Annotated in this window: 55 protein-coding genes, 1 tRNA gene and 1 riboswitch (1 of these 57 running past the window's edge); of the genes, 13 read left to right on the forward strand and 43 right to left on the reverse strand. The window is 50.5% G+C overall.

Going from position 1 to position 57,671, the window contains the following annotated elements; genetic code table 11:
- Positions 1-234 precede the first annotated feature (234 nt).
- From FD28_RS09030 to FD28_RS09080, 11 genes are all read right to left on the reverse strand, one after another.
- Positions 235-846 carry a sugar O-acetyltransferase gene (locus FD28_RS09030; protein ID WP_057734718.1) on the reverse strand — a complete coding sequence of 204 codons (612 nt, stop codon included), beginning with the start codon at positions 844-846 and terminating at the stop codon, positions 235-237.
- A gap of 96 nt (positions 847-942) precedes the next feature.
- Positions 943-1,941, reverse strand: coding sequence for a GW dipeptide domain-containing protein (locus FD28_RS09035; RefSeq protein WP_057734719.1), 999 nt, complete (start codon positions 1,939-1,941; stop codon positions 943-945).
- Positions 1,942-2,027: 86 nt separating this feature from the next.
- Positions 2,028-3,446, reverse strand: a complete 1,419-nt coding sequence (locus FD28_RS09040) for a C69 family dipeptidase (protein WP_057734720.1) — start codon at positions 3,444-3,446, stop codon at positions 2,028-2,030.
- Positions 3,447-3,814: 368 nt separating this feature from the next.
- Positions 3,815-6,565: an HAD-IC family P-type ATPase gene (locus FD28_RS09045; protein ID WP_057734721.1), complete on the reverse strand. Its 2,751-nt coding sequence runs from the start codon at positions 6,563-6,565 to the stop codon at positions 3,815-3,817.
- A gap of 432 nt (positions 6,566-6,997) precedes the next feature.
- Entirely contained in the window at positions 6,998-8,557 is a 1,560-nt protein-coding gene (locus FD28_RS09050; protein WP_057734722.1) for a bifunctional metallophosphatase/5'-nucleotidase, read from the reverse strand.
- The gene (gene phnE, locus FD28_RS09055) at positions 8,558-9,370 is read right to left on the reverse strand and encodes a phosphonate ABC transporter, permease protein PhnE (protein ID WP_057734723.1); all 813 of its coding nucleotides are present in this window, start codon (positions 9,368-9,370) and stop codon (positions 8,558-8,560) included.
- 1 nt (position 9,371) lies between these two features.
- Entirely contained in the window at positions 9,372-10,163 is a 792-nt protein-coding gene (gene phnE / locus FD28_RS09060) for a phosphonate ABC transporter, permease protein PhnE (RefSeq protein WP_057734724.1), read from the reverse strand.
- A 12-nt stretch (positions 10,164-10,175) separates the two neighbouring features.
- Complete coding sequence (phnC, locus tag FD28_RS09065) at positions 10,176-10,928, reverse strand: phosphonate ABC transporter ATP-binding protein (RefSeq protein ID WP_057734725.1); 753 nt, start codon at positions 10,926-10,928, stop codon at positions 10,176-10,178.
- An 88-nt stretch (positions 10,929-11,016) separates the two neighbouring features.
- The gene (locus FD28_RS09070) at positions 11,017-11,964 is read right to left on the reverse strand and encodes a phosphate/phosphite/phosphonate ABC transporter substrate-binding protein (protein WP_057734726.1); all 948 of its coding nucleotides are present in this window, start codon (positions 11,962-11,964) and stop codon (positions 11,017-11,019) included.
- A 338-nt stretch (positions 11,965-12,302) separates the two neighbouring features.
- Positions 12,303-13,151, reverse strand: coding sequence for an aldo/keto reductase (locus FD28_RS09075; RefSeq protein ID WP_057734727.1), 849 nt, complete (start codon positions 13,149-13,151; stop codon positions 12,303-12,305).
- Positions 13,152-13,655: 504 nt separating this feature from the next.
- Positions 13,656-14,102: a MarR family winged helix-turn-helix transcriptional regulator gene (locus tag FD28_RS09080; RefSeq protein WP_057734728.1), complete on the reverse strand. Its 447-nt coding sequence runs from the start codon at positions 14,100-14,102 to the stop codon at positions 13,656-13,658.
- Between the two features lie 79 nt (positions 14,103-14,181).
- On the opposite strand from FD28_RS09080, the gene FD28_RS09085 reads away from it, so the two are divergent.
- A complete protein-coding gene (locus FD28_RS09085) occupies positions 14,182-14,736 on the forward strand; it encodes an NADPH-dependent FMN reductase (RefSeq protein ID WP_057734729.1) in 555 nt (184 codons plus the stop codon).
- 23 nt (positions 14,737-14,759) lie between these two features.
- On the opposite strand, the gene FD28_RS09090 is transcribed toward FD28_RS09085, so the two are convergent.
- A complete protein-coding gene (locus FD28_RS09090) occupies positions 14,760-15,773 on the reverse strand; it encodes an NAD-dependent epimerase/dehydratase family protein (RefSeq protein ID WP_057734730.1) in 1,014 nt (337 codons plus the stop codon).
- A 102-nt stretch (positions 15,774-15,875) separates the two neighbouring features.
- On the opposite strand from FD28_RS09090, the gene FD28_RS09095 reads away from it, so the two are divergent.
- A complete protein-coding gene (locus FD28_RS09095; protein WP_057734731.1) occupies positions 15,876-16,316 on the forward strand; it encodes a MerR family transcriptional regulator in 441 nt (146 codons plus the stop codon).
- 45 nt (positions 16,317-16,361) lie between these two features.
- Here the strand turns inward: FD28_RS09095 and FD28_RS09100 are convergent, their stop codons facing one another.
- From FD28_RS09100 to FD28_RS09120, 5 genes are all read right to left on the reverse strand, one after another.
- Positions 16,362-17,048: a glycerophosphodiester phosphodiesterase gene (locus FD28_RS09100; RefSeq protein WP_057734732.1), complete on the reverse strand. Its 687-nt coding sequence runs from the start codon at positions 17,046-17,048 to the stop codon at positions 16,362-16,364.
- A gap of 199 nt (positions 17,049-17,247) precedes the next feature.
- The gene (locus FD28_RS09105) at positions 17,248-18,372 is read right to left on the reverse strand and encodes a vitamin B12 independent methionine synthase (protein WP_057734733.1); all 1,125 of its coding nucleotides are present in this window, start codon (positions 18,370-18,372) and stop codon (positions 17,248-17,250) included.
- A 425-nt stretch (positions 18,373-18,797) separates the two neighbouring features.
- Complete coding sequence (locus FD28_RS09110; RefSeq protein WP_057734734.1) at positions 18,798-20,318, reverse strand: ABC transporter permease/substrate-binding protein; 1,521 nt, start codon at positions 20,316-20,318, stop codon at positions 18,798-18,800.
- A 1-nt stretch (position 20,319) separates the two neighbouring features.
- Entirely contained in the window at positions 20,320-21,252 is a 933-nt protein-coding gene (locus FD28_RS09115; RefSeq protein WP_057734735.1) for an ABC transporter ATP-binding protein, read from the reverse strand.
- 52 nt (positions 21,253-21,304) lie between these two features.
- On the reverse strand, positions 21,305-21,520 hold the full coding sequence (locus FD28_RS09120; protein ID WP_057734736.1) for a hypothetical protein: 216 nt from the start codon (positions 21,518-21,520) through the stop codon (positions 21,305-21,307).
- Positions 21,521-21,864: 344 nt separating this feature from the next.
- Here FD28_RS09120 and FD28_RS09125 point away from each other — a divergent pair, with 344 nt between their 5' ends.
- Together FD28_RS09125 and FD28_RS09130 are read left to right on the forward strand one after the other, a co-directional pair.
- On the forward strand, positions 21,865-22,284 hold the full coding sequence (locus FD28_RS09125) for an Lrp/AsnC family transcriptional regulator (protein WP_057734737.1): 420 nt from the start codon (positions 21,865-21,867) through the stop codon (positions 22,282-22,284).
- Between the two features lie 357 nt (positions 22,285-22,641).
- The gene (locus tag FD28_RS09130) at positions 22,642-23,877 is read left to right on the forward strand and encodes an ArgE/DapE family deacylase (protein ID WP_057734738.1); all 1,236 of its coding nucleotides are present in this window, start codon (positions 22,642-22,644) and stop codon (positions 23,875-23,877) included.
- A gap of 463 nt (positions 23,878-24,340) precedes the next feature.
- Here FD28_RS09130 and FD28_RS09135 read toward each other — a convergent pair whose 3' ends face one another.
- The 8 genes from FD28_RS09135 to fabV form a co-directional block, all read right to left on the reverse strand.
- Entirely contained in the window at positions 24,341-26,479 is a 2,139-nt protein-coding gene (locus FD28_RS09135; RefSeq protein ID WP_057734739.1) for a WxL domain-containing protein, read from the reverse strand.
- Between the two features lie 13 nt (positions 26,480-26,492).
- Positions 26,493-27,530 (reverse strand): WxLIP family cell surface protein, encoded by a 1,038-nt coding sequence (locus FD28_RS09140; RefSeq protein WP_162255552.1) that lies wholly within the window; start codon positions 27,528-27,530, stop codon positions 26,493-26,495.
- Between the two features lie 59 nt (positions 27,531-27,589).
- Positions 27,590-28,234, reverse strand: a complete 645-nt coding sequence (locus tag FD28_RS09145) for a WxL domain-containing protein (RefSeq protein ID WP_057734741.1) — start codon at positions 28,232-28,234, stop codon at positions 27,590-27,592.
- 250 nt (positions 28,235-28,484) lie between these two features.
- Complete coding sequence (locus FD28_RS09150) at positions 28,485-29,147, reverse strand: hypothetical protein (protein ID WP_057734742.1); 663 nt, start codon at positions 29,145-29,147, stop codon at positions 28,485-28,487.
- 217 nt (positions 29,148-29,364) lie between these two features.
- On the reverse strand, positions 29,365-30,735 hold the full coding sequence (locus FD28_RS09155) for an amino acid permease (protein WP_057734743.1): 1,371 nt from the start codon (positions 30,733-30,735) through the stop codon (positions 29,365-29,367).
- Positions 30,736-31,192: 457 nt separating this feature from the next.
- Positions 31,193-31,711 (reverse strand): GNAT family N-acetyltransferase, encoded by a 519-nt coding sequence (locus FD28_RS09160; protein ID WP_057734744.1) that lies wholly within the window; start codon positions 31,709-31,711, stop codon positions 31,193-31,195.
- A gap of 28 nt (positions 31,712-31,739) precedes the next feature.
- Positions 31,740-32,186 (reverse strand): flavodoxin domain-containing protein, encoded by a 447-nt coding sequence (locus tag FD28_RS09165; RefSeq protein ID WP_235806881.1) that lies wholly within the window; start codon positions 32,184-32,186, stop codon positions 31,740-31,742.
- 316 nt (positions 32,187-32,502) lie between these two features.
- On the reverse strand, positions 32,503-33,693 hold the full coding sequence (fabV, locus tag FD28_RS09170) for an enoyl-[acyl-carrier-protein] reductase FabV (RefSeq protein WP_057734745.1): 1,191 nt from the start codon (positions 33,691-33,693) through the stop codon (positions 32,503-32,505).
- A 195-nt stretch (positions 33,694-33,888) separates the two neighbouring features.
- On the opposite strand from fabV, the gene FD28_RS09175 reads away from it, so the two are divergent.
- Together FD28_RS09175 and FD28_RS09180 are read left to right on the forward strand one after the other, a co-directional pair.
- Positions 33,889-34,161, forward strand: a complete 273-nt coding sequence (locus tag FD28_RS09175) for a hypothetical protein (RefSeq protein WP_057734746.1) — start codon at positions 33,889-33,891, stop codon at positions 34,159-34,161.
- Between the two features lie 233 nt (positions 34,162-34,394).
- Positions 34,395-34,673 (forward strand): hypothetical protein, encoded by a 279-nt coding sequence (locus tag FD28_RS09180; RefSeq protein WP_057734747.1) that lies wholly within the window; start codon positions 34,395-34,397, stop codon positions 34,671-34,673.
- A 184-nt stretch (positions 34,674-34,857) separates the two neighbouring features.
- On the opposite strand, the gene FD28_RS09185 is transcribed toward FD28_RS09180, so the two are convergent.
- From FD28_RS09185 to FD28_RS09200, 4 genes are all read right to left on the reverse strand, one after another.
- Complete coding sequence (locus FD28_RS09185) at positions 34,858-35,856, reverse strand: tRNA dihydrouridine synthase (protein ID WP_057734748.1); 999 nt, start codon at positions 35,854-35,856, stop codon at positions 34,858-34,860.
- A 125-nt stretch (positions 35,857-35,981) separates the two neighbouring features.
- Positions 35,982-36,950 (reverse strand): DUF4097 family beta strand repeat-containing protein, encoded by a 969-nt coding sequence (locus FD28_RS09190; RefSeq protein ID WP_057734749.1) that lies wholly within the window; start codon positions 36,948-36,950, stop codon positions 35,982-35,984.
- The gene (locus FD28_RS09195) at positions 36,947-37,585 is read right to left on the reverse strand and encodes a DUF1700 domain-containing protein (protein ID WP_057734750.1); all 639 of its coding nucleotides are present in this window, start codon (positions 37,583-37,585) and stop codon (positions 36,947-36,949) included. The genes FD28_RS09190 and FD28_RS09195 overlap by 4 nt, the downstream gene beginning before the upstream one ends.
- Complete coding sequence (locus tag FD28_RS09200; RefSeq protein WP_057734751.1) at positions 37,578-37,895, reverse strand: PadR family transcriptional regulator; 318 nt, start codon at positions 37,893-37,895, stop codon at positions 37,578-37,580. Before FD28_RS09200 ends, FD28_RS09195 begins: the two co-directional genes overlap by 8 nt.
- 260 nt (positions 37,896-38,155) lie before the next feature.
- Between FD28_RS09200 and FD28_RS09205 the strand changes: the two genes are divergently transcribed.
- From FD28_RS09205 to FD28_RS09215, 3 genes are all read left to right on the forward strand, one after another.
- Positions 38,156-38,713, forward strand: coding sequence for a cysteine hydrolase family protein (locus FD28_RS09205; protein WP_057734752.1), 558 nt, complete (start codon positions 38,156-38,158; stop codon positions 38,711-38,713).
- A 198-nt stretch (positions 38,714-38,911) separates the two neighbouring features.
- A complete protein-coding gene (locus FD28_RS09210; protein WP_057734753.1) occupies positions 38,912-39,418 on the forward strand; it encodes a helix-turn-helix domain-containing protein in 507 nt (168 codons plus the stop codon).
- A 369-nt stretch (positions 39,419-39,787) separates the two neighbouring features.
- Positions 39,788-40,723, forward strand: coding sequence for a C39 family peptidase (locus tag FD28_RS09215; protein ID WP_057734754.1), 936 nt, complete (start codon positions 39,788-39,790; stop codon positions 40,721-40,723).
- Positions 40,724-40,928: 205 nt separating this feature from the next.
- Here FD28_RS09215 and FD28_RS09220 read toward each other — a convergent pair whose 3' ends face one another.
- On the reverse strand, positions 40,929-41,660 hold the full coding sequence (locus FD28_RS09220) for a MerR family transcriptional regulator (protein ID WP_057734755.1): 732 nt from the start codon (positions 41,658-41,660) through the stop codon (positions 40,929-40,931).
- Between the two features lie 412 nt (positions 41,661-42,072).
- Here FD28_RS09220 and FD28_RS09225 point away from each other — a divergent pair, with 412 nt between their 5' ends.
- Positions 42,073-43,773, forward strand: coding sequence for an aryl-sulfate sulfotransferase (locus tag FD28_RS09225; protein ID WP_157059876.1), 1,701 nt, complete (start codon positions 42,073-42,075; stop codon positions 43,771-43,773).
- Between the two features lie 98 nt (positions 43,774-43,871).
- Here FD28_RS09225 and rihA read toward each other — a convergent pair whose 3' ends face one another.
- Together rihA and FD28_RS09235 are read right to left on the reverse strand one after the other, a co-directional pair.
- Positions 43,872-44,804, reverse strand: coding sequence for a pyrimidine-specific ribonucleoside hydrolase RihA (gene rihA, locus FD28_RS09230; RefSeq protein ID WP_057734756.1), 933 nt, complete (start codon positions 44,802-44,804; stop codon positions 43,872-43,874).
- Between the two features lie 126 nt (positions 44,805-44,930).
- Positions 44,931-45,002, reverse strand: a tRNA-Gln gene (locus FD28_RS09235).
- 247 nt (positions 45,003-45,249) lie between these two features.
- Here FD28_RS09235 and FD28_RS09240 point away from each other — a divergent pair.
- On the forward strand, positions 45,250-46,245 hold the full coding sequence (locus FD28_RS09240; protein ID WP_057734757.1) for a LacI family DNA-binding transcriptional regulator: 996 nt from the start codon (positions 45,250-45,252) through the stop codon (positions 46,243-46,245).
- A 136-nt stretch (positions 46,246-46,381) separates the two neighbouring features.
- On the opposite strand, the gene FD28_RS09245 is transcribed toward FD28_RS09240, so the two are convergent.
- The 8 genes from FD28_RS09245 to scrK (FD28_RS09280) form a co-directional block, all read right to left on the reverse strand.
- Positions 46,382-46,774, reverse strand: a complete 393-nt coding sequence (locus FD28_RS09245; protein WP_057734758.1) for a VOC family protein — start codon at positions 46,772-46,774, stop codon at positions 46,382-46,384.
- Positions 46,775-46,809: 35 nt separating this feature from the next.
- On the reverse strand, positions 46,810-47,580 hold the full coding sequence (locus FD28_RS09250) for a DUF6198 family protein (RefSeq protein WP_057734759.1): 771 nt from the start codon (positions 47,578-47,580) through the stop codon (positions 46,810-46,812).
- A 15-nt stretch (positions 47,581-47,595) separates the two neighbouring features.
- Complete coding sequence (locus tag FD28_RS09255; protein WP_057734760.1) at positions 47,596-48,600, reverse strand: zinc-dependent alcohol dehydrogenase family protein; 1,005 nt, start codon at positions 48,598-48,600, stop codon at positions 47,596-47,598.
- 18 nt (positions 48,601-48,618) lie between these two features.
- On the reverse strand, positions 48,619-49,494 hold the full coding sequence (gene scrK, locus FD28_RS09260) for a fructokinase ScrK (protein WP_057734761.1): 876 nt from the start codon (positions 49,492-49,494) through the stop codon (positions 48,619-48,621).
- Between the two features lie 379 nt (positions 49,495-49,873).
- A complete protein-coding gene (locus FD28_RS09265) occupies positions 49,874-50,266 on the reverse strand; it encodes a VOC family protein (RefSeq protein ID WP_057734762.1) in 393 nt (130 codons plus the stop codon).
- 31 nt (positions 50,267-50,297) lie between these two features.
- Positions 50,298-51,026 carry a DUF6198 family protein gene (locus FD28_RS09270; RefSeq protein WP_057734763.1) on the reverse strand — a complete coding sequence of 243 codons (729 nt, stop codon included), beginning with the start codon at positions 51,024-51,026 and terminating at the stop codon, positions 50,298-50,300.
- Between the two features lie 60 nt (positions 51,027-51,086).
- Positions 51,087-52,088, reverse strand: a complete 1,002-nt coding sequence (locus FD28_RS09275) for a zinc-dependent alcohol dehydrogenase family protein (RefSeq protein WP_057734764.1) — start codon at positions 52,086-52,088, stop codon at positions 51,087-51,089.
- 18 nt (positions 52,089-52,106) lie between these two features.
- Positions 52,107-52,982, reverse strand: coding sequence for a fructokinase ScrK (gene scrK / locus FD28_RS09280; protein WP_057734765.1), 876 nt, complete (start codon positions 52,980-52,982; stop codon positions 52,107-52,109).
- A 325-nt stretch (positions 52,983-53,307) separates the two neighbouring features.
- A riboswitch (guanidine-I (ykkC/yxkD leader) is annotated at positions 53,308-53,405 on the forward strand.
- Between the two features lie 58 nt (positions 53,406-53,463).
- Between scrK (FD28_RS09280) and FD28_RS09285 the strand changes: the two genes are divergently transcribed.
- The gene (locus tag FD28_RS09285) at positions 53,464-53,790 is read left to right on the forward strand and encodes a DMT family transporter (RefSeq protein WP_057734766.1); all 327 of its coding nucleotides are present in this window, start codon (positions 53,464-53,466) and stop codon (positions 53,788-53,790) included.
- A gap of 1 nt (position 53,791) precedes the next feature.
- On the forward strand, positions 53,792-54,106 hold the full coding sequence (locus FD28_RS09290; protein WP_057734767.1) for a DMT family transporter: 315 nt from the start codon (positions 53,792-53,794) through the stop codon (positions 54,104-54,106).
- Here the strand turns inward: FD28_RS09290 and FD28_RS09295 are convergent.
- The 3 genes from FD28_RS09295 to FD28_RS09305 form a co-directional block, all read right to left on the reverse strand.
- Positions 54,071-54,589, reverse strand: a complete 519-nt coding sequence (locus FD28_RS09295; protein WP_057734768.1) for a GNAT family N-acetyltransferase — start codon at positions 54,587-54,589, stop codon at positions 54,071-54,073. The two genes, FD28_RS09290 and FD28_RS09295, sit on opposite strands and share 36 nt — an antisense overlap.
- Before the next feature lie 191 nt (positions 54,590-54,780).
- Positions 54,781-56,985 carry a glycoside hydrolase family 65 protein gene (locus FD28_RS09300; RefSeq protein WP_057734769.1) on the reverse strand — a complete coding sequence of 735 codons (2,205 nt, stop codon included), beginning with the start codon at positions 56,983-56,985 and terminating at the stop codon, positions 54,781-54,783.
- A gap of 27 nt (positions 56,986-57,012) precedes the next feature.
- Positions 57,013-57,671 carry the 3' portion of an alpha/beta hydrolase fold domain-containing protein gene (locus tag FD28_RS09305; protein WP_057734770.1) on the reverse strand. Its footprint extends 394 nt past the window's final position, so only the last 659 of its 1,053 coding nucleotides appear in the window; its start codon lies beyond the right edge, outside the window; it ends in the stop codon at positions 57,013-57,015.

The following is a 57,671-nucleotide window of genomic DNA, read 5'->3' on the forward strand; positions in this document are numbered from 1 at the left end:
TGACGGTCTTTGTCAGGCTTCAAACCGAGCCGGAGGACCGCTTCTCAGGCCGCAGGCGGTCCCCACAGCAGCCGGAATCTCTGGCAGCCATAGGTGGCTGACTTCCGCCTCATTTAATACACCCATACTATCTTAGCGAACCTTGATTAAATAGAGTTCACCTGCAGTACCATGATTAAAGCGTGATTCCCAACCATCAATTGGTTGGAAACCACGCCTTTTATTTGGACTAAATTAACGTAACATCTGTGCGATATCGCTGTTGCCCGTCTTCTCGGGCCCATCAAGCGGTAAGCCCTTGATGATTCTGGCGGGAACGCCGCCGACCATGACGTTGTCGGGCACATCCTTAGTCACTATGGCGCCGGCCGCAACCACGACATTATTGCCGATGGTGACTCCCGGCATAATCGCAACCTTGCCACCGATCCAGACATCGTGCCCGATGGTGACGGGCTGTGCTTGCGCCATGTAATCGCGCCGCTCAGCCGCCTGCAGGGGATGATTGACCGTATAAATATCGACATTGGGGCCGATCATCACGTGAGCGCCAATATTTACCGGCGCGATATCTAAGATGGTGAGATTGTAATTGCTCAGGAAGTCTTCACCCACATGAATATTCCGCCCATTATCGCAATTGAACGTTGCTTGAACGGAGACCCGTTCACCATGGCTGCCCAAGATTTCCTTGATCTTCGCCGTTTGAGCGGCGGGATCGGTCGCTGGAATCTGATTAAATTCCTGACAAAGCTGGGCCGCACGCGCCTTACGCGCAGCAACTTCCTTGTCAAGAAAGTGATAGGGCTCGCCAGCATCTAGTTTTTCTATTTCTGATTTTGCCATCAGCTTTCACCTCTCCCTTAGCTTACCACTTCGCGTCGACTCTAAGTCAAAAGGGTCAGCCGGAATACTCCGACTGACCCTTTATTTTGATCATGATTACGCAATCCAACCCGAGTGAATTGGAATGTCAATTTTACCTTCAGGCGAAATGGTCCCTTGGTAAGTCGCCCCGTGAATGTCAAACGTTGCCACCAGCTTGAACTTCAGCGTCTTAACTGGCGTTATCGCCTTACTAGACAGGACTTTACCAGTCGCACTCCGCGTGGTTTGATGGACTGCTTGACCATTTTGGTAGTCGTAGATCAGCGTCTGCGCGTTTTGCTTCAACATGACGACCCGTTGAATCTGCCCGTTACTAGTCGCAATCCCAATCTTGATGTGTGCACCGGAGTCCAGCGTGGCCACCGTCTTAGTGGCCGTTAAACCCCCGCGAGTCAGTTCACGTTTCACTAAGTTCGGGTAAGTGCCCTTAACGACAGCACTCGTCGGCAACCAACCAATCGCTTTACCCTTGGCCGTTTCGAAGTACAGATAATGCTTCTTGGTCTTGGTCGTTAGCGACTGGATCGCATACAGTGTCTGGTAACCATAGCTCGTCCCATAATGAATAGCCGCCGTGGTGCCCAGTGTTTTAGCCGGCATATTCCAAAAATCACGGGTCGTGGTTGGCCGCCAGTAAGCTGTCTTCTTCACTGACTTGAGCTGACTAATCTGCTGGTGAAATTTCAGCTTGCTGAGGGCCACGTAGCCACCAGCCAAACTCTTGGGCTTAGCCGTGGGTCCACTGTCCACCGTCCCATGTTGCAATGGCGAAGCTGTGACCTCGCTGAGCCGCACGTACCGCTTACCGCCAACCTTAACGACTTTATCGACGGTCCACTGTTTGGTCTTACTGTGCACGGTCCCCAAAACCTTGCTGTGTGCGTAAGCCGCGCGGGGGTAACTGTAGACCTTCGTGCCCTTAGCTTTGAACGTAAAAATCCGTTGTTGCGGGTATGCCGGCAACGTTACCCGTTTGGCGGCATGGGCCGTGGTGGCACCACCCCATAAAACCAACCCCAGGCTTCCGGCTAAAGCGAACTTTATCCATTTCATGAGTTGTCCTCCTAGTCTGTCCTCAACCTACTCTTCAATAATTAAGTATTCCTATATTTAAGGTCCACAACTGAACCCGAATTAAACTACAGATTTTGCCCCTTTTCCCAAGCCGTCTTGGACAGAAGCAACCCCTGCTTGACCAAGTCATTAAACAGCGCATGCGTCCGTTTGGAAACTTCCCCGGCAGTTTCGGCGTTGCTCTTCGTCAAGAAGTCCGTGGCGTCACCCTTAATAGCGGCATCCGTCGCGGCAACTCGAGCGCGACCATAGGATTGGCAGCCCTCACGAAAGGCATTGACGCTTTCGACAAATTCGTGGAAATGGGGTTCAATCAGGACGGATAAGGTCTTGTTTAACCAGTAAACATTGTCTACGGAAACCTCAGTCGTCGTGTTCTTGTAATCTACCGGTGTGTCCTTGATGTTGGTAAAGAATGGCACGTACGGTGCGTAAGCGAAGAAGCCCAGCGCAATCCACTGAATGGCGGCGTGATCGGCATCGACATCATTTCTGATCTGCAGAATGGACGAACACTGGTTACGGTCCATGGCAATCGGCCGGTACTTCTTCTGATCATCGGATGAGCCAGAAGCAAACGTCCCAAATGGATCGTAAGGCGTGCCATTATAGTGAGAAGACAAGAAGAACTCAACGTCTTCAATGGCAATCTTCTTGCTAGGCTGCCGCGTAAATGGCATGTCTTGGTCGGTCGGTTGTTGATCAGTAATTTCCGGATTAAACAACTTTTGCCCGTACCAGGTCCGTGGCGTGTTGTAGTACGCATCGTCTTCCCCATGCGTCCCAAAGATCTCACGGAAGTTAAAGGTCCCGGGCATTGGGTTCAAGTGATACTTGGCGACAAAATCAACCAAGTCCGTGGCAACCAAGAAGTTCGCGTCATCGTGCAAATCAATCTCTTGCATCAACGTCTGGTTGGGTGCAATCGCGTAGCTGTCTTCTGGTAAACGCATGGCTGCCCAGTGGTGACCACCGGCCGTTTCCAAATACCAGATTTCATTCTTATCGTTAAAGGCGATACTGTTACTCTCGCCCGTCCCGTACTTCTCAAGTAAGGCACCCAAACGTTGGGCCCCTTCCTTGGCAGACTTAACGTAAGGTAGAACCAGGGTAATCATGGCTTCTTCATTGATCCCATCATTTACCAGGGGATCGTAGCCCAAGACGCGGGCGTTCGTTGCCGTGGTTTCGGTGGCGCTCATTCCCACGTTAAATTCATTGATACCAGCTTCTTCGTATTGCCCATCACTCTGATCGGCTTGCGGAGTGCCCGTGTAGCGGTAAGCGTGGTCGGGTAGTGGCACGTTAACGCCAGTGACGATCGACGTAAACGTTGCCTGCTTTTGATCCGTGGCGGGATGCACCACGAACTTAATGGGGTTAATGGGCCCATACCCATCCTCGTTACGCGCAACAATCGTGGAGCCGTCCATACTGGCAGCTTTACCCACTAAAATCTCGGTACAATCGGAACTTTTCTTCACAGTGTTCCGCCTCCTTTGCTTACCAGTATAGAATTATCAGGTGCTAAGGGCTAGGTCTTTCCCCAAATTTCCCAAAATATCTGCGACCGATAGCCTACAGTGACGACCCGCGGTCCATCGACTCATGGGTGACACCGCCAACGGTCAAGCTTGCTACTAGTTTACGAGCCGTTTGTAAAAATAGCCACCAAAGCGACTTGCAAATTGGCAAGAACTACCTACGCGGGCAGGGATCACAGTCGATTTGAATGCACCTGTAGGGATGACAAAAAGGCCTGGCATAAACCGCCAGGCCTTCAAATCAAGTAACCAAATCCAGCAAATGAAGCACTGGTTTAGCTGTTTTGTTAAGACAAATTCCACGATGATTAGAAATTACGCTGTTCACGCACCACGGTTTGGTGATCGATGCGGTGGCGAATGGCCTTGGCAATTTCGGTCACGACCAGGACGACGACCCCGGCCAAGATCGGAATCCACCAACCATAGTAGAAGTTAACCGACGTGGTGTGGAAGACACTCTGCATCGCGGGCCAGTAAATAATCCCGGCTTGAAGCACCAACAGAATCGCCACAATCACGAAGCTCATCTTGTTTCTAAAGAAGTATTTCGAGAGAACCGGATGGTCGTTCTGCAAATTAAAGAGGTAGAAGACCTTCCCGAAGATAATCACGTTCAACGTCATGGTACTGCCAATCACAGCATTGAGGCCTTGATTGGTGAGCAAGTCGTAAGCGAACATCCCCAGTCCAGAAATTAGCAGTGAGACGTAAGTCACCTCGAAGACGTCCAGCTTGGAGAGAATTCCCCGTGTAACGTCTCGTGGTCCCCGTTTCATAATGCCGCTTTCCGCCGGTTCAAAGATGAAGGCGAACTGAATAGTCAGTGCCGAAACCATGTTGATCCACAACAATTGCGTGGGGAACAAAGGTAATGGCTGATCCATCAAGATACTGAGGACCACGATCAGGCCTTCCGCAAAACTCGTGGGCAGCAGGAACCGAATCGTCTTCCGAATGTTATCGAAGACGTGTCGACCTTCCCGCACGGCCCGCAGAATTGACGTAAAGTCATCATCGGCCAATACCATATCGGCGGAGTCCTTGGCGACGTCGGTTCCCCGAATCCCCATGGCCACCCCAATATCGGCCTGCTTCAGGGCGGGCGCATCGTTGACCCCATCACCCGTCATGGACACCACGTGGCCCCGTTGTTGCTGAGCCTTCACGATCCGTAACTTATCGGCAGGCGTCGTCCGCGCAAACACCGTGTATTGGTCAATCTTGGCGGCCAACTCAGCATCACTCAGCTCGGCCAATTCTGGACCGGTAATGGCCCGTGCCTTTTCGGATAAGTTTAATTGTTGCGCGATGGCGGCCGCCGTTTCGGGGTCGTCACCAGTGATCATCTTGACTTTGATTCCGGCATACCGCAACTGCTTCACGGCGTCAGCAACCCCGGGACGCGGTGGATCAATGATCCCGGCCATTCCGGCTAAATGAAAGTTCTGCCCGACAACGACGTCAGCCACGTCCGTCACATCCGCAGCAACTGGTTGATAACCCAAGGCCACCACCCGTTTCCCTTGCTGGGTTAACTGAGATAACCGACTTTGCCAGGCTGCCTGATCAACGGGCTGGCCCTGTTTAGCCATCATCTGCATTAACGTCTGTGGCGCACCCTTGACCAACAAGACCCGTTGGCCAGCGTGGTCAACCAAACGCGCAGAATACCGAATGGCCGAGTCGAACGGTAAGGAGTCAATCTCTTGGGGCGCGGGGTCTTGACCAACCAACTTATGGTACAACGCCGTCAGTGCGCCATCGGTCGGTTCACCCGTCAAGACCCATTGACCGTCTTCCTCATGGAATTCGGCATCGGAGGTCTGACCGGCAATCTGGACCAGCCACTCAAGGTCGCTGTCTTGCTGCCATGGTACCGTTTGGCCCTCATCATTTTCAATCTGACCGGTGGCGTCATACCCGATCCCGGAAACGGTATAGGTATCAGCGGCCGTCAACACGTCCGTCACGGTCATTTCGTTCTTAGTCAACGTTCCCGTCTTGTCGGTGTTCACGATATCGACGGCACCTAACGTTTCCACGGCAGGTAGCGTTTTGACAATCACATTTTGCTTGGTCATGGCTTGTGTCCCCATGGCCAGAACCACCGAGGTACTAGCGGGTAGCCCTTCAGGCATGGACCCCACGACCATCGTGATGACGGCGATCAGTAAGGCTGGCAAACTGTAAACGTGCGTGATCATCCCGAGAATAAACAGCAACGCTGCCACCACCAGAATCGCAATCGACAGGCCTAAGCCCAGACTATTCAAGTTCTTCATCAGGGGCGTCCGTTGTTGCTTCACTTCAGCCACGTTCTGTTGAATGTGCCCGATTTCCGTGTGTGTCCCGGTTAACGTCACAATTCCGCGACCAGAACCGTTGGTTACCGCCGTTGACGCAAACGCCTGGTTGGCGCGCTCAGCTAACGGTAAGTTGTCCGCCATCAAGGGATCTTCACCCTTTAAGACGGAGTCCGTTTCACCGGTTAAGGCCGATTCTTGAATCTTTAAGTTATCCGCGTCAATCAATCGGAGGTCGGCTGGTACGGTATCGCCGGCTTCCAGTTGCACGATGTCCCCGGTAACCAGTTCACGAGCGGGCAGCGTTACTTTCTGTCCGTCACGAATGACCACGGCTTCATTGACGAGGAGCGCTTTGATTCGGTCCAAGGCGTTATCCGCGGATTTTTCCTGAAAGTAACCGATAAAAGCGTTCGCGATGATCACTAACCCGATAACAATTGAATCGGAGTAATGGTGCATAAAGAACGTGAGCAAGGCGGCGCCCGCCAGGATATAGATGATACTGTTGTTAAACTGCTTCAAGAAGCGTAGCAAGTTCGATTGCTTCTTCGCAGTCAGTTCATTGGGACCGTTCGTCCGCAGGCGTTGTTGCGCCTCACCGGTACTCAGTCCTTCATCTTTATCCGTGGCGTAATCTACAAGTAAGGACTCAGTCGTTTGCTGCCATATGGGTGGCTGCTGGCTGGGTCCGGGGTCTGTATTCTCTGCTACTTCAGTTGGTGTTACAGTTGCTTCTGGGTCTTGTGCCATATATTTAGGTTCATCCTTTCTGGAAATGAAAAATTTTAACGGTCAGGGATCGGCAATGCAATATTCCGGTCGTGCAAGGCGTCCACCTCCAAATCTAAATTTTTGATGAGTTAATTTTACCAAGCTTTCATGAAAATTGCATCTTTTTCAAGTGTTTGCAATGCAAATTTAATATATAGGATGGTATTTTTGGGGTCATAATCACTCGAGCTGTTAGCTATTAGCCGATTCCCATCGCGGGAGCCGTCGATTGGCGACCATCACCTGCTTGCAATCCTAGGATTATATCATGAAAGTTCTCGCTAACCGCCGACAAAGCTTGTGTGCCATTGCACGGACTTCATCGACATGGCCCACTTAAACAAAAAAAACTGGTGAAAATCTTCCAATTAGGAAGGTTCTCACCAGTTTTCGAACGCACGTGACGCCGTGCTAAGAAATCACCTTAAAGTTTGTCTGTTCCTGTCCCATCACCACATCATGGTCGTCAAGATAGTTCATGATGAGTTCTGGCAAATCCGTACTGACTTCGCGAATAATCTTCCGCGCATTAAACATGGGATAATCACCCCCACCATTGCCGCGATACTGATTCATGGCAACGGTCAACGTCTGACTTGGTTGAACCGGGCTACCATGATAGTTCAGCTGAACCACCCGCTGGCCGACTGGCCGCCGTAGATCAAACGTATAGGTTAGGCCACTGTAAATGTCGTAATTGTAGAGCTGAACTTTGGGGGTGGTAAACGCGTCGTTAACGGTCACAGTACCATCTGCCGCGAGATCAAAGAAACTGGCGCATCGCTCCAATGCCAACCGAATATTTTGACCTGACAACTCCTCCACGACCAAAGTATTCGGGTAGCTGTAGCTATTCAGAAGCTCACGAATCGTGGGTTGGTGACTCAATCCACGAACATCATCATTAAACAAACTGGTTAACGCAATATCGGTCTGACCGGCCGCCATCTCCACGGTATTGACCAGCTGTAGGTAAGGGTGCCCGTGAAGGCGAGCCGCCATCGGATCTTTTACCGTCAAGCTGGCCCCGTCTAGTCGGCCAATTGGCTGATCTAACCAGCTTTGCACGCGAGTTTCCGTGTTTGCCACCAAGTTCGCTAACCACTCTGCCGGTTTGGCGGTTGCGGTTGAAAGTAGCCGTGCATCGTGCGCAATCACCCGTTTATTTTTATCCAAGGTGAGTTCAATGAGACCGACCGCAGCCCCCTTTTCACCGGGTTGCGTCGTGGGCACACCGTGGTAAATATCGGCCAACTGACGATGCTGGTGTCCCGTCACCAGGGCATCAATGCCAGGGACCTCTTGCAATAAGCGACAACCTTCATTTTCACCGGTCGCCCGTTCCGTCGGTTCCCCCGTTACGGGATCAGCTTCAAAACCGCCATGATAGGCCACTATGACAACGTCCGCCTGCTTTCGCAACCGGGGCACCCACCGTTTGGCAGTCGTGACAATCGATTCGAACTTAAGCCCCGTCAGATGGTCCGCTGGTTCCCAGGTGGGAACGTAAGCGGTGGTTAGCCCCAGAATCGCAATTCGGATGCCTTGACGCTCAATAATGGTATACGGCGCGTCAACGATCTGCTGCGCCTCACCCCCAATGATGTTAGCGCCCAAAAGGGGATAGTCGCGATCGCTTTCGGCCGTCTGCAGATAGCGCAAGCCATAATTGAATTCATGATTACCCAACACTCCCGCGTCATAATGCAAACTAGTGGTCAATTGCGTGAGCTGCTCACTGCCAGCCGCCGGGTGCTTCGCCAGATACGTGGTGAAGGGGGAACCCTGAATCCAGTCCCCATTTTCAATCGTAATCACAATCTCATCCGGTAGGGCCGCCTGCCGCGCTTCATCAATAATGGTTGCGGCCTTCAGGAGGCCCAATGGTTGCGTATCCACAATACTCAAATACTTGGTGGGGTAAACGTAGCCATGAACGTCACTCGTTGAGAGAATCCTAACCTTAACCATCTAGATCAACCTCTTTCGCAATTGCTCCGACAGTGAGTCAATCAGTAAGACCATCAGGACAATCCCCAGGAGAATGATGCCCACTCTTGGCCAATTCCGCGTCTGAATCGCAAAGATCATGGGTGTCCCGATCCCGCCGGCGCCCACCATCCCCAAGATGGAGGCGGAACGGACGGCGATTTCAAAACGATACAACGTATACGAAATAAATTCCGGCATAATGGTTGGCAAGGTTGCCAATATAAAGATTTGGGCACCATTTCCCCCGGCACTGGTGATGGCTTCCTCAGCTCCACGATCCATATTCTCGATGGCTTCGCTAAAGAGCTTGCCCAACATCCCGATCGAATGAATGCTAACCGCGAGAACCCCGGCGTAAGAACCCGGTCCCACAGCCTTGATGAACATAATGGCCAACACAATCTCGGGAAAAGTTCGGATCAAAGTCAGAACCACCTTGCCGCTTCCAGACCGAACGTGTAGCCACTCCTTACCACTACGAGCCGCCCAAAAGGCAAAGGGAACACTGATCAATGCCGAAATAAAGGTTCCCAGAAAGGCGATGGCGAGCGTTTGGAGAATTAACGAAACCAGGTCTTCCCCACTGCCGTTATACACGTACGACCAATCGGGCTGCACTAAGCCGTGAACGATGGATCGTGAGACGGATGCGGCTGACTCCTGAAGGCCCGTAAAATGTAGTCCCGTCACTGCCCAAGTGTAGACGACTGCAACCACCGCGAGCCACAGTAACCACTGCCACCGTCGCCAAAGTGTCAATGACAGGGGCTCCTTTGAAATTGTCGTTTGCATGTTAGAGTAAGACCCTCCTTAAGTGGTTGCTGATACCATCGATCACCATGACCACGACCAGTGTTGCCAGAATAATCACGGCCGTCTGGCTGTAGTTAAATTGATTGAGGGAGCGTTGCAAAAAGACCCCAATCCCGCCGGCACCTAAGTACCCCAATACGGTCGATGCACGGACGTTAATTTCTAACGTGTAGAGGAAATAACTGACAAATTGGTTGAGAATCTGTGGCAAGACCGCATACCAAATAATCGTCAGTTTATTGGCGCCCACCGATTCCAACGCTTCTAGTGGCCCCATATCAATCGTCTCGATCACTTCGTAGAAGAGCTTGGAAACCATCCCAAACGAGAAGATTGCCAAGGTAACGACCCCAGCCGTGGAGCCAATCCCGAAAATGGCGACAAAGATAGCCGCCAATAAAAGATCCGGTAAAGTTCGCACCAAATCTAAAATGAGTCGGATAATCCCCCGTAGCCACCGGTTGTGAACCAGATTACTGGCGGCCAATACCGCAAAAGGAACGGCAAATGCCGCACCGATTGTGGTTCCCAGAATGGCCATTTGAATGGTTTCGTACAACGGTTGTAAGATGACCGGCAGATAGTCCCAGGCCGGTCGAGACATGCGTACCAGTAAATCCGTGAATTGGCCTAAGTTGCTAAAGAACATTCCCACATCAACACCGGTCATGCGTGACGACGCAATCAATAAGCCGACCAATAGGAGGGTCCAGCCAATGGGCTTCACGTGCCACCGCTGTAACCAAGGGCGTTGTGGAACTTGACTTGTCATAACTATCCCCCCTTAAACGGTTTGGTAGACCCGATTCAGGTCTGCCTCGGTCACCTGGCCAATGGGCTCATCATAAACGACCTCGCCAGCCCGCAAACCGACGATGCGATCGGCATAGGCCCGGGCTAAGGCCACGGAGTGAAGGTTGACGATTACCGTGATGCCATCCTCCTGATTGAGCCGTTTCAAAATATCCATTACCGTCTTGGTTGTTAAGGGATCGAGCGAGGCAATCGGTTCGTCAGCTAGGATGATCTTAGGATCTTGCATCAACGTCCGGGCTATCGCGACCCGCTGCTGTTGCCCCCCAGAAAGCTCATCCGCACGCGCGTATAGCTTCTCTGCTAGACTGACCCGTTGTAAGGACTGCACCGCCTTTTGTTTATCGGCCGCACTGAACAGACTCAGAATGCTTTTCCAGGTGGGGTAATAGCTGACCCGACCGGCCAAGACGTTTTTAGCAACACTCGAACGTTTAACCAAGTTGAAGTTTTGGAAAATCATTCCAATCTTCCGGCGTAACAATCGCAAAGAACGTCCCTTATACTGGCTAATGGGTTCATTCTCAATTCGAATCTCACCGGATGTAATCTCGTGCATCCGATTGATGGTCCGCAGTAATGTGCTTTTACCCGCACCGGAAAGGCCCACAACAACCAAGAACTCGCCGCGTGGAATATCAAAGTTAATATCCTTTAAGCCGACCGTGCCGTTGTCATAAATTTTATTGACGTTTTTAAATGAAATAATTGGTGTGGCTTCCATTAATCTAATTCCCCCTATAAAAAAGAGCAGCAAAGGCGTCGCTATCGTCGCACCCCCCTGCTACTCATCTCATGACATCAATTCAGTTTTATTTATCGAGGGCTTTGGCCTTCTTGTCGTACTGGCGAATAATGTCAAAGTTGCTGTCCTTAGAATCGGTATAGCCTTCATGCGAGTAAACGCTGGAAATGATGGCATGCCCTTCCTTAGTCTTCGCAATCTGCTTAAACGCCGTGGCGATCTTCTTTTGCCACTTATCGGTCATGTCGCCACGTGCCGTAATGGTATCGTTTGGAATCTTCCCTGTGGTGTAGATAGGGACAACCTTACTCATGATGTCCTTTTGATCCTTCTTCACCAGGTTCCGCGCGCCTTGGAAGACAAAGGCTGCATCCGTGTTCTTGTTGTAAACGGAGAGCACCCCTTGGTCATGGCCTTTAACCGTTACCGTCTGAATCCCGGACTTGTTGATATTAACGCCGTGGTTCAGCATTTCAACTGCAGGATAGATCCAGCCGGCCGTTGAAGTGGTATCCTGAACGGCAATCTTCTTGCCCTTCAGATCCTTCACGGACTTAATCCCACTATCCTTGCGTACCAGGATTTGAGAACGGTAGTAGTTTACCAACTGGGTGCTTGGCTTATCGCCCGGTTCGGTCACGCCATATCGTTGGGCTTGCAGCAAGACCTTATCGTGATACTGCTTGTGAGCAAGGACGTAGGCGTCAGGTGGCAGGAAGCCCACATCAACCTTCTTCGATCCCATGGCTTCCACGATCGTGTTGTAGTCAGTAGAAACGCTGACGGTCACGGGAATGCCCAATTGCTTCTTCAGCAAGCCTTCCAACGGTTTGGCCTTAGCCTCAATGGTGCCCGCATTAGATGACGGCACGAACTCAACCGTCAATTTTTTAGGGGTGTACCCCTTGGATCCGGACGTGGACGCCGTGGTCTTCCCACAGGCCGCTAACGTCGCTGGTAAGACCAGTAATGCCGTGAAAACTAAAAGCCATTTTACCTTCTTGCTCAGGTGCATCTAGCTCACTCCTCAGTTATGTAATAGTCCTCTTTGACCACTTCTAATTCTAGCAGAGAACCGAACTTTTACAACGTTTTTCTGAAAAATAGGTCGTTTATAAATATATTTATGATAATAAATTGGCCTATTTTCAATAAGTAAACCGTAAAACCTGAACGATATATTTATTATTCGTTAACACTATCCTGGCGGCAAATCTAGTTAGTCCCAATACAAATAACCACAGAAACTAAGTGGCCCAAGTATGAATCAGGGCATCAAAAAAGATCGGTCACATGCATTGGCATGCAACCGATCTCAATCAGCAACAACTGATGATTCTGCTGTTAAATTAACTATCCCTGCGTTCCATTATGTTCGTGATTCTTAGCAGTGTCACTCAGTGAATTTAATTTCACCATATCCGCCGCTGCAATTGAAAAGTCGAGTTGTGCGTTAGCGTCGATATGGGCTTGACTCGTGGCCTTAGGAAGGGGTAAGACGCCATTCTCTAAGACAAACCGCAACGCCAATTGTGCGGGAGACACATGGTACTTGTGTGCCATTTCGGTGACATCTGCGTTCGCCAACATATCACCGGTTGCCAATGGCGAGTACGCTTCAACTAACATCCCGTGATCTTGTGCGAATTTCGTAATCTTAGGCTCCGTGTAGCCCACGTAGTACTGAATCTGATCTACCATCGGGGCGACCTTGGCGTGACTCAAGATATTTTGTAAATCATGCGTATTGAAATTGGAGACGCCAATCGCCTTAGCCTTGCCGCTGGCATAGATCTTTTCCATGGCTCGCCAAACCTCGAGGTTGCCCGCATCACAGTCCTTACCAATTTCGGACCATGGCCATGGCGCGTGGATCAGGTACAGATCGACGTAGCCCACGTCCAGATTTTTCAAGGTGGTGTCAAACGCATCCAGTGCGCCCTGATAGGTCTTGATCTGTGCCGGCAATTTCGTCGTCACAAAGATCTCGTCGCGTGGAATTCCTGAATCGCGAATGGCCTTGCCCACACTGGACTCATTAGCGTAAGCTTTCGCCGTGTCAATGTGGCGATATCCCGTCTTCAACGCATTGGCGACCGCATTGTAAGCCGTGTCACCACCGGGAATCTGCCAAGTCCCAAACCCCACTTGTGGAATCTGTGTGCCATTAGCCAAACTAAACGTATCCGTTAAAATTGACATTCTTGACCCTCCAATTTTATTCAGTAACTAGGATAAGTATACGCTTTCTTTACACATGAGCGGTCAATTTTGCTTTTTAAAACGTTCGGGATTTCAAACAGATTTCAATAAAATTGCGGTTCCAGAAATTTGTAATATTACAAATCAAGAGAATCGCCCAAAACCCTTGATTTCTTTGTTATTATAAAGATGTCGTAAAACAATTGCTTAACAACCAGACGACAAACTAAAGCTTTTTTGGTAATAATTGTTAAGGTACCCGGAAAATGCCTTAATAATTAATTGTCCAAATTGAATATTAACCTCATTGAATCAGACTAAATCCCAGTTCGATTCAATGAGGTTAATTTTTTTTGCACTTTTTTGGCAAGTTCAAAATTGAACAATTGTCCGATTTTCCCTCTCTACTGGGCTATCCGACAAATCAGGCGCTTCAGGAGTCGAAAAACACTGGTAGCCCAAAGCAAGCCCACGAAAATATCGTGGGCTTGCTGGTCTAATTGCCTATTCATGATAAACGTTCTTATTTCCCGTCAATGTGCCGGCCAATTGTTGTAACACTCGGGCCAATTCAGCGCGATCAGTATTAGAGTAATCTGCCAGCTTTTCCCGAAAAGCAGCCTCCCGGGCAAGTTTAATCTGCATCAAGCCACGTTGTCCCTGAGACGTAAGCGTCACCTGGCGAACCCGTTTGTCACGGCGTTCGGCTTCCTGAATCCATCCGGCGGTCATGAGCTTATCGACCTGACGACTAACGGAGGAGTGGTTACGACCAATCTGATCAGCCAGTTGGCCAATACTGATTCCCGGCTGGTGGCCCACACGAACAACAATGGGTAATGCCGCGGGCTCCAACGGCACATCTGCCTGCTGCAGTAAGTGCCGATCCTGTTGGGGTTGATTAAAAAACGTCACAATTTCAAATAGGGCTTCAAAAATTTCATTATCCATACTTGTTAGTATACCAGAAAGATGCTAGTATGTGTGCATAGTGCACGAATAATTTAATTTTAAAGGAGTTTACCCACCCATGACGAAAAAAATCGGTTTAATCTTAGGCTCTACCCGTCCCTCTCGAATCAGTCCTAGCATTGCCGCTTGGCTTCAGAAGACAATGGCCCAACCCGACCTCACCATCGATCTGATCGACCTGGCTGAGATCAATCTTCCCCTACTGGACGAGGTTGAAATACCTTCAACTGGTATTTATCACGAGGCTCACACGCAAAAATGGCACCAGCTGATTCAAGGATACGATGGCTTTGTCCTCCTCTTTCCACAATACAATTGGGGCTACCCTGCACCATTGAAGAACGCCTTAGACTACTTGTATAAAGAATGGGCCCACAAACCCGTCAGCATGGTTTCTTACGGCCACCATGGTGGCTTTCAAGCAGCTCAAGGCGTCAACCTAATCATTCGCGGATTAAAGATGCGTCCGCTCACCAACAACCTGCAGATTAGTCTCAACGGTGCCGACTTAGACGACCAGGGTCACTTTATCGATACCGATCAAGCCCTTGCCCCTTACGCCTTCAACGCGCAACAACTGGGGGCCGAGTTCAGCCACGTTTTAGCCGACTAATACCGTGCTGGGCGCTTGCTCGATTATGACCACTGTAGGCAATCAACGGCCGCTAAAACAGCCGTTTCCTTGTCGCTCACCGGCCGCCACCCCAAAACTGTCCGTGCCCGTTGATTGCTGACACGATGATTCAACCGCAGAACCAAGTCCGCTTCCTTAAGCGTTGTATTTATTGGGGCCAGCAAATGAATCAGTCCCTGCGGTAGCAGATGTTTCGGCAGCTTAGTGGCTAGGGCTGGCCGTTGCGTTTTAATCAGCTCAATCATGTCGCGCATTGAAATTGCACCATCTTCCACCGCTAAAAAGCGCTGCCCCTTAGCCGCCGGCGTCAGCATGGCGCGAACGTGAATATCCGCCACATCCCGGACGTCGGCCACATTAAAGGTCAGGTCAGGACTCGCTTTGCCGTCCAGTAGACGCTGAACGATGCCAAAGCTATTGGTCACGCGCTGCCCCAACGCAGGCCCCAGCATTGCACCAGCGTTAACCGTCACGAATTCCAGTGATGAGTCTGTTTGGGTCAGGTAGTCCCAAGCGTGGATCTCGGCGCGCAGCTTAGACTGCTCATAAACGGATAAGCCCGGCTGTTTCTCGTTTGTCCAATCGGCCTCCGTAATCACGTGGTGCGCATCAAAACTGCTGAAGGCAACTGCGCCCAAGTTAGCAGTCATCACCACCCGTTTCACGTTCGCGGCTTCTGCGGCCTTCAAGATCCGCAACGTTCCTTGTTCCGCCGAATGAACGACCGCTGCCGAAACTGGCCCCGCATTAACAAAGACGGGCGCTGCCACACTCATCACACCCGTAACCCCTTGCATAGCGGCGGACCAGCCCGCATCCTGCATTAAATCGGCAACGACAAAGTGCAACCGCTCCAAGTGAGGTACCTGTGCTGCTGCCAATGTTGCCCGAACGCTATCGGCCTTGTCTAAAGAACGTAGCGTCGCCCGGACCCAAAAGTTCTGTTGTAATAATTTTTGAATAATGTGCAGGGCTAAGAAACCATCGCCCCCGGTTACTAAAATCTGTTCTGTCATTAAAATTACCCCTTATCGCTTGTGATTACGGTATTTCCTCGTTAAGATGTAATCAGCATAAACCCTAGACCTAACTCTAGGGCAACCGATAGGAGTGATTTTTTGACATATTCCATTAAAGAGGTGGCCGAAAAGACCAACCTTTCCATCTACACCTTACGTTTTTACGACAAGCAGGGCTTATTACCCTTCGTCAGCCGCAACGCCTCCGGCTACCGAACATTCACTGAGGGTGATCTCCATCTGCTCAAAACCATCTGCTGTTTAAAAGAGACGGGCATGAAGATCGCCGACATTCGCCAATACATCACCTACGTCATGGCCGGTCCTCGTTCGATTCCGCAACGGCAGGCGCTCCTACGTGAACATCGACAGGCCATCGAGGTTCAGCAAGCCGCTATCCAGACCAATCTTAAGGAAATTGACCGGAAATTAGCGTTATATGACGCCCCTAATGCCACGCACCTGGTCAATCAGGAACTCGCATTTGTCCAGCACGAAAAACGGGCTAACGGTCTTCCCAACCCCTTTGTCCTTTCCTAACGATACCGTAATGCACGCGCCGCTTTATCAAATGGGACGTGCATTTTAATTTGCGAGTTGTCGCTTAACCTGCATCATCGTGACAAAATCATCCGTAAAGATACCGGCGACCCCCTGTTCCATCAAATCCGCCGCAACCACAGGATTGTCCACGGTCCAAATCCGCTCCGTAACCGATGCCTGCGACTGAAAATGGTGCAAATGCAGGCCACTCAAATGTTCTCGCGCCACCAATGCCGCAGGGTGGGCCACGGGTTTATCCGTCAACCAGCAGTAGCTTTCGTTGGGCGCCAGTCGTTGGCACGTCTTCAGTGTGGGGAGATGGAAGGACGAAAAGATGACGGGATAGCGCAGCGCGGTGGCGTGTACCATTTGCATCACCACGGCTTCGATCCCGGGATATTGAATCTTATCGGTCTTGAATTCCAAATCCAACTGCACATCACGTCCCGAGACCAGCTTTAACAACTCAGCCAGTGACGGCACCGGCTCCGCATTCGCCAAACGAAAATGGCGTAACTGTTCAAACGTATACTGATCAATCCGGCCGCGCCCATCCGTCGTTCGATCAATCCGCTCATCGTGCATGATGACGGGCACCCGATCCGCGGTTAAATGCACGTCAAATTCCAAGCCGTCAATTCCTTGCTCACAAGCGTATTCAAACCCGGCTAGTGCGTTCTCTGGAAAGCGTGCCGGATAGCCGCGATGGCCAAACACAAGCGTTGTCATCATGGTTCCCCCTGACTGCCTTAAAGTTACGCTTAAGTCTACGCATCAACTGTAAAAAAGCGCTGAAGATTCGGTAAAGACGCTGTAAAGCCACTAGAATTGGCCTGGATTGCGCCCCATAATTAAGCCCCTAATAAAACGTGGGACAAACGGCAGTTGTCGTTTGTCCCACGTTTTAGGTTTCAATTTCAACACACGATTAACCCCAGACGCTATCAGCAACCCGCTTGACCAGTTGTAATTTCGCCCACTGCTGGTCTTCAGTCAGTTGATTGCCTTCCTCGGTAGACGCAAAACCACATTGCGTGGATAACGCCAAATTTGCCAGTGGTACCTGTTCGGCGGCCTCACTAATCCGTGTCTTAACGGCTGCCTCATCCTCTAATTCTGGGAATTTAGACGTAATCAGGCCCAAGACTAAGCGTTTGCCGGCATCCCCGTTCCAGATTCGCTTTAGGGGTGCAAAACTCCCCGCACGGTCACTGTCGTATTCCAGGAACAAACCGTCGTAGTGCAGCTCGCCCAAGTAATCGGCCACGTCGTCGTAGCTCCCTGAGAAGAGGTAGGTCGACTTGAAGTTCCCCCGACAAATATGGGTGGTCACCGTCAGATCTTCTGGCAACCCCTCAAGTAACTGGTTGATGACGTGGACGGCATCTTCCGCCAAGCCCACGTACTTTTGATGTGCGGCTTGATCATCGGCCGTTTCGTTGAGCTTGCTGATCAGAAAGGCCCACGTCGTATCATCCAGTTGTAAGTAACGGCAGCCCAGATCATAGAAATGCTTGATCGTTTCATGATAGGCCTTAGCTAAGTCATCTAAGTAAGCATCCCAGCTGTCATAGAATTGATTCCAGTTGTCGCTACGGTTGTCCCGGAACAACATGGTGGGTGACGGAATCGTCTGCTTCACGACCACACCATCTGGTACCAAGCTCTGTAAGTATTGGAAGCTCTCAAAGAAGGGATGCTCCGGGTTAAACGCAATCTTGCCGACGAGATCGGCATTATCCGTCCGCGTCTTACTGCCGTGGAACTTGTAACTCTTCTTGTAGTCGTAGTGGCCAACCCCCGTGAGTCCCCACAGAAAGTCCAGGTGCCACCAGCTTCGGTTGAATTCGCCATCGGTCACGGCCTTTAATCCCAGGTCAACTTGTTTCTGAACCACCCGCTTCGTTTCGGCACGTTGCACCGTCTTTAAATCGTCAGCGGTAATGTCACCGGCCGCAAATTTTGCTCGAGCGTCCTTCAAGGCAGCTGGGCGTAAGAGACTCCCCACAACATCGTAACGGTAAGGAAAAGCTTTCAAAGTAGTCGTTGTCATGATCAAATTCCTCCTAGATTTTAGTGATTTGTCACGGGACATAAAAAACGCGCTCGTCCCTGAACTAATTGCTTAGCTCAAGGGACGAACGCGTCGTTTTACCACCCTAGTTTACAAGATCCTCACAGACCTTGCCTCAACGGTACCTCATGATACCCGGAAAGTTAACGGTTCCTACCGATCAAGCAGCGTGAACCACTTGATAGCTATCAGGAGCTCATCTTCATGGCTAGTCGTTGACCCGTTCTCACTTACCGGGCTCACTGAACAACGACGACACCACTACTCTTCTCCTAGCTTTTATGACAAATCGATTAGAAATTAATGATAGTGTAGTCTTCCTCGCCACAACTGTCAAGACTAGAATTATTCACCTAACTCGGTTAACCCGCCTTGACTAGTTCCCCAGGCTTGACGCTTACTTTTTAATCCAGCAGTCCGTGACTCTTCAAGTATTCTCGTGCCACGGTGGCCGCCTTCTCGTGCTTAACCGACACCCGGTAGTTCATCTTCTGCATATCGGTCGTCGACACCTTACCGGCCAGCTTGTTCAAAGTGGGTCGGAGTTCTGGGTGCGCCGTCAGTAGCTTTTCAGTCATAAGGGGTGCCCCTTGATATGGCGGGAAGAACCGCTTGTTGTCTTTTAGAACAACCAAGTGGTACTCCTGCACCTCAGGATCGGTGGTATACCCATCAACCAGATTAACCTTACCGTTGGCAATCGCCTTATAACGAATCGACGGTTCCATGGTCTTGACGCTGGCAAATTTCAGCCCGTACGCCTTGCTTAGCCCGGGATAACCGTCCTTCAGCTGATGAAAATCGGGATCAAATCCGGCGTGAACCTTATCTTCAACCGCCACTAAATCCGAAACCGTCTTTAAATGATACTTCTTGGCAAACTGCTGAGTGACCGCCAAGTCATAACCATTTTGATAGGCCATAGGCTTGAGGTACGCCATTTGATGTTGCGACTTTAAGGCGTTCTTAGCGACTTGGTAAGTCTTCGCGGGATCATGACTGGCCGTCTTTTTCCCCGTCACCAGCGACTCTAGCACCGTCCCCGTGAATTCGGGGTAAATATCAATCGACCCGGATTGCAACGCCTTAAACAGGAAGGACGTGGCCCCAAAGTTCGCCTTGGTGGTCACCTGCATGTTGGGATGATCGTGCTCAATGAGATCCTTATACATGTTGATCAGAATTTCGGGTTCACTCCCCAACTTTCCGGCCACCGTAATCGTCGTCTGCGGGTTGGCCAACTTGCGATAGCCGGCAAACCCACCAATCAACACGACCAGAGTCGCGAGAACAATGCCGGCCTTCTTAAACGACAGTTTGCCCAGCCAATCAATACCGGCGCCAAAGACGAGCGCCAAAATGGCGGACAACACTGCCCCAATAATCAGGAGGGCATTATTGTTGGTTTCAATCCCCAAGAGAATATACGTCCCCAGGCCACCGGCGCCAATCAGGGCGGCCAACGTGGCCGTTCCGATAATCATCACCGTGGCAATTCGAATCCCAGAAATAATCATCGGCATCGCCAACGGCAGTTCGATTCGGAAAAGTTTCATGTGCCGCGACAGACCAAACGCCGTCGCCGCTTCTTCTAAGCTCGGGTCGATCGTCGTCAGCCCGGAATACGTATTTTGAAAGATCGGCATCACCGCGTAAATCACCAGCGCGATGATTGAAGGAACGGTGCCAATCCCCACGATTGGGATCAGAATTCCCAGCAAGGCCAGACTGGGAATCGTCTGCAGGATACTGGTAATCTGGAGCATCACGTTGGCGGCGCGTTTGTGATTCATCAACACGATGGCCAATGGAATGGCGATGACTGCCGCAATCAACAGCGAAATCAGCGACAGGCCAATGTGTTGCCCAATGGCCCGGATGATATCATTGCCCTGTGTCTTTAAGATATGCACAATTGCCTGCAAACTAGTCCGCCTCCTTAGCTGCTAAATAATCCAATAGGTCTGGCGTCGTCACTGCACGGGCACCTTGCGCCGTTGCAATGACAACTGGTGCTGTCTGTCGCAAAGCTGCCGCCAGCTCACTGATTGGCGCAGTTGCCGCCAAGGTTGCCTCTGCCGTGGTCGCCTGGCCGTAACCCGCATTCAGCAGGCTCTGAATCGTAGCCGGTTGCGGTGCGTGTTCGTTTTGGAAAAAGCCGCGCACAAAATCATTGGCCGGGTGCTGCATGATCTCTTCTCCCGTCCCAATCTGTTGGATGTGGCCGAGACGCATGACCGCGATGTGTTGTCCCAATCGCAGGGCCTCGTGCATGTCGTGGGTCACGAAGACAAAGGTCATCTTTAACTCCCGATGCAGACGCAAGACCAGATCCTGCAACTGCTTACGCGAGATTGGGTCTAACGCGCTAAATGGCTCATCCATCAGCACCACCTTGGGCTTGATGGCGAGTGCCCGAATAATGCCGACTCGTTGCTGCTCCCCACCGGAAAGTTCGCTGGGCATTCGTGTGGCATACTGATCCGGGTCCAAATCAACCTGCGACAACAGGTGCCGCGCTCGCGCAATCCGGTCCTGACGTGGCCACCCCAACGACTCCGCTTGAATCGCAATGTTTTCCTGAATATTGAGGTTAGGAAAAAGGGCGATGTTCTGCAACACGTATCCCATTTGCAGTCGCAACTGTTTCAAGTCATAATCAATGATCCGTTTATCATCAAAGTAGATGTTGCCATCGGTCGGTTCGATCAGCCGGTTAAGCATCTTGAGCGTCGTGGTTTTACCGCTACCGCTGGGTCCGACAAGCACAAAGAAATCACGACTGGGGATCGTCAGATTGAGACGATCCAGCGCCAGGTTGCCTTCGTACTGTTTACTAACGTTTTTAAATTCTATCATGCTGACCTCCGTACCTCTCCCTTGTGCTTCCTGATCTTTTTCTTCATTACTTTTATGGCATATAACTGCTGCTGTAGACGTTGTCAGTCGCCTTACCATTCGCCTGCGGCTGCCAGAGATTCCGCCTGCTGTGGGGACCGGTGAAAGCCAGAAAGCGGTCTTTCACCTCGACTTGAAACCGCGCAAAAATCGGCACGTTTCCAAGCTCGTCCCACGCTGTAAATTGGCACAAAACGCCAATTAACACCGTCATCACGGCCGGCTCCATCCCTGGCCTCCTTCGGCTACAATCGTGATTGGCTCCCACACCGTACTTCTTTCTCACTCAGCACCCAGCAGGGGAGTTAAACCACAATCATCACGTTAGGAACACTGCCGATCAGTAAAACGGACAGCTTACACCATTTTTCGTCCGCATTAGATGTATTCCTGGTGACTTTCTCACTTGTCCTGTAATGTCTAATTATACTAATCTTCCCCAAAATACCTAGAAAAACGCCTCAAACATGGTGCAATCGCAATAACGTCTACTTTACAGTTTTTTGACAGCCCTGTTAAGATGAAAAGTAAAGCATTTCGTGCCAAAATACTTATAAAGTAAGGTGTTGTCATTTGCTCGACGCAACCGATACATTAATCCTCAAAGAACTGACTAAAAACTGCCGAATCAAAGTTAACCATCTGGCACAACGGGTGCATTTGACGGCGCCCGCAGTGACCGCGCGCATCAACCGTCTGGAAGATTCCGGCGTGATCAAGCGCTATACCATTGAGGTCAATACCGAGAAGCTCGGGTATGATCGCCAAATCTTCATCCGGACCGCCATGAAGGATGCCAGCCAACGCACCGCCTACCAGAAGCTCATCAAGCGCTACCGCAATGCCATTCGCCATCACTATCGCGTCTCCGGTGACATGCCTTATCTCATCGAAGGGGCCTTTCACTCACGAGCCGAACTGAATGATTTTTTGGTAGACCTCGGCGAAGTCGCCACCTACAAAGTCATTGACGTGATTGATGAATTAATCTAGCCGCCATTCCTGTTGCATTTGCAGACGACGCCCTTAGTATAAGGGGTAACGTTACGTTACAGTCAACCGCCAGCTTGCCAATCTTTTAGGTTAACGACTAAAGGTTGCAAGATGAAAGGCCTACCCCATTACCGCATTGGTGTAAGTATTCATGCCAGTATATTGCTCTAAATCGGGGGCGCTTTAGACTGGAAGAACACCGTCTTCTCACTCGATTGAACGCCACGGCCCCGTGCCTCACCAAAGCATTGGCTGTACCAGTTTCTTGACCCTCCTGGCAAAAAGTGCTGTAATCAAGTTAGTTATTAATCTAATGGTTTACATACAGACGGTTATTTTAAAATGAGGTGGAAGAACATGGATGAAGTTGTTCAAGCCCTAAGCGATATTGTGAAGATGAATACCGTTAATGGTGCTGAAAAGCAAGTAACTGACTACATCGCTGCGCTATTGGCCAAGCATGGTATTGCCAGTAAATTAGTCGAATACGCCCCCGATCGGGCCAGCCTGGTTGCTGAAATTGGTGATGGCAACGGCCCCGTTGTCGGCTTTGACGGTCACGCCGACATCGTTGCTCTAGGCGATGCCAGCAAATGGCAAGTTGAGGCCCTCTCCGCAACCATCAAGGATAACCTGATGATTGGCCGGGGAACTTCCGACATGAAGTCGGGGCTCATGGCCGGCGTCTGGGCGCTAATCCATCTTAAGGAAAATCAGGTCCCTCTTCACGGAACGGTGCGACTCATGGCAACCGTGGGTGAAGAATACGGGCAGTACGGGGCCAAGCAACTCGCCAAGGCCGGTTACGTTGACGACGTTGATACGTTGATTGTCGGGGAACCTAGTGGTGTCGCTAAGCAGCTCCTGATGCAAAAGCAGATTCAATACATGTTGCAGATCGACCAAGCCGGTGCGCAGAAACTCGCTGATGCGAACCAGACCAACGAACAGCACTTCATCGAGCTGGCACATAAGGGCTCACTGACCTACACGGTTCACTCTAAGGGGGTCGCCTCACACAGCTCTATGCCCGAGATTGGGAAGAACGCGATCACCCCGCTGATGGCCTTCTACCAAAAAGAAGAAGAATACTTTGCTTCAATCAAGAATTATCGCAATCCGGTTCTGGGACCGGTAACGCCCGTGGTCACCATGGTTCGCGGTGGGGAACAGATTAACACCGTTCCTGCCAGCGCCGACCTGTCCGTTAAGATCCGGACGATTCCTGAACTGCCAAACGCCGATATGACGGTCGCTATTAAGGAAATTATTGCGGACTTGAATGCCGCTGGTGCCGACTTAACCCTCGACATTCTCAGTGATTTGCGGCCCATGCATACCATGGAAACGGCCAAGTTGGTCAAGGTTGCTAAGACCATTGGGGAAGCCGATCTGGAACAAAAATTGCCTTTAATTGGGGTTCCGGGTGGCACTGACGCCTCCTCCTTCCTCGCCGTCAATCCCGACATCGACGTTGTGATCTTTGGCCCCGGCAACATTACCGCACACCAGGTCAATGAATACGTCGACTTAGACATGTACCACCGTTTCATTACGATTTACGAAAAAATGATGACTGAACTGCTCAAGTAAGTGTAAAGTGGTTCGCTACTAGACCGCTGCTGGTTACCTTTCTAGGTAATCGACAGCGGTTTTTTTACCCCCTCTATCTATGACTAACGTATTTTTTTAAGAATCAGTCTCACTTTTTTTCAAAGAGCGTGAGCCATCAGGCGCTTAGTTGACACGCCTGAACGTAATGTTCTCGGGTTAAACGCAACAAATTACCTGGTGGCCCAGTCTCTTCAAAACCATACAAAATGACGTCCGAGTTCAGCACTCAGACGTCATTTCGTGGCTTTGATGAAACTTGGTTAATCTCTTGGCGATTTACTCGCCTGTTTATCAGCTTCCGTGGTAGGATGATTCGAATTTGACCATCCAAATTAGTTGGCAAGGCATGGTTAGCCGCCATCACTGACTGCTGTACGCATCACGTCTCGAATTGGCCAATTCTAGCCACTTCCAACCCGCTTGCTCAAGCTGGTAACCCGTACTATCCGGGAGCATCCTCCAACGTCCACGTTATACTGCCCGTATAATTACCGGGTATAGTATCCTCATCGACCGCAAGAAGGACACCTGTCCCTCGCGTCCAGTTTCTCGACACATTAAACTTGCCATCGAGGTTCGTGTCAGTTGTCGTATGCGTCAACACCGGTGTTGGTGTTCTGCCAATCGGTATTACCCCATACTTGTTGACGTAGACAGGTCCCCCACCAAGTTTGGTACCATCGCCAGTCACAAACGGGGTGGACTGCGCCAGTAATGTCCATTGCGAACCGCTTCCCCGCGTATCCTGAACCTCTATTTGCCAACTGCCTTCTCGGTGAACCAGCTGACCTTTGCCGGTTAGTTCACTCGATTGAAAACGCTCATTTGGCGAAATATAATTAAACTTCAATTCACCGATTACCTTAATGGTCATGGTAACCCGATTAGACGTATCGCCATCCGCGGTCACGGCTGTGAGGGTCAATGCGTTCTTCCCCGGGCGAAGCATATCCGCTGTTACGGGGAGCTTAAAATGCCCATCAGCGGTCATTGTCACGTCCGGCAAAGCCTGTTTATTCAACACCTGTTTCAGTTTAACGGTTGGCATCTCTGCCATACTCGTGGTCGCTGTAACCCTACCCATTACGGTCGTTGCCTCATTCGCCTGCAACTCTATCGTCTGCCCACTGGTCACATTCAAATCTAAATCAAGACTTGGATTAACCGTAAACTGCGGCGTTTCCGCCGTACTGATCAACGCGTTAGAAGAGAAGGTGCTTGAGGTACTTTCTACCTGAGTCGTCTTGGACACTGCCGCTACCCGCCCGGTCAGGCTGATGGTTGCGGAGGGGTATGCGCTATCCATCGCGTGGCCCAACTTCGCTAGCAAGCGGCGATCCTTGACCGACTGAAGGTCTAGGGTCTCGGGCGTGCGATCACCACTATACGTAATCGTCGCACGCTCAAAGTCAATCGACTGAGGGAGCTTCAAGTTGGCCACAATACTCGACCAAGGCTGCCGACCGTCGCGATAATTCAGGTGATAATCTAAACGAACTTGATCATTTGCAACCGCACCACCATGGTCCTGAATCTTTCGGCCACGCGTGAGGTTAGTCAATGTTGCAGTCGTTGTCGCATCGACCACCCCCGGCGTATTTTCAAAGACGGCCAAGTTGTTGCCCCATTTTCTGCTCGTCGTTCCGGTAATCCCCCAACGGATTTTGCCACTATGTTCCGGATCAATCACATTCTGATCGAGCCGAATCGTGTGGCTAAGACCAGCGAGATGTTCTCCCGTCTGTGGGTTTCGATCGTTGAAGGTATAGGTCATCGTTCCCGCCGAGGCATTCCAATGAATGGTAACGTGATGCCAGTGGCTATCTGCCAAAAAACCAGAATCCTTAGAACTGACGATCAGACCATTGTAGCGCAGAGAATAGTAATAGCGGGGGCTGGTAAAGCCCCATATGCCGGCATCCACGTACTGACGATACGTTTTCGCTAGACTAGGATAGGCCGATGCGATGTGGTTGCTGGGCGAGCCAATATCAAACGAATTGGCCTGGCCAACAGCACTCCCGCCGGTTTCCATGTTGGCATTCGTATCAAACACCAATGCCCAGCTATTCTGGACTGCCGTCTTTGCAATTCCCTCACTACTCTTTTGAGTTGGGTTTTTGTCGACCCCCCAGACACCCAGTGTTTCCCCCTGAACGCCAAAGCGTCCAAACTTGGGACTCGCCGCAATGCCGTTAGGATCGTTCTGGAGAACAAAGGCCATGCCTTCGCCTCCACTAGTCCCCTTATCGCCAAAGTACATCCACAATGAAACTGTTTCGTCCTGAGTTAAATCAAAGTAATTATCATTCGTCGACCAAATTGAACCAAATTGATCAGCCCCATTGGTTAACTTTGCAGCCTGCGTGTTAGGAGCAGCCGGATTCGTTGTATCAACCACAGCAGCTGAGCTCGTACTAGCTGTTCCCAAGGCCATCACAGAATCGGTCTTGTTCAATAAGATACCCTGTGGTGCCGTTGCCAACGCATGTCCATAGTCACTATCGGCATGCGCGGGCATCGTTCCACCCAGAGTTACTGCTAGTAGAATCAAGCCGGCGCTCAACCACTGTTTGAGCAACGTTAACGCCTCCTTATTTCGTGTCATGTGTGTGTCGGTTGCGATAGATGAGGTAGCCAATAATGGCCAATAGAATGGCGATCAAGATCAGCAACAACAAGTACAGCAAGTAATTTGGCTGTGTTGGGGTCAACGCGTGTCGGTTAAGCCGTTTGATCGTCGGTCCGTTAATCGTAAAGTTGCGGACGAACCGCCACTGCTGATTTCCGGACTTGGCCGTCAAATACAACGTATAGTTGCCGGCGACTAACGCCTCGTTGCCCCACGGAATGCTAAAATTAAAATTACTGTTGGGCGCCATCCCCATTTGACCTTGTTTCTGGGATAGTAATGTCCGATTGTTGCCGACCTGCGTCACGCGTGCATTGACCGTCAGGTTTTGCAAAATCCCCGGTTGGAAATTCTGTAGATTTGCCGTCACGACATTTCGCGCGTTGATCTGTGAGGCGACGACTTGATTGAGTTTCAAATCGGGCTTCACGGTCGTCCCTTCCTGTAGAGACACGCCAATTGCGTAGGCAAAAGCGTTCTTGATCATGATCTGACCGTTAGATTTAGCATTATCTGGATTCAACTGCGCCACATAAATACCACCCAAAATAATGCCACGCACTTTTTGAGAAGGCATCGTGTAGCTCACCGTCACCCGCTTTTGCGCATTCGCTGGAATCGTCACCGTCTGGGCAGAATCCTTGCTGAAGACATCCGCGATACCGACCTGGAGTGATGAGTCCCGCTTAGGTTTCAGTTGACTATAATCAATAACACCATTGTTATTGGTCACAGCCTGGTTGACCGTGATCTGAAACTTTTGCGAACGATTACTCGTATTGGTCACCACGATCTGCAATTTCTGCGTCTGACCCGGTATTGCCCGGAGATCAAAGTACGAAATCTTTTGACTGATCTGGTTGTCCGGAAGCACCGGGTGGACGGTATAACCAACATTATTGTTGGGTGTACTGGCCGCCCGAACCGTTGGTAAACGCCAAACCATCGCCATTAACGCTAAAATCACGGCTAATAAGATCTGCCATCCTCGCCTCATCATTGACGCCCCCCTCATGACACAACACCACGCAAACAACGTTCACCAAATCGGCGAATCGCTTACTGTGGCGTATCGTTCAGCTGCCAAGTCATGGTTGAGCTGTAAATGCCGCCCATTTGCCCTGCTGGTACTGCTAACGTAATCTCAGCTAGGCCATATTCGGCATCCCAAATACCTAAACCACCCTTAGCCGCTGCATCAAAGACCAACGCGTTCGTACCGGTGCCATCGAGCTTAAAGGCTGTGGCACTAGGCTCCGTTGATGGATTACCCTGGTTACCTGCTGAAACATCGGGTTCACCCAGCGAAAGAACGGCCCCTTTCAGGGTATCGCCGGTTGCATCCGTAAACGCCGTATTCTTGACTTGAACATTCCACCCACTGCCTAAGCCTGGGTTAGAAACTTCAACAGGATTATCCGCCGTCGCTGCAGAATATACCATGTTAATCTTGCCGTTTGGGGTGGCATTAGCGCCAAAGCCAATGTTTGGTGCCGAGTCTAACGCAATTGCCGCATTAGGACTCGTATCAAACTCAGCCGAAGACTTCGTGGTCTGGGAGGTTGGCCCAACGCTACTACTGCTTGCACTGCTACTGGAAGACGAGGCATCGGTCGTTGCCGCAAAAGCGGGAACGGCACCAACCCCCAGTGCTAAGGCTGCAGCGCCACTTAGCAAGGCAGCCTTCATTAACTTTCGAGTCATGTTACTCAACTCCTCATATTTGCTAAATCCATACCTCCTGATTACCCGTTTTAGCAAACATGGATGGCTCCGGTAATGGCTAAGCCACCCGTTACGTTACAGACAGAATGATTCCGTGCTGGTCACTTTGTTCGCCAGCCGTCTAGCCAAAATCGTGTCCGCTTTATCTCACATGCTTGATTCACTAGCTGATGATACCTGGTGAAAAATAAAAAGGCCAGCTTTTCGCTGACCTTTCGTATCTAGTCATTTAGTGATGGTCGCCGTTCATCGTTGACGCTTTTAAATCATTTAGCCACTGCGTCGTCTCTTGATCCGTTCCCGGCGTAATCTGAAAGCCCAAGGGCCCAAACAAGGCCGCAATCGCCCCCCATTGAAGGCCGTCATCAGTCCTAAAACTGGCCGTGAGTTGATCGCGCTGCTTGACCGTAACCGGGATCGCACTGATCGTTAATAAGTTCACCGCCAATTGCTCAGCAATCACCTGTTCCCAACCGGTTGCCGTGAGTGGCGAGACCATCTGGCGTGGCGTTGCCAAAGGAAGGACGGGCCCTTCTCGCTGGATCAGACGTTGCCAGCGCATCGCTTGCCCGGCCAGGACGCTGTAAAACTGCCACGGGACCTGATTACCGATCCGCTGCAAGGTCGTCGTGGTGAGGGCCGTGATATCCCACTGAACCTGATTTTCTCCCTGTGCTAAGGCGGTTTGCAGCCATTCGCTAAAGAAGCGCTGCACCGTCGCATCTACTAGCGGTGGTAGCTTGCTGCCTTGAACCAGATGGTAACGGCCCAACAAAAAGTCCTCAACCTGCTCCCACGCAATGGTTCTACTAGTCTGCTGTTGTTTTCGACGACGAACTTGCCGCAATTGTTTGAGACGACTCGATTTACCATAATTTCCTGGACGACTCATGTTTGGCCTTCTTTCCCTCATTTTTTTGATGTAAAATCCGCCTGAATTTAGGTGTTTTAAGCCTTAAAAATAACGCAAAATCCGACGGCAATTCGTTAAAATCTGACAGTAGCTATTATACATGCTCGCCTAAAAATAGCCAGTCGATCGGCAACACGGAATGTGTCAGGCCGTTCAACTGGCTATCACTTACTTTAAATTTAAAAGCGCCAATCGCCTACAGTGTCTTTTCGTCCTTTTCACGCGGCTGGTACTTCTTGAAGTAGATGATGGTCATAACTGCTAAGAAGACCACCCCTACCAAGATGGAGACCCGCGTCTCTGGGTTCAGGAACATAAAGATTAAGGTAATCGCGAGAAAGACCAGCGTAATGTAGTTGGACCATGGCGCAAACGGCATCTTGAAAGGATGTTCGGCCATTTCGTGGGGATTCTGCTTACGGAACTCAATCTCGCTGATTAGAATCACAAACCAGGGAACCATTCCTGGCAACACACTGGAACTGTAAACCATGACGAAGATCTGACTGGCATCCTTAAAGAACATCGGCAAAACCACGTTCAAGACGACCCCAATTCCGATACCAATGGAAATGGCAATCACGGCATAAACGGGCACCCCATGACGGTTAAGCAGCGTGACCTTCCGTGGCAGTTGTTTCTTTTCCGCCAATGTAAAGGCCATCCGACTAGCACTATAAATCCCGGAGTTTGATCCGGAAAGCGCAGCGGTAATCACCACGAAGTTAATGATCGACGCTGCGGCCGTAATCCCAATCTTCGCAAAGGTTTGAACAAACGGAGAACCAATCTGGTTCAGTTGATCCCAAGGGTAGATGCTGACGATCACGAAGATGGCCCCCACATAGAAAATCAGGATCCGTGCAACGGTCGAACGAATCGCCGTAACCAGTGTGTGTTGGGGATTTTCGGCTTCACCGGCCGTAACCCCAATCAACTCAATTCCCTGATAGGAGGCCAGGACAATGGCCAAGGCAAAGATGAACCCTTTGGCCCCACCGGTAAAGAAGCCCCCGTGTGTCCACAGGTTACTGATTCCGACGGCCACCCCGTGATTCCCAAATCCAAAGAGAATCACGCCCAGGCCGGCAATAATCATCAGAACAATCGTGACCACCTTAATCAGGGCAAACCAGAACTCCAGCTCACCAAACATTTTGACCGAAATCAAGTTGGCAATACACAGGAAGGTAATCGCCACCAGACCGGGAATCCAGTCCGGTAGGTTGGGCCACCAGAAACGGAAATAACCACCTAATGCGATCATTTCACTCATCCCGACGACAATGAATTGAAAAATATTACTCCAAGCCGTCAAATAACCAAACACCGGATGCATGTATTCGGAGGCAAACGTGGAGAAGGACCCAGTTGTGGGGTGCACGTACAACATTTCCCCCAGGGCCCGCATGATTAAGTATAGGAAAATTCCAGAAATAATATAGGCAATGAGGACGGAAGGTCCCGTCCACTTGATTGTGGAACCAGACCCCATAAATAATCCAACGCCGATCGTACCGCCTAACGCAATCATCTGCATTTGGCGGGCACTTAGTCTTCTTTGCAATCTAATTCCTTCTTTCTATCCTTATGTAAGGATTATTTCGTCATTAAAAATGGATCATCTAAAACTCAACTGCTCTTCCATCAAACAATCACTCGCCACTCGCTTGCGTCTGTGAGGACCGTCTGCGGCCTCGCTAATCGTCATAAATATGAGCTGCTCTCAAGCTTAGATTAAAAGTGTATGAGAATATGCTACCTGGTTCTGCATCATTAAGCAACTGCTTTTTATCGCAATGTCAAATTATCTATGATTGCTATACACAATTATGCCGCAACACCGGCGTTTATTCAAACTTACTGTATAAAAAAAGAAGCCGTCACGAGTGCTAGACCGGTAACGGCTTCCACATAAATTTATTTTTAGTAACTTTGAGGACCCGTGACTGCTCGTTCGTTTAGTGAACGACCTTGATGATCTTCACGAAACACTTACCACGGTCAATATGACCGGATGATTGCTAAATCAGTTTTTCGTAAACGAAGCAGACGTCTGTCGGATGGTAGACACCATCAATTTGGCCAACCTTCTTGAAACCAAACTTTTCGATCAAGTGTTGCATTTTCAAGTTGTCCCGGTGAGTATCAATCCGAATACTTTCGGCTTCGGGATGGTGTTCATCGATGTAATCAAAGAGGTCACGGAATAATTGGGACGCATAACCATTGCCTTGGTGGTGGGAGAAAATGGCAACCCGGTGAACCGTTACGTACTTCTTAGCATCCGTCAGCCATTCACCCGTCATGGTATCGTAGGCGTGGTCTGGGGATTCGATGACGGCAGCAACTCCCAACGTTTCGTGGTCGTCACTGTTGTAAATTACGGCACGGCCATCTTCGATATCGCCTTCGATGACAGCGCGATTCGGGTAATTGTTTTGCCATTGATCGATTCCGGCATCGGCAAGTTGTTGCTTGCCGTCTTCAATAATGTCACAAACTAAGTCAATTTCTTCTGGTTTTGCTTTTCGTAAATACATACTCGTTTCACCTCGTTAAATTTTCCAGTTAGTCAAAACTCTTTAAAACACGTTGCGCCAGTTGGTCCACCCGCGCCCAATCAGCATCATCCGGATCTTGGTCGATCTTCACGGAATCTGCGACTTGGTCACCGTTGCTGGAATTTAACTGCATGGTTAAATAATCCACGGCGCGGCCAAAGTGAACGTGCTTCTTCGAGCTAGATCCCAAAACGGCAAACTTTGTCCGTCCCAGATCAACTTCTTTTAAGTCCTCAAAGAAGTCCTGGGCTTCATCGGGCAAATCACCATCATGGTAGGTATAACTCACGACAATCACCGCATCGGCCTGGGGCAACTCAAAGGCGTCCGCTTGCGAAATCTCCGTAACAACCGTTTGCGCCCTGGACGCTAATTGTGCCTGCAAGTGGCCAGCAATGGCCTGGTTGCGACCCGATAGACTGGCAAAAATGATTTGAATACTTGGTATCATCATTAGATAGGTTCTCCTTAACTTTAAACGTTAATTTATCGCCGAAGTGCAGGATCGACTGACTGGACAACTTCACAGCCACCGAGGACCACTCACGGCTCACAAACGACGGTCACGAAGTCACCCGTAATGGTCGTTATAGACTGCAGAATATTATAGACCTTTTCGGGGCTATTCCCTAGCAAAAAGACGCGACTCTCAGGGATTTTTAATTGACTTCGCTTACATAAGGATAGTCGTGAAAAGGCATTATAACGTGCTTATACCTCATTTTTAACCCCCGTTAATGGCCTAACCCTCACATCGTTACTTCACAATTCTAGTCGTAATTATCCGACAGTTCATCCCAGTCAAACTCGGCCGGCACCCCCGGAACCGCAAAGCCACTCAACTGCCGAAAAGCCTGACGATAGGCCTGATAACCCGGCATGGCCGTGGTAAACCGAGCTGGTGTCAACTCGGGCAAAATCTGTGCCACGGCTGCTTGCATCGTTGTGGACAGCTCCAGCGCATCTGGCCGCAACCGCCCCTCATCATCCATCTGCCGCTGGTCCCCATACACCATTTCTCGAAACAGCCGATCCTGATGTGCCACCGTGGTTTCGTGGGTGCCACTCGCTTGTTCCGCCTGCAATAGCGCCATGACGTACCGTGAAAATCCCGGAATGACGGCCGAAGCCTTGGTCACGGCGGAACGGTTCACGCTAATCAACGCCTCGCCGCCCGTTGGTGCCAGCAATTGTTGAAGACGACGGGCACTAGCCTCCGCCGCACGCTTTGCTCGGCCCAGCGTGCCATCGTGATAAATCGCCGCCGTTGCCGTGGGGCCTTCGTAGGAGAACAAGATGGTCTTACAGTTTGGTGCCAGAACACCCGCATCTCGCAACGTATGGACCCAAAGTTCCCAGTCCTCACCGCCCATTACGTGCGTGGTGGCCGCAATCTCGGCAGCCGAAGCCGGTGCCACCGTCTGTTCCACTAGCCGCTCCTGTTCTAAGTTAAGGGAAAAATCCGTCACCGAATGACCAATCGGCTTAATCACCGATCGCCAAGTTTCATCAGCATTATTTGGATTAACCCGTTTAGGGGCAGCAATCGAGTAGACCAACAGATCAATCGGTTCGGTCAGTTCCTGCCGCACGTAGTCAATCACGAGCTGTTTGGTACTCGATAGAAAGGCATTGGCATTGAAATTCTGGGCGACCAATCCGGCTTTCTCGGCGGCGCGCTTGAAGTACACCTGGTTCCACCACCCGGCGGCGCCCAAAAAGTCAGCCTGGGGTGGCCGCGCATAGCCCACCGAAATCGTGGTCGCACCCTGACCAAAGGCCGCCGTCAAGCGACTGCCCAAGCCATAGCTCGCCGATCCGCCCAGAATTAGGGCACACTTCGCCCCAGCATACGTTCCCCGCGAACGGACCGTTGCAATCTGTTGTGACATCATCTGTTCCAAGCCATGGGGATTGACCGAACGCGCCACGTTTCCTGTGATTTTTTCCGCTAATTGCATACGTTTCACCGTGCTTTCCACTTTTTCTCTAATTTAGCACTTTTACTCTGGAAGCGATACCTTCATTTAACCAGCGCTGTTTCCAATCAAACGGCGCATCAATACGACTAAAACAATAGTTGTGCGACCCAACTAATTTGGTTATGATGGATGAGTTGTGTCAACGATTTCGGTTTAATAAGGAGAAATTTAATCATGTTTAACAGCAAACTCGCAAAGTCACTATTGGTCTTAGTGGCCGTTATCATCGTAGCGATCGCCGTTCCCACTGCGCTTGGCGCAAACAACGCCCAAGCATCTGGTGACTACACGTTCAATGGTAAAACTTACCCCACGAAAGTCGCTATGAACAAAGCCACCAAGAACTGGCAAAATCGCCAACTCTCGCGTACCCAAAAACAACTGGTCAAGGCTGCTAACGCCGAGGCCACGACCTCGACCCGCCTGAGTCACAGTTTCAGTAACTAACGCCTTACTCAAAAACACCGCGAGATGAACTCGCGGTGTTTTTATAAACATATTAATATTTTCGGTTATTTTTGGAAGCGATGCCTTCATTTTCCCAGCAGCGTTTCATCCCCAAGTCCCCGGTAAACCGGCATCAATTACTAGTTGCACCGCGCAACTAACTTAAGGTATGATGGTTGAGCTGCACTTCTCAGTTCGGCATAAACTGGCATAAGCAAAGGGGAATTTTCACAATGTTCAAGAGTAAACTCGCAAAATCCATAATCGCTTTAATCGCAGTCGTAATCGTCGCTGTCGCTATTCCGGTCGCCTTGGGTGGCAATAACGTACAGGCTTCTGGCGATTACACGTTCAACGGCAAGACTTACAAGTCCGAAGACGCCAAGAACGCCGCCGTTCGCAAGTGGAACGACAGCCGCCTTTCAGACACGCAAAAGAAGCTGGTCCAAGCGGCCAACGATGAAGCAGCTGCCTCAACTGGCTTTACGAGCAGCATTTACCACACACGTTAATTAGCAGAATTGATTAGGAAAGAGTGGGACAGGAGGCGCCTTCTGTTCCACGTTTCAGCACCATAATGGCCCAAAATAAAATCAGTTGTTTCAGAAGGCTATACTTCTGAAACAACTGATTTTTGAGTTATGTCTCGAACTCTCATTATTTGGTCATTTAATCGATTTTTGTGAGCAACCCGTATTATTTGGTAAATTCCGATTCCGCTAACAGTTGTCGTACCTCGTCCGTCGTGTGGGTCTCCATCATGGCGTTTCGTAGGCTGGCCGCATTCGGTTCACTCCGCACGTAGATCTTGAAGAACCGTTTCAATGAAGCAAAACGCGAGGTATCGAAGCGTTTCTCAAAGTCATCGTAGAGATCCAACTGATAGTTCAGCAGGCTCAGCAGTTCCTTAACGTCGTGGTATTGCGGCGTCTTTTCAAAGGCAAACGGGCTGGTGAAGATCCCCCGACCAATCATGATGCCATCCACCCCGGGATGGGCTTGGGCCAAGGCCACGCCCTCTTGATAATTTTCAATATCCCCGTTGAGTTGAATCAACGTATCCGGTGCCACTTCATCACGTAGCTTCACGATGTCATCGATTAGCTCAAAGTGCGCGGGTACCCGGCTCATTTCCTTCTTCGTCCGTAAATGGATTGTCAGCAACGGAATGTCCTGTTGCAGCAAGAACGTTAACCAATCGCGCCATTCATCCAACCGGCTGTACCCCAGCCGTGTCTTCACGCTGACGGGCAATCCCGCCGTCTTGGCGCCGGCAATCACGGCCGCCGCACTTTCAAAGTTGCGGATCAGATCACTACCACCATGATTCTTAATCACCGTGGCGTCTGGGCAACCCATGTTAATGTCAATGGCCTCATAACCGCGTTCCTTCACATTAACCGCCGCGCGGGCAAAGGCATCCCCATCGTTCCCCCATAACTGGGCAACGGGCATATGGGCCTCTTCAGGCGCCACGTAGAGCCGGCCTTGAACCGTGAACTTGGCCTTGGGATGAGTAATACTGATGGCATTCGTGAATTCCGTAAAGAAGACATCAGGCGCAGCAGCCCGAGCAACCACCCGCCGAAAAATCGCGTTGGTCACGGCCTCCATGGGGGCCAAGCTGAAGAAGGGCCGACCCTCGGCCTTCGCATGGGCGGCAATATTTTGCCAGTAAGATGATGAATCAGACACGATAAAATCTCCTCTAGTACTTGTATTTGATGTTTAATCCGGTATAAAGCAGTCATTACATTCTACCACGTTTCACGATAGAAGCCAGCAAAAAAGAGTTGCACACAAGGTACAACTCTCCTGAACTAATGACTATCGGCAACGCGAATGTCCCCATCACTCGTACTTAATTGATACTGCGTGGCGGCATCTCGCCGTAACCAGTACCCGTTCTTACGATTCTTCCCCTGAACCGTGATGTCACTCATATCGGCATCTTCCGTCGTTACCTTAGCGCCGGCCGACTTGCCAATATAGGCACGAATATCGCCATCGGCAGTCGTTGCCTTGAGTTGCTTGGTCAACGTATTTTCCTGTAACGTGAGATCGCCATCGTTTGAACGGATCTTACCGCCCCCTAGGTGATTATCCGATAACCGAATGCCCCCATCGCCCGTTATAAACTGATTATCAGTCGCGGCAAGGTGACTGTTGGACACACCAATGTCCCCATCATCTGTGTTGATACTCAACTTATTAGCCTTAATCTGACTGGCCCAGATATCCCCATCACTGGACTGAATCGCCAGGTCCTTTTGAATCTTTAAGTCCACTAAGCTCACGTCATCGGCATTGGCAACCGTCATTTGCTTCGCACGAAGGCCGCGCAGGGCGACGCTACCACTGCCCTTCTTGACCACGACACTGTCCAACTGCTTGGTCCGTGGTACCGTAACCAGGACACCCCCGTTCGTCGTTGTGTGTTCAGAGAGGCCAAAGACCGTCACATCCAGTTTATTGGCCGAGTGCCCACCCTTGATGGTCAGGGCACCATGGGTCACCTGAGCCTGTGGCAACTGGCGATTACCATCAATATAGCTCACCGTCACCCGACTCGTATCACCCGCTTTAATGGTCACGGGCGCCTGTGAATCAATGACGATCCGCCGATAATCTTTGGGCTGATAACTGCGTTTGACCCGCTGAACCGTCTTAAATGCCCGCGACTCGCGACTCCAAACGACGGATTTGTCACCGTGATTCATCCAACCAACCCCGAATAAAACGGCCCCCAAAATCATGAGGGTTAACCCAATCTTGACACTGCGTTTCATAGCTTCCGCCCCCGTTCTGCCCGGCTACGTGGAATGAAACGGCGATAGATTTCCTGCGCCAACCACGATAATCCCCAGACAACTTTACTCCCAATCCATTTCAAAATTAACCAGGCAATCAGGCTGGCCCCTAAGGCAAACAGCCCCATCCCGAGATAAAACAGGCCCGTCCACGGCATCTGCCAAATCACAAAGAGACCCGCGACACACCCCGCAACGCCAATGGCAATGACACTCAAGAACACCGCGAATGCCGCCACAACTAGGCTCCCCAGCACCGCAACCATGGCGAATAGCAGCGCGGCCACGACGATTAAAATCGGAATCGTCACGGGCGTCGACAGCAAGGCCAAGACAATCAGCCAAACCGTCCGCACATTACTCTTGGTGGCCTGGACGGTCGACCGTGAGGCCTGCTGCGACTCCTGATTATTCTGCTCGCTCACCCGAATCGAATAGTCAGCCAAAATCTTGCGTGCCAAAGACCGCGGTGTCCCCAATTCATCGACAGCCTGCTGATAGGTCTCTAATCCGGCATCCATTAAGTATTCGCGGTAATATTCCACCACATCCTGCTGTTCGGCCGTGGTGAGCTGCCCAATCAGCCGTTCCAATTCCTTAATATAATCATTCATGCGTGTTTCCCTCCAATAACTGCGCAATTGCCTGGCTGAAATCCTGCCAGTCCCCCTGAATCTCCTTAAGCCGGTCGCGGCCACTATCCGTCAGACGATAGTAACGGCGATTGCGGCCCTGAAAAGGTTCGTCATAGGTGTCCAGCCAGCCATTTTTCTTCAGCCGCCGCAAAACGGGATACAACGTTGATTCCGAGATTGGCAGTAACTCCCGCACTTCCTGCGTCAGGGTGTAGCCGTAGTGATCCTGCTGCGTCAACAATCCCAGCACACTGCCGTCAAGAAGTTCTGTCGGTACCTGAATGGCCATAAGCTTTCCTCCTCACAATATTATACGTGATATAATATGAATTCATCAATAGTATACCCAAGGCCCGCTAACCTGTCAATATTTCTCGCAGCACTTTTTATAAATCCCACACCTTCTCACAAGACTAGTCTGCGGCCGCCAAGTGACAGTAACTATTAATTAATTGTGCCGTATTATCAATATCTTAATGGACAGATCCATTGACACCGGCGGCAATTCTCGCCATACTAGCCCCAACAATAGAGAAGGAGCGGATCACTATGGCAAACCATCAAGCACTGTTGATCATCGATTACACCAATGACTTTGTCGCCACCCAGGGCGCGTTAACCTGCGGCGAACCTGGCCAAAAATTAGCTCCCGCCATCACAACGCTGGCCGACCAGTTCCACCAAGCGGACGACTGGGTGCTGTTTCCCACGGACGTACACACGCCAAACGACCCCTATCACCCAGAAACCAAGCTCTTTCCGCCCCACAACGTTCGCGATACCTGGGGACGGGAACTCTTTGGCCCCGTAAAAGACTGGTACGACGATCACGCCACTGATGACAAGGTCTGGCTGTTTGATAAAACACGCTATAGCGCATTTGCCGGAACCGACCTCGATCTGCGGCTACGCGAGCGCCACGTTGACACCCTTCACTTAGCGGGTGTCTGTACTGATATCTGCGTCCTTCACACGGCGATTGCCGCCTACAATTTGGGCTATCATTTAGTCATTCACCGCAATGCTGTGGCCAGCTTCAACCCAACGGGCCACGAGTGGGCGCTGGGCCACTTTGAGACGGCGCTGGGGGCAACGGTGGTGGATTAAAGTGAATTATTCAGAGCACACTTCCTTAATAGTATAAGATAAAGTTCTTACGATGAACTATTGCTACGATAAACAATATTGGTGTACAATTTGAGTTATCCATTCATACTCTTTAATTCGCGTAGAACTTGTCAAAAAGACGGTATTCACCGCGTAACTAGTGGATACCGTCTTTTATTCTGTCAAGGAGGTGGCCTTTTGCCTGAAGTAGTCGCTCAAAAAAGCTTTACCGATAAGACCGGCTCATCCAGCCGCTACAGTATCGTTGCCGTAACGGAAACCAGCCTTGTCGCTAACGAATATATTACCAGCCAACACCATTATTGGATTCCTGCAACCGCTGAGATGACCAATCGTCAGGCCTACCTAGAGCCTTTAGACGATCCCACTTACAATATTCGCCAGGATTGGATGACTTACCGTCAGCAGTTCAATTTTCTCCAACCCACAGAAATCAAAGCGGCTCGAGAAAAGCTGGGGTTAACCCTTCGTGAGGCGGCTTTGGTCCTCGGTATGAGCTTCAGTACCCTCTCAAATATTGAGAATGGCCGAACTCTCCAATCTTTTGACCATGAGATAAAGTTACGCTATCTTACCCGGCCGACTTGGCTACGGACCTTGGTTCGTCACCACAGAGCCTTAATCCTGACCAGATCAACGCAACGCCATGTGGATGCCAAGCGACTCTTTGCTAAACTGCGTTAACTCAATACATAAATTCTAATAAGCGTGACGTTGGCATTCCCTCGACTTCTGGAGGTGAATGCCTTTTTGCTATAGTTGCAAACCGCCCGCTGTTCCTAATCCAAGATCACTCGGTTTGCCGAGCTTCATGTTCAAATTAAACAAGTGTTTCTTTTATTTGTGCATCATGATCACTACCCATCACCCGATCAGATGATCAATAGGCCCCTACCGTCTGCTGTCAATAATGATTTCTGATAAGTGTTTGTGTGTTTCCTTGCATAACACCATACAATCAGAAATAAAGTTTCTCCTGTTTAATGTTACTCACAAAAATGATTTTGATGTATAATCAGAACCGTACCTAACATACATATAGGAGGCAACACAATGGTTAACTCTAGTCTAAGTAAACGACTACTCCGCAATGGGGCAGCTTTACTCGCTATCATCACGCTTGGTAGTAGTGTCAACATTCCCTTAACGGCACCAGCCACGGTTACAGCTAACGCTTCTACGAAAGCGGTTCCAGAACAAACTAGTAAGTCCTGGAAATCCTACAAGCACCAAATCCACTTTGTTAAGAAGGGCTACAAGGTCTATCAAAACAAGTGGCACGCCGTTTCTTCATCCAACAAGCTTTTCCATAAAGCTTACAAGGCCAATGGTAAGTATAAGTTGAGTAATGGTCGGACTTATTATCGGTTGTACAATGCCAAGAAGAACTATCTTGGCTACGTCAATGCTAATGCCGTTGCAACCAGCACGACCAGTAAGGTCATGAAGGTTCCTTATGTCAGCCAATACAAGCCTGTCTTTGCACCATGGGGGTGCGCCGCTGCCTCAATGACCATGTTGTTGCGTTACCGCGGTAACAAGGTTGACTTACGCTATGCCCAAAATCATCTGCCAATGGTTCCAACCAAGGGTGGTCAAAAGGGTAACGTTTACACAGGTGTTGGTTTCGGTCACGTCATCACGGCCGCTGCCTTAACGAAGTACTCTCACCACTGGACAAAGCAAACCGCTAATATCTCTAAGTCTAGTGCCAACACCATTAAGATGTACGTTCAGGGTGGTTACCCCGTCTTATTCTATGGTTACTCTTCTTACCAAAAGAATGGCGACAAAAAGCGGAACCACTGCAAGGTCATCGTTGGTTACAAGAATGGTAAATTTAAGGTCAACGATCCTCTCTACTACAGCTCAACGGCCAAGGCCGGTACCGGTGGTAAGAACATGAAGTACGATCATGGTGCTATCAGCTGGGAAACTATGGCTAACTTTAAGAAGGAATATGGCAAACAAGCCATTACCATCTACTAATACGCCAGCGATTTGCGTTGATCATCACTAAAACAGGTTCATTCGGTCCTCATCGACTGAATGAACCTGTTTTTTAGTTTCTTTCAATAGTATAGGCAATCGCCACTTTTCGTCGCATGATCTCTATCTCAAGTTCTCTTTTGATCGAAGCCACCAAAAAGATGAGACTGAAACGGCCATTTTTTCGTTAGTATAAGTAGGATGCCTAATCCTGTGGCGCTGTCTTTCCCAAAACCTCGACACAATAGTTTGTCTGACCACACACGGGACAGGTCAACTTACGCGTCTTGGGGGTGTGGCCGGCCCAGAAGGCCTGCTTGAAGCTGGGCCGAAACTGGCTAGAGCAAGCCGGACAGATGTAATCCACCGCCTTGAAATAATGTCTGACCGTCACCGCAGCAAAGATGATTGCGACCACCATCGCCGCCCCGAAAACCCACCAGTTACCCACAACAATACTGTAAATCAGGGCAACCAACTCAATGACATCCATCAGTAGTCCCCAGACCACCATGTTCACATGAATCCGCCGTAATCCTTTTTTGTTGTCCATAATCCGTTCCATGTCTTCGATAGATTGAATGGGGACTGTCGCAAAATCGGCGAGACTGTCACGTACCTGCACCACTGTCTTTAACTTAGCGGCATTGGCCACCTGTTCCGCTCGTAACCGTTGTTCTTGCTGATCAAGTAACAAGGCCAAGACTCGCGTGGATTGGGCGCTGTCCAAGATTTCCTGAATCGCAGCCAGCGACAGATCCATCCCCTTTAAAAGCAGGATGAGTTTCAGCCGTTGCAGATCCGCAACGGTATACAACCGACGGCCACCTTCGCTGACTTCGGTTGGTCGTAATAACCCCCGCTTGTCATAATACTGTAGTGTCCGCACGGAGACGTGCGCTTGCTTTGCCAGTTCTCCCGTGGTTAGTTTTGACATGGAATTCACCTCCTACTCTGGTTATACCCGATGACGCAACGTCACGAGCAAGTGCTAATTTAATTTTGGGATAATTTCTGATTATTCCCTGGGAAATAAGACGGCTTAACACTGCCATGACGCGGTTCTTACTGTTTCCGTCAAAGTTAAAAGGAAACCGCCTAGCCGTCGATATTTCCCGGGTTATTTGTTCCAATTATACCGTATAGTACGTCCATCCGTCCTTCTGTGTCCTAAAAATCGCCACGTATAAACCCAAGCACGCCATTACAAGATGATCACACTTTCTTCCCCAAAGTATCATGCCTCCGTAACATGATTGTTTTATAGCAGTGCTATATTGGAGGTGTTACATATAGGGGTGCTAACTTTAGGGTTAGTGGCCCCTTTTTGGCATATTAGACTGAAGGAGATGTTGCATTTGCACATTAAACGCCCTCGACTGGCTGTACTCGCCGTCACTATTCTAACCCTGTTAACCCTCGGCTTAGCCGGTTGTTCCCTGCACCTGGCTAGTAGTTCAAGCTACCCGATCAAGGCGAACAAGGTGGCCTTAACCGATGCCCAGATCAAGAAGAACCTGGACACCAAGCTGATCACGACCCGTCAAGACACCCAGAAAGCGGCAACCGCTAAATACAAGGCTGCCGCCGAAAGTGACACTTACACGTTGACTCACCCCTACGTTAAGGTCAACCCCTATGGCACCTCCCCGCTTTCCGCTCTGGTGACCTTCAAATCCAGCACCGCCGAAAAGATTACCTACACCGTGGTTGGAAAAACGGATAAGACGTCCATCACCAACACGGTCAAGGGCGGCTACACCAAGAGTCATCAGGTTCCCATCGTCGGCCTGTACGCTGACACCAATAACACCGTCAAGATTACTGCCACGACTAAGAATGGGCAGACCCAGACCAAGACGTTGAAAATGCAGACCGGTGCCTTGCCGAAATACATCAAAAACGCCACGATCACGACTAAGAACGTGAATAAGTCTAAGATGAGTATCGGTAAGAATCAATTAACCGTCATCAACCGGACCACGAAACAGCCGTTTGCCATTGACGCTGACGGTGCCGTGCGGTGGTATGATACCAACTATTCACAGCACACCATCGAACAGTGGTCCAATGGGCACATCATGATTCTTTCCAAGAAGAACCAGAGTTCCGACGTCTACAATGACCTCATTGAAACGGATTATCTGGGCCGCGTTTATCGAGAATATGGTTTTGCCAATAAGACCAGCAGCACCGATGGCGGTGTCGAAACCACCGTCATCCATCACGACCTGGTCGAGCTACCCAATCACAACTTCCTCGCAACCGTGTCAGACGGTTCAAAATACAAGGAAGACACGTTGATTGAGGTTTCCCATAAGACGGGTAAAATCGTCAAGGTGATCGACCTCAAGAAGATCCTGCCCAAGTCCATGTGGGCCAAGTACAAGAAAGGTACCGATGGCAAGATTGACTGGCTGCACAACAATGCCGTCGACTACGATAAGAATGACCAGTCGATCGTCCTCTCCAGTCGAAATCAAGACCTCATCATGAAGCTGGATTACAAGATGGGGCATATCAAATGGCTCTACAGTGGTAAAAAGAAGTCTAGTTGGCCTAAGGCTTATCAAAAATACGTTTTGACCCCCACTAAGGGCACCATCACAACTGGTGGGCAGCACGGTCTCTACCTGTTGAACAACGGCGGCAATAACTCGGCCAACAGCGAAAACTTCATACTATATGACAACAACATTGACGTCACGAACGGCAATAAGCGCACCTCCGGCAAGTATTCGCAGGCCGTGGCTTACCACGTTGACGCCAAGAAGATGACCATCAAGTCGACCTGGTCTTATGGAAAGTCGCTAGGCGCCAGCAATTTCACCAGCGTGATTGGCTACGCCGAAAAGGAAAGCAATGGCAACGTCCTTATCGACTTTGGGTACAAGTCCGGTGGCCAACAGAGTAACATTATCGAGGTCACCCAAAGTGGCCAGCAGGTCTTCAACGCTACCATGAAGAACGCGTCATCCAAGGCCTACGCTTATCGTGCCTACCGGGTTCCCTTCTACAGCAGTGCCTACGTCTTTGACGCGACTAAATAAATAACGCCATAAAAAATGCGGTCCCAAGGGGATCGCATTTTTATAGGCCTTAACCTTTCTATTGGTCGCGACATTCTACCATGACGTCGTGCCGCCTTTTAGTCAAACGTCTTTAAAGAATCCGTGATTAACTGAATGAAGGCTGGACGGTCAACATCTAATAAGACATCGGTGTTCTTCGGCTTCCCGGTCAATTCGTAGTAATCACAGACCGTTTCGCCACGCACCAATTCACCTTGCGTTTCAACATCAACATTCATCAACTCGCTCTTAAACATTTCAGGATGCAGGAGCCAAGCAATCGTACAAGGATCATGCAGTGGCGCTCCCTTGAAGCCCCACTTAGGATTCTCATGATAGACCTCAAAGAAATTCAAGAGGCCTTCGAAGGCATGGGCAACGGGATTATCGATCTCGCCAATAGCCGCGATTTCTGGCTTGAGGATCTGTGCCTTGTGCGTCACATTCAGGGGCGCCATGGTAAGTGGAATCCCCGCATTCAGCACGATCTTAGCGGCTTCGGGATCAACGTAAATGTTGAACTCGACGGAAGGCGTCCAGTTGCCTAAGCCCATGGCGCCACCCATGAAGACAATCCGGTCGATCTTGTGCTTGAGCTCTGGGTAAACCCGCAGGAATAAGGCGATGTTGGTCATGGGACCTGTTACGACAAGCGTAACGGGATCCGTGCTTGCCCGTAAGGTCTTGGCAATCAACGCGATGGCCGTCATGTCCTGAACGGCAAAGTCGGGATCGGGTAAATCGGCACCATCCAGCCCAGACTTACCGTGCACGTTACCGGCCGTTTCCAGTGGCTTCATCAATGGCGTCCGATTGCCGCCGGCCACAGGAATTTCCTGGTGATGCATCAGTGTCAATAGGCGCATTGCGTTATTTAAGGTCTTCTCCGGCGTTTGATTCCCTGCGGATGAAGTCACCGCCAACAGGTCGATCTCGGGGCTTGCCAGGGCCAACATCATGGCCAGGGCGTCATCGTGCCCGGGGTCACAGTCCATAATTATCTTTTTCATGAGAAACAGCTCCTAATCATTAGTTTCGATCAATTTCCATTCTATGCTATGATGATTGCGCTTACAAGATACCGGATAATAAAAAAAGTTCCGTCGACTAATCGACGGAACCACGTAAACCTCTGATTGGGCTAGCTGGGTTCGAACCAGCGCATCACGGGATCAAAACCCGTTGCCTTACCACTTGGCTATAGCCCAATAAGTTGGTCAATACTGACCCCAACAGAGAATAATTTTATCATCTAACCCCCAAGGAATGCAACCCTTTTTTAGAGAATTTTTACCGATATCGCGGAAATAGTTGACGTCACCCCATTGTAACCGCTACGATAAACATAAAATATTTAATTTTCCGTCATAGAACAATTGTCAACTTGCATTTGCTTAGTTATTAAATTCTAAAGTATTAATAATACAAATATTAATCATAAAGAAGTGAACCCTAATGTCCGCCAATATCACCATTAAAGACGTCGCCAAACGCGCTGGTGTCTCAGAAGCCACCGTCTCGCGGGCCCTAAACGACAGCCCCCAGGTTAAGCGCGCCACGCGACAAAAAATCCAGGCTATCGCCCATTCCCTCGGCTACCGGCCCAACGGCCTTGCCCGAAGCATTCGGGTTCAGCAAAGTCACACCCTAGGCATGATTATTCCCGATATTCTCAACGGCTTTTTCACACAACTCAGTCGCGCTATTGAGGACGCCGCTAGCCAAGCAGGCTATGACGTCCTGATTGTCAATACTGATGAACACCTGCAAAAGGAAGCCAAGGGCATCAACTTGATGCTTGAAAAACAGGTTGATGGCCTCATCATTACCAGTGCTGGTGCCTCCACCGACTATCCCAAAATGCTGGGCAACACCCCGGCCGTTTTTGTCGACCGGATGCCCCCTGCTGACGTGGTCTCACAATATGACCGGGTCCTCGTCGACAACGTTCAGGGAACCCAGGATATCATCGGTTGCCTCATCGATCGTGGTGCACGACGCGTCGGTATTATTAATAGTGCCGTTTCAGCCACTGCTCAGGAACGGCTGAAGGGGTATCATCGGGCGTTGCGCGCCGCCGGACTGCCCACTGACCCGGCCACCGAGGCCACCGCGCGAGTCGACGGTAGTAACGTTCCCCAAATGGCTCGACAGCTCTTGGTTAATCAGAAGTGCGATGCCCTCTTTGCGGCAGACAATACCATCATGACCGGTGTTCTCAGTAAGCTTCCCGAGCTAAGTCTCTCTGATTTCCAGCTGGGGGCCTTTGACGACAATGACTGGTTTGATTTCTTACCACAGCCGATCGTGACGGCCAAGCAACCCATCGCTGAACTCGGTCGAATCGCGGTTGAACGTCTTTTGGCGCGAATCAACGACGGCCAATTACCGACTCAAGAGTTCCGACTCGCCGCTCAAATTATCCCACGACCAACCGCCACACATCCTTAATGCTCTGACAATCTGCCACGCACCTCGTCTCGATGACCATGCTATTTCTCATCTGGGTTAAGGTCGGCATTTGCTTATCAGATGCCAGATGCAAAAAAACCTCGTCGCAGCCGACGAGGTTTTTGTTATATTTTAATCAATCTAGAATCTGGCAAAATTCAATCGTCTCGTGATTCGGTCCCAGAATGTTAAAGAAGCGAATCCCCTTGCGCCAAAACGTGGGAATCGACTGAATCTCATCGTTGACCAACGTTAAGCCTTGTTGCTTGGCCGCGGCAAACGCCCGATCAACATCCGTCGTATTGAGAGAGATGTGGTTAATGGCCCCCGCCGTTGGATTGGTGGGATCACCTTCCCAGGTCTCAATGGTCAGATTCCCCAGGCGCATGAAGGCACACCGATTTTTTCCATTGTGGAACAGACCAGCCCGTTCAAACCCCAAAGATTGGTAAAAGGCCATCGTTTTATCTAAATCAATCGCCGGAATCCCAACGTGTTGGATTCCCGTAATGTAATCATTAATTGCCATGCTTGTGATCCTTTCTAATGTCTTAACCACGATCGTTACTTACCGACGTCCACCTGTTGGTGTTTGAGCTTCGGGAAGACCACGTGATCCGCAATCCCTGTAATGCCGCCTTGGGCGAGAAAGGCGAAGATCGTCCCCACCCCAAAGTTTACAAAGGTCTGTGTCATCACCACGGCGATAATGGCCATGATGGTTGGGGGAATGTAAGACGCCCACATGGCCCTAGCCGCGTTCCCCTTAAAGTACCGGAAACGCAGGATCTGCATGAGATCATCGGCCGGATGCAACACGAGATTGACCCGCTGATAGATGGAAATCGCGATCCCAATCAAGGCGACCCCCAAAAAGTTTAGGGCAACGTAGAGTGCCACCATCCCCGTGCTATGGGCAACGGGTAACCCCGAGAACACGGCATATTTACCGTTAAAGAAGTCCGCAAAGATTTGGATCAACGCGGAGAATGGCACCATGAACGCCATATTCCCCGCAATCCGTTTCCAATCCCAATGGTGAATTAACACCGCGTTGAGGGCCGCCGTTAGGAAACCCAGAATCAGAAACGCCCAGAATAAATTCCAATGCAGCGCCGTACCGAGGTTGGCCTCGGCTGCTGACCAGTAAGCCGCTCCCAAAAATGATGGGCGGATTTTGGCGCTCGTGACCAACGTTAGGACATTTCCCGCCGAATTGATCACAATGGATAGGGCGAAGAAGGCCAGCGATTGGGACATCGATAGCGTCCGTCCACTCCCGAGGTCTTTGCTCTGTACGCCGCCGTTAAAATGACTCACTGCTTCAGCTCTCATAATTACCCCTTACCTTTACTGGTTGCTGACTTTGACGACCGCCTTGCTGACACCCTTAACTTTACCGTTAAGCACGTCTTCTACTTGTTCCAAACTAACTTCATGACTAATCAAGGAGTCAACGTCTAGTTCGCCACTGGCCAATAAGGCAATGGCATCTTCGAAGGCGTATGGATTGATGAAGGCGCCTTGAATCTTCAACTGCTTTTGGTAAACTTCATACGTATTCATTGAGAAGGTTTGGTTAGGCTTCCCCACACCAAACATCAGGACTTGGGCACCCTTCTTGGTGGCCTCAACGGCTTGCTCCTGAGTCTCTGGTAACCCAACGGCTTCAATCACAACATCGTAGTCGGCAGGAATGCTGTCACGCTTGGTATTATACGTGTTGGTGACGCCAAACTTTTCCTTGTTAAAGGCTAATTTTTCATCAATAATCCCGGCAAAGTCGACTTGGTGAACACCGTAAGCTTGCAGTAACTGTACGAACAACTGGCCCATGAAGCCATCACCAATGACCAGTGCCTTTTGATAAGGCTTAACGTCGATCAGGCTCATACCGTGAACCGCGCAGGAGATTGGTTCCAGCGTTGCGGCATCCTTCAAGGAAACGCTTTCAGGAATCGGGTAGACGACGGATGAAGGCGCCGTAAAGGATTCTTCCAAACCACCGTTGCGCGTAACCCCAACGGCAGACAGGTTGTCACAGAGTTCTGGCCGATCCGTCCGGCAGTACTTGCATTGACCACAGTAGATATTCGGATCAACGGTGACCCGATCGCCAACCTTGACGTTGGTTACCTCGCTACCGATTTCTGCCACAATCCCTGAATTTTCATGACCCAAGACAATGGGTGGCACAGCGTTAGCAGAACCTGGTAGTCCGGCGTACAACGCCCGATCGGTCCCACAGATACCGGCGTAAGCGGTGTTGACGAGCACCTCGTTAGGCTTGACCTCTGGCTTGGCTAAATCCTGAATTTCCATCTTTTTTGTTCCAGTTAAGACTAAGGCTTTCATAATTGAAATCTCCCTTTCCTATTTTTTATATTCCTTAAGTGCAAGTGCAAAATCGCCCATCGTGGCCGAGCCATTATTCTTAACCGCTGGCATCACGATGTAATCTTCAAGCTTACCGACACTGACGTAGTTGTTGAGTAGCTTGGCAAACTCGGCGCGAACCTTTACTAAGAAGCCCTCGCTGACGACCCCACCACCGAAAACAATCTTGTCGGGGCGCAGCATCAGCGTTTCTTGCAGGGCCGCCTGGGCCACGTAATACGCCATAATATCCCAGACGTGATCCGTTAGTGGCACATCCTTACCGGGCTTCCCCAGCCGCGCATCAAACGTCGGTCCGCTGACGAGGCCTTCCAGACAATCGCCATGGAAGGGGCAGATCCCTGGAAAGTCCAAATCATCGGGGTGGCGCTTCAACCGGACGTGGCCCACTTCGGGGTGGCCCATTGACCCGATGAATTTACCATCAACGATTGCGCCAGCGCCCACGCCAGTGCCAATTGTGAAGTAGACGAGCGAGTTGATTTTTTCATTAAAGAGCGTGGACATCACGTATTCCCCGTAGGCCGACCCGTTCACATCAGTCGTCCAATACATCGGCACGTCCAAATCCTGCTTGAGCCTCCCCACAAAGTCCGTGTTGGCCCAGCCCTTCTTCGGCGTATCTGTAATATAGCCGTACTTCGGTGAGTTGTGCCGCAGTTCGATGGGACCAAACGACGAAATCGCAATGGCTTTCACGTCTGGAAATTTTTTGAAATAAGCGATGGTTTTACTTAACGTTTCTTCCGGGGTGGTCGTTGGAATGCGAATCTTATCCTGGACGCGATAGTCCTCATTTCCGATCGCACAAACGAATTTCGTTCCCCCGGCTTCAATACTGCCGAGTTGCATCATTACTACCTCCAAACATCGTGGGGCCTTGGCTCCACGACCCCTAATTTCTTTTGTGAATGACTAGCCGGCTAACCTTTAAAGCGCTTTCAGTATAACATCGAAATCCCCTCAAATACGGTTCGTCAGCCCCCATCTTTTTTCAGAAAACTGTAATTAAGCTCGTGACAGTCAAAATGTAATCGATTACATTTTTCGTACTTCAACCCCACATTTATTTCAAGGCGTTATTATAAGCACAATTTTACAAGAGGTTTGCAGTCGCAAATATTTCGTTGTAAGCGTTTTCTTGTGTAATAACCTCTATATACAAAAGGATCCGTGTCGCTGTCGACACGGATCCTTTCTCCCTTATTTTTAACACGCTAAGACGAATGAACTAGTCCAGAATTTGGCAAAACTCAATGGTTTCGTGGTTAGGTCCCAAAATGTTAAAGAACCGAATCCCCTTACGCCAGAACGTCGGAATCGACTGAATTTCATCGTTGACCAGGTTCAGGCCCTGCTTCTTAGCGGCCGCAAAGGCATGGTCAATATCCGTCGTATTCAAGGAAATGTGGTTAATTGCGCCCGCCGTTGGATTGGTGGGATCACCTTCCCAGGTCTCAATGGTCAGGTTGCCTAACCGCATGAAGGCACACCGATTATCCCCATTGGGAAATAACCCGGCCCGTTCAAAACCAATTGATTCGTAAAACGCGATCGTTTGGTCCAAGTCACTTGAAGGAATCCCGACGTGCTGAATGCCCGTCACAAAATCTTGTACTGCCATCTTTTATCTCGCTCCTTTTCTACGCGTCGGTCTATTTCCCGACATCGACTGCCTGGTGCTTCAGTTTGGGGAAGATCGTCTTATCGGCAATCCCCGTAATGCCCCCCTGTGCGAGGAAGGCAAAGATGGTGCCCAGACCAAAGTTAGCAAACGTTTGGGTGATTACAATCGCTATGATCGCCATGATGGTTGGTGGAATGTAGGATGCCCACATCGCTTTGGCCGCATTCCCCTTAAAGTACCGGAACCGGAGAATCTGCATCAAGTCATCGGCGGGATGTAGGACTAAATTGACCCGCTGATAGATGGAAATTGCTGTGGCAATGAACGCCACGCCCAAGAAGTTCAGCCCAATATAGAGAATGATCATCCCCATACTGTGCGCCTCCGGTAGGCCGCCAAATAGGGCGGGATACTTACCATCAAAGAAGTCTTCAAACACCTGAATCAGCGCGGAAAACGGCACCATAAAGATCATATTTCCGGCAATCCGTCTCCAATCCCAATGGTGAATCAACACGGCATTCAACACCGCCGTCAAGAACCCCATGACCAGAAAGGCCCAGAACAGGTTCCAGTGAAACGCCGTCCCCAAATTGGCTTCGGCCGCTGACCAGTAGGCCGCCCCCAGAAAGGACGGGTGAATCTTGGCACTGGTAACCAACGTGAGCACGTTGCCGGCTGAGTTGATCACCAATGATAAGGCAAAGTAGGCAATCGATTTAGACATCGAGATCGTCCGACCACTTTCAAGTTCCATGGACTCAGCCCCTTCGTTAACAGTTGCTGCTTCAACTTTCACAATAATCCCTTACCTTTACTAGTCGCTGACTTTAACAACAGCCTTGCTGACGCCTTCAACTTTACCGTTCAAGACATCTTCAACTTGTTCCAAACTGACCTCATGGCTGATCAGGGATTCGACATCCAATTGACCACTAGCCAACAAGGCAATGGCGTCTTCAAAGGCGTAGGGGTTGATGAAGGCCCCTTGGATCTTCAATTGCTTTTGGTAAACTTCGTAGGTGTTCATGGAGAAGGTTTGATCTGGCTTACCCACACCAAACATCAAGACCTGAGCCCCCTTCTTGGTGGCTTCAACGGCCTGTTCCTGCGTTTGTGGTAACCCAACAGCTTCAATCACAACGTCGTAGTCGGCAGGAATGCTTTCCCGCTTCGTGTTATAGGTGTTCGTCACGCCAAATTTTTCCTTGTTGAACGCTAACTTCTTATCGTTCAGACCGGCGAGATCCACTTGGTGAACCCCATAAGCCTGTAGTAACTGCACGAAGATTTGGCCCATGAAGCCATCACCGATGACCAGCGCTTTTTGATAGGGCGTCAGGTCCAATAATTTTACCCCGTGGACGGCGCAGGAGATGGGTTCGGTCGTCGCAGCGGCCTTTAGTGAGACGTTGTCTGGCAGTGGATAAACCACGGATGCGGGTGCCGTGAAGCTCTGTTCCAAGCCCCCGTCACGCGTCACCCCAACGGCGGACAGGTTATCACACAATTCTGGCCGATCCGTCCGGCAGTAGTCACATTCGCCACAGTAAATGTTAGGGTCAACCGTCACGTGATCGCCCACCTTGACGTTTGTCACGTTACGGCCAATGGCAGCCACGGTCCCGGAGTTTTCATGACCTAAGACAATGGGTGGCACGGCATCGGCTGAACCGGGTAGGCCGGCATACAGCGCCCGGTCGGTCCCACAGATACCCGCGTAGGCCGTGTTGACTAGGACCTCATCGGGTTTAACCTCTGGGGTTGGTAAATCTTGAATTTCCATCTTCTTGGTACCGGTTAAGACTAAAGCTTTCATAAGTTGTTTCTCCCTCTCTTACTTGTTATATTCTTTGAGTGCTAAGGCAAAATCACCTAGAGTTGCTGACCCATTCTCTTTGACTGAAGGCATGACGATGTAATCTTCAATATTGCCGACGTCAACGTAACCATTGAGCAGCTTGGCAAACTCGGCACGGACCTTGACCAGGAAGGCCTCACTGACGACCCCGCCACCGAAGACGATCTTATCGGGACGCAACATCAGCGTTTCCTGAAGCGCGGCCTGAGCCACGTAATACGCCATGATGTCCCAGACATGATCCGTCATCGGCACTTCATGACCGTGTTTGCCCAGACGTGCCTCAAACGTGGGACCACTGACAAGCCCTTCTAAACAATCGCCGTGGAAGGGACAGATGCCCTTGAAGTCCAGGTCATCGGGATGCCGCTTCAACCGGACGTGGCCCATCTCGGGGTGGCCCATGGTGCCGACAAATTTACCATCCACGATGGCGCCAGCCCCCACTCCAGTGCCAATTGTGAAGTAAACCAGCGAGTTGATTTTTTCATTGAACAACGTGGACACCACGTATTCCCCGTAGGCCGAGCCATTCACGTCGGTCGTCCAGGCCATGGGCACGTCTAGCTCCTGCTTCAGCCGGCCCAGAAAATCGGTATTGGACCAGTGTGGCTTGGGCGTGTCCGTCACGTATCCGTACTTGGGCGCGTTTCGCCGGAGTTCGATCGGCCCAAATGAGGAGATCCCAATGGCTTTCAAATCTGGATACTGTTTAAAGTAAGCAATACATTGACTTAACGTTTCTTCTGGTGTGGTAGTCGGAATGATAACCCGATTATCCGTTCGATAATCTTCGTTACCGATTGCACAAACAAACTTAGTTCCACCAGCTTCAATACTTCCGAGTTGCATAGTTGCTACCTCCATGTGTGACCGTGGGGTCGTGACCCACGGCGCGTTATGACTAGGTGATGAATGACCCGTACAGTCATTTTTAAATCGGTTTCAGTATAGCATCGCAATCCTTGATTTTAAGGGCTTTTTTAGCGTGGTCATTTTCAGAAAAGGCCGCTAAATCAAGGTATAAATGAAATGCAATCGATTCCGTTTTTTAGTGAAATAGGTCACTTATGGGCGTATTTATTGCCTTGTGTGAAACCTTTTACCTATTTTTTTCAAACGAGGAGTTGCCACTTTTTCCAATCCGTGCTAAGCTAGCACTACCGAATCAATCGCATATTCTGTTCTCTAGGGTTCCGCTGTTTCGACAGGGCTGGTCCGAGAGGGAACCTACGGGTGGACCCGTAGACACGGAAGGAAAAAAGCCTGGGAGATGTTGTCATGACGACAACATTTCTCAGGCTTTTTTTGGCACTTATAGGAGGAATTAATGATGTTAAAACACTGGTTACGCGTGGTTTATGGCGCTTTTTTTGAAGTTGGCTGGGTGGTCGGTTTTAAGCACGCCTCGACCATTTGGGAATGGGGGCTGACCGCCCTCGCCGTCTATCTGAGCTTTTATTTCTTGATCAAGGCGGGGGAAGTCCTGCCGGCCGGAACGGCCTACGCCGTCTTCGTGGGGCTCGGCACCCTCGGAACGACTGTGGTGGGCATTCTGGCATTTGGCGAACCCGTCAGTCTCGCTAAGGTCGCCCTGATTGGCCTTCTGCTCATCGGCATTGGCGGCCTGCAGACCGTCACCACGAAGGAGGGCAACTAAAATGGCTTGGCTTTATCTCATCATTGCCGGTCTCTGTGAGATGCTCGGCGTGACTTTTATGAACTGGGCGATTCACCGCCGGACCTGGCCCTTGTGGACTGCAATGATCGTCGGGTACGGACTGAGCTTTGGCTTCCTCGACCTCGCCCTGCAGACACTGCCCATGGGCACCGCCTATGCCGTGTGGACCGGGATCGGTGCCGCCGGTGGCGTGCTCACGGGAATGCTCTTCTTCGGCGAATCCAAAAATTGGCGCAAACTGCTGTGGGTGGGCGTTATTCTAGTTGCCGTCATGGGATTGAAGATCATCAGTTAGTGGCAAGACCAGGTTGTACCAGGTCTCACCGGCATGCGCGGAGGCCGAGACGCCTTCGTTAATGTACCCGTGACTTTCATAGAAAGGCACGAGCCGTTTCAAACACGTCAACGTGATGGCTTGCCGCTGTTGCATTTGAGCCACCTGCGCCAGGGCCGTCAGCAGTTTTCCCGCGATGCCGGCCCCGCGATGATCGGGACTGACCGCTAGACTAAGTACCGTCTGATAGGCATCGCCTGCCGTATTAGGCGTCGTCTTTTCAAACAGCGCATCGGTCAGGTAACGCTGGTCAAAGGCGGGTCCGACAATGTACCCGACCACGGTCGCTCCCTGCTTGGCCACTAGAAAGGTGTCCGGAATCTGCCGAATACGCTCCGCCATGCTGGCATCGGTGGCGGCTTCATCTGCTGAAAAGCCAGCATTTTCGATGGTCATGATCGCGGTTAGGTCCTGAGGTTGTGCTGAATTAATGGTGATTGTCATGTTAAAAAAAGCCTCCTGAATGGTAGTTAGGCTTAGTATAGGCTCGTGCTGAGGCAGAAGTACAGCCCCGTTTTCCCAAGGTCACCCTCTTATACTAGTTAGTCACCGTCAAACAAAAATACGCATCACAATCCACCAATGATTGTGATGCGTATTTTCTTCTATAACCTAGCTAGTCTCAAATCCCCCAACTAGCTAACCTTCACTAAAGAAATCAATTCACCGTTCACACTGACGCCGTACGTTGGAATGGGACCACTGATGACGGTCACGTCCAAATTGTCCGCCGTCAGGTCAATTTCCAGGACACTCTCCGCAATCTTCATCCGGTACGTCAAGCGGTCCAGCTCTGCTGGCAAGTGATTGGCAAAGTGAACCACCTCATCCTGGACGTAGAAGCCCGAGAAGCCAGCGACCAATGCCAACCAACTGCCCCCGAGGTTTGCCAAATGGAGTCCATCGGCCGTATTCTTCTGCAAGTCGACCAGGTCCATCCGCGCCGTATCCATGAAGTAGCGGTAGGCCTTCTCCGGATCACCCATCCGAGCTGCTAGAATGCTAAAGATTGACCGCGACAGGGAAGAGTCATGGGTCGTCACACCTTCATAGTAGCGATACTCGCGCTTCAACTGATCCACCGACAGATCCTCTGGGAAGAGGTAGTCCGCCAACAGCGTGTCGGCCTGCTTGGCCACCTGATAACGGTAGATCGTTAAGGGGTGGTAGTGCAGCAGCAGCGGGAAGTTCTCCGGGGTCGACTTTTCCGCTGGCCAGCGCGGCTTATCCAGGAAGCTATCGTCCTGTTCGTTGATTTCCAATTCATTGCTATATGGCAGGTACACGTGATCCGCCAGATTCTGGTAAACATCCAAATCAGACTCACTCAAGCCGAACTTCGACAGGAGTTGTGGTGAACGCTTCATCATCTGATGGGCCAGTTCCACCACTAAGCCAAAGTTATGCTTGGCTAACCGATTGGTGTAGTAATTATTGTTGACCAATGCCGTGTATTCATCAGGTCCCGTAACCGTGTGAAATTCGAACCGGCAGTCGGTGCCGACCTGCCGCCAGGACCCAAAGTTCTCCCAGAAACGCGCCGTCTCCAGCACCATCTCAAATCCACATTGAATAATAAAGTCCAAGTCGCGGGTAATCTCGAAGTACTTGCCGACCGCGTAAGCAATGTCCGCGTCAATGTGATATTGTGCCGTACCGGCTGGGAAATAGGCCGAGGCTTCTTCACCGTTGATCGTCCGCCAAGCAAACAGCGCGCCTTGATCAACGCCCAGTGCCCGCGCCCGTTCCCGTGCCTTGGGCAACGTTTGATAGCGGTACAGTAATAACTGCCGGGCCATCTGTTGATTGGTATACGTGAAGTATGGCAGCATATACATTTCGGTATCCCAGAAGTAGTGCCCTTCGTAGCCAGACCCACTGAGGCCCTTCGCTGCGATGTTGGTGCGTCCATCACGCCCCGCCGCCTGATTCAGCTGGAAGATGTTGTAGTGAATGGCCAGGTCTAGGTCATCATTGCCATCGACGCTGACTTCACTGCGATTCCAAACCCCTTGCCAAAAGTCGCGACTGTCATCCACCAAGGCCGCAATGGAGCTTGCCATAAACATGGCAGCCGGATCAATCGTATTGTGCTTGCCGACCTCACCCACGTACGCTTCATAATCCAGCGTATGGGCTTGCTCATCGCTCAGATCCACTGGTTGTTGTAGCAGTTGGCCATGCGCCACCAGGATTCCTAAATACATGGTTACGGCCTGCTTCGTCACCCGGGTCTTCACGTGATACCGTTGCAGGTCCTGCGTCACAAATTCCGTTTCACAGATGGGCAGTCCCGCCATCCGCGTCTTGCGTGGATCGGCCGAAGGAATGGCCTCAGCTTCCGCGGGAACGGCGATAGACTTACTTACCAGCAACCCCTTCGCATAGTTAGCGGCGGTAAAGGTATAGCTAATCCCCCAAAGGCTAGTCTGTCCCTGACCCATGACGGACGTCACCGCCATCGTCACCGTTTCTCCCTGATCCGTACTAATGACGTACTTTTCCTTCAGGGTTCCACTGCCAAGATCGAGATCGACGGCCGTCCGCTTACTGTGTGTGAACTGGTGACCATTACTGGTTGAAACGTGGACGTGACGTAGATCTGGTAAATTCAGAATGGTCTGGTGCTTCTGTGCGTAACCGATCCCCGCTTCGCCATAGGTAATGGGGGCGGTTTCATAGAAGCCGTTAATCAGTGTCCCCGTAATGGGGTTGCCGCTGATGGGGTCATTTGCCCGCACGCCGAAGTGCCCATTGCCTAGTGAGAACACCGTTTCCAAGTATTCCGGTTGTTCATCCGAAACATCGCGTAAAGTTAAATGATAGTCGCGTAAAGTCACAATAATCTCCCCCATTAATGTTTAGACTCAAATCAATTTTGCTGCCGAACGCAGAGCATCTTGCACGGCTGGCACGTTCCCGGTAAAGTTCAGGAAGGCGTGGCTGATCCCACCATAGCGAATGTAATTGGCATCCCCATTTGCGCGACCCGCCTGATCGATAAAGGCCTCACCTTGCAGCCGGAAGGGATCGTACTCCCCAACCAACAGCGTCGTCTTCTTAAACGTCTGCGGATCTGCCAGCAGCGGTGATAATAACGGTGCCGTCAAATCAACGGGTTGATCCGCCACGTAGTAACCGCTCATGATCTCATCGAGCTGCTCAAACAACTGGTAGCTTCTGTGTAGAGCATCCCGCTGTTCTGGGACAATGTCAATACTATTATCATCCCACAATTGACCGCCCAAATCAGACCCCTGAATCACGGTTGGATAGAACAGTAGATGTGAGTCGATGGTGCAAATCCCCATGGATTGACACAGTTGACTGACGCCCAATGCAATGGAACCACCGGCAGAATCGCCGCCCACTGAGATGTGATGATAATCTTGCGTCATCGCCGCCACAACCGCTAAGCCATCTAGAATGCCCGCGGGATAGGGTTGTTCTGGTGCCAAGGCATAGTCAACGTTGTAGACCACGCAATTAGCTTGTTCCGCCACATACTTCAGGGCCAGCAAGACAT

Origin of the sequence: Levilactobacillus hammesii DSM 16381 (assembly GCF_001434395.1) — a bacterium.
GTDB lineage: Bacteria > Bacillota > Bacilli > Lactobacillales > Lactobacillaceae > Levilactobacillus > Levilactobacillus hammesii.

Coding starts and splice junctions, on each gene's coding strand:
- scrK (WP_057734761.1), bottom strand. CDS start 49,494: ATGCAACTCGGCAGTATTGAAGCCGGGGGAACGAAATTCGTTTGTGCG.
- FD28_RS09175 (WP_057734746.1), top strand. CDS start 33,889: ATGTTTAACAGCAAACTCGCAAAGTCACTATTGGTCTTAGTGGCCGTT.
- FD28_RS09250 (WP_057734759.1), bottom strand. CDS start 47,580: ATGAGAGCTGAAGCAGTGAGTCATTTTAACGGCGGCGTACAGAGCAAA.
- FD28_RS09255 (WP_057734760.1), bottom strand. CDS start 48,600: ATGAAAGCCTTAGTCTTAACTGGAACAAAAAAGATGGAAATTCAGGAT.
- FD28_RS09165 (WP_235806881.1), bottom strand. CDS start 32,186: ATGATGATACCAAGTATTCAAATCATTTTTGCCAGTCTATCGGGTCGC.
- phnC (WP_057734725.1), bottom strand. CDS start 10,928: ATGGAAGCCACACCAATTATTTCATTTAAAAACGTCAATAAAATTTAT.
- FD28_RS09200 (WP_057734751.1), bottom strand. CDS start 37,895: ATGGCCATTCAGGTACCGACAGAACTTCTTGACGGCAGTGTGCTGGGA.
- rihA (WP_057734756.1), bottom strand. CDS start 44,804: ATGAAAAAGATAATTATGGACTGTGACCCCGGGCACGATGACGCCCTG.
- FD28_RS09180 (WP_057734747.1), top strand. CDS start 34,395: ATGTTCAAGAGTAAACTCGCAAAATCCATAATCGCTTTAATCGCAGTC.
- FD28_RS09100 (WP_057734732.1), bottom strand. CDS start 17,048: ATGACAACGCTTGTGTTTGGCCATCGCGGCTATCCGGCACGCTTTCCA.
- scrK (WP_057734765.1), bottom strand. CDS start 52,982: ATGCAACTCGGAAGTATTGAAGCTGGTGGAACTAAGTTTGTTTGTGCA.
- FD28_RS09290 (WP_057734767.1), top strand. CDS start 53,792: ATGGCTTGGCTTTATCTCATCATTGCCGGTCTCTGTGAGATGCTCGGC.
- FD28_RS09035 (WP_057734719.1), bottom strand. CDS start 1,941: ATGAAATGGATAAAGTTCGCTTTAGCCGGAAGCCTGGGGTTGGTTTTA.
- FD28_RS09285 (WP_057734766.1), top strand. CDS start 53,464: ATGTTAAAACACTGGTTACGCGTGGTTTATGGCGCTTTTTTTGAAGTT.
- FD28_RS09220 (WP_057734755.1), bottom strand. CDS start 41,660: ATGTCAAAACTAACCACGGGAGAACTGGCAAAGCAAGCGCACGTCTCC.
- FD28_RS09105 (WP_057734733.1), bottom strand. CDS start 18,372: ATGACAACGACTACTTTGAAAGCTTTTCCTTACCGTTACGATGTTGTG.
- FD28_RS09045 (WP_057734721.1), bottom strand. CDS start 6,565: ATGGCACAAGACCCAGAAGCAACTGTAACACCAACTGAAGTAGCAGAG.
- FD28_RS09115 (WP_057734735.1), bottom strand. CDS start 21,252: ATGATAGAATTTAAAAACGTTAGTAAACAGTACGAAGGCAACCTGGCG.
- FD28_RS09050 (WP_057734722.1), bottom strand. CDS start 8,557: ATGGTTAAGGTTAGGATTCTCTCAACGAGTGACGTTCATGGCTACGTT.
- FD28_RS09275 (WP_057734764.1), bottom strand. CDS start 52,088: ATGAAAGCTTTAGTCTTAACCGGTACCAAGAAGATGGAAATTCAAGAT.
- FD28_RS09265 (WP_057734762.1), bottom strand. CDS start 50,266: ATGGCAGTACAAGATTTTGTGACGGGCATTCAGCACGTCGGGATTCCT.
- FD28_RS09150 (WP_057734742.1), bottom strand. CDS start 29,147: ATGAGTCGTCCAGGAAATTATGGTAAATCGAGTCGTCTCAAACAATTG.
- FD28_RS09130 (WP_057734738.1), top strand. CDS start 22,642: ATGGATGAAGTTGTTCAAGCCCTAAGCGATATTGTGAAGATGAATACC.
- FD28_RS09190 (WP_057734749.1), bottom strand. CDS start 36,950: ATGAAACGCAGTGTCAAGATTGGGTTAACCCTCATGATTTTGGGGGCC.
- FD28_RS09195 (WP_057734750.1), bottom strand. CDS start 37,585: ATGAATGATTATATTAAGGAATTGGAACGGCTGATTGGGCAGCTCACC.
- FD28_RS09075 (WP_057734727.1), bottom strand. CDS start 13,151: ATGTCAATTTTAACGGATACGTTTAGTTTGGCTAATGGCACACAGATT.
- FD28_RS09205 (WP_057734752.1), top strand. CDS start 38,156: ATGGCAAACCATCAAGCACTGTTGATCATCGATTACACCAATGACTTT.
- FD28_RS09120 (WP_057734736.1), bottom strand. CDS start 21,520: ATGGAGCCGGCCGTGATGACGGTGTTAATTGGCGTTTTGTGCCAATTT.
- FD28_RS09140 (WP_162255552.1), bottom strand. CDS start 27,530: ATGATGAGGCGAGGATGGCAGATCTTATTAGCCGTGATTTTAGCGTTA.
- FD28_RS09085 (WP_057734729.1), top strand. CDS start 14,182: ATGACGAAAAAAATCGGTTTAATCTTAGGCTCTACCCGTCCCTCTCGA.
- FD28_RS09295 (WP_057734768.1), bottom strand. CDS start 54,589: ATGACAATCACCATTAATTCAGCACAACCTCAGGACCTAACCGCGATC.
- FD28_RS09080 (WP_057734728.1), bottom strand. CDS start 14,102: ATGGATAATGAAATTTTTGAAGCCCTATTTGAAATTGTGACGTTTTTT.
- FD28_RS09215 (WP_057734754.1), top strand. CDS start 39,788: ATGGTTAACTCTAGTCTAAGTAAACGACTACTCCGCAATGGGGCAGCT.
- phnE (WP_057734724.1), bottom strand. CDS start 10,163: ATGACAAGTCAAGTTCCACAACGCCCTTGGTTACAGCGGTGGCACGTG.
- fabV (WP_057734745.1), bottom strand. CDS start 33,693: ATGCAATTAGCGGAAAAAATCACAGGAAACGTGGCGCGTTCGGTCAAT.
- FD28_RS09145 (WP_057734741.1), bottom strand. CDS start 28,234: ATGACTCGAAAGTTAATGAAGGCTGCCTTGCTAAGTGGCGCTGCAGCC.
- FD28_RS09245 (WP_057734758.1), bottom strand. CDS start 46,774: ATGGCAATTAATGATTACATTACGGGAATCCAACACGTTGGGATTCCG.
- FD28_RS09240 (WP_057734757.1), top strand. CDS start 45,250: ATGTCCGCCAATATCACCATTAAAGACGTCGCCAAACGCGCTGGTGTC.
- FD28_RS09160 (WP_057734744.1), bottom strand. CDS start 31,711: ATGTATTTACGAAAAGCAAAACCAGAAGAAATTGACTTAGTTTGTGAC.
- FD28_RS09090 (WP_057734730.1), bottom strand. CDS start 15,773: ATGACAGAACAGATTTTAGTAACCGGGGGCGATGGTTTCTTAGCCCTG.
- FD28_RS09270 (WP_057734763.1), bottom strand. CDS start 51,026: ATGGAACTTGAAAGTGGTCGGACGATCTCGATGTCTAAATCGATTGCC.
- FD28_RS09070 (WP_057734726.1), bottom strand. CDS start 11,964: ATGCACCTGAGCAAGAAGGTAAAATGGCTTTTAGTTTTCACGGCATTA.
- phnE (WP_057734723.1), bottom strand. CDS start 9,370: ATGCAAACGACAATTTCAAAGGAGCCCCTGTCATTGACACTTTGGCGA.
- FD28_RS09225 (WP_157059876.1), top strand. CDS start 42,073: ATGTTGCATTTGCACATTAAACGCCCTCGACTGGCTGTACTCGCCGTC.
- FD28_RS09030 (WP_057734718.1), bottom strand. CDS start 846: ATGGCAAAATCAGAAATAGAAAAACTAGATGCTGGCGAGCCCTATCAC.